Below are 42459 nucleotides of genomic sequence, written 5' to 3' on the forward strand. Positions count from 1 at the left end.
GGTCTAGACTTCTCCATCGTGTGCGGGCTGTAGCGCAGTTTGGTAGCGCACCGGCTTTGGGTGCCGGGGGTCGTGGGTTCAAATCCCGCCAGCCCGACAGGGGAGTCCCGGGCCGCCGCTCGGGCGGTGCCGTGAGGCGCGCTCGGGCGGCGGCCGGCACTCTCACATTCCCGGGCCTTCGCGGCGGCCGGTGCCGGTGCGGCTTTCCGCGGTTCCGACCTTCGGCTTGGACTTCCTCATGCCCATGGCGCCGAGGAGGCCCAGGAGGCCGAGCAGGCCCCACAGACCCGCCTTGCTGCCGCCGCCGTCCTCGTTCTGTGCCTGCACCTGCTGGACGGCCGGTTGCCTGGCCGGTTGCTCGGCGGACGCGGGTGCCGCGGGACCGAGTGCGACCAGGGCGGCCAGGCCCACCGCTCCGAGGAACTTGCGCATGCTCTTCCCCATTTCGCTGAGTAATGAGTGGCGGATCCGTCGGAGGCAGGCCGTTCCCCGAAGGGAACCCGCGTAACGTCGCATACCGGACGATCGTCTTTTGTTGACGCTTATCTGAATCGAGGCTATTTCCGGGGTGTGGTGGCGAGGGTGCCGGCGCGGACTTCGCCGAGGACGGTCGCCACGGTGCCGGCTATCTCGGGGGCCGCTTCGTGGAGGGCCTCGGCCGAGGTGTGGTGGGGCTCGGTGTCGACGCCGGCCGCCTCCAGGTGGGGGAGGACGTTGGAGAGCTGGTGTTCCAGCCAGCCCATGGGGTCGGCGGTGAGGTCGGGGTCGAAGACGCGCAGGCCGGGCTCGTTGTCGAGCATGCCCGGGTGGTGGTGCATGCGGTCCTTGCAGCCGGGGCCGCCGGCGACCGACTCCAGGAAGTCGGCCCGCCAGACGGCCTGGTCCACGATGACGGGCTGGGACGCGTTGGGGGAGCCGCGCCAGGTGGGGTCGCCGAGCAGGCGCAATTCGACGCGGACGCCGCGTTCGTGCCCTCCGCGGTTGGGGTCGGGGTCGATCAGGTAGAGGTCTTCGACCGTGATTCCGAGGGTGTGGAAACAGAACACGCGCAACATTCGACTCCCCTCATTGTCCCATTTCACACAATACGTGGAGATTTGTACTAATCAAAGGGTGGCGTGTTGCGTCGCCGCCGACCGCGCGGGCCGCGTCGGTGAGCGGGTCGCGCGCCCGGAGCTGGCCGTACCTCGGCGTGCAAGGCCGGGCGTTCTGCGCGTGCGTCCAGGTTCTAGGTGGGTCGCGTTACGGTGGCCGCGTGTACGTCTATGTGGGTCCGGCCCAATTGCTCGACGAGGTGCGTCCAGGCGCCGTCGGTGATGCCATCACGTGCCCGGCGGACGTGGAACGGATGACGCAGGACGAACCGTTCACCTACGTCGTCGATCTCGAAGGCGTGCTCCGGATCGCTCCGCGCCGCAGTGAACACGTCGCCTGTGCGGGCGGGCGGAATGTCCTGGCCGCAGGTGAGATCACTTTCGAAGGCGCGGCCGTCACCGAAGTCAGCAACCAGTCCACCGGCTATTGCCCGGACCCCGATTCCTGGCCTGCCGTAGCCGATGCGCTCGACCACGCCCGCATCCAAAGGCCGGACGGCTTCACCACCACGTTCGTCTTCCGGCACTGTCCAGAGTGCGGAGAGCTCAACGTCGTCAAGGACGAGCACTATGTGTGCGTCTTTTGTGACGTGGAGCTCAGGGGGTCTTGAAGGGGGCCGGGTCTGCGGTGCGGGCGTCGTAGTCGGCGCGGGCGGCGTCGATCTCAGGAAGATGGGATTCCGCCCAGGCGACAAGGGTGATGGCTGCCTCCATCAGCGTCGCACCCAAGGGGGTGAGGGAGTAGTCCACGCGTGGCGGCATCACCGGATACACGGTGCGGGTGACGATGCCGTCGCGCTCCAGGCCGCGCAGGGTGACGGTGAGCATCCGCTGGCTGATGCCGTCGATCTCGCGCTTGAGTTCGGTGAACCGCTTGGTGCGCTCGCCGAGCAGCGCGATCACTTGCAGGGACCACTTGTCGCCGACCCGTTCGAGGATCTCGCGCGCCCGGCAGTTTCCGGTGTGCTGCCCGGTGGTGTGCTGACCCGTGGTGTGCTGCATGGTTATCTCCAGGTGACCAAGGCAGAAAAAAGTGCCTTCTTGTGCCGGCTCCGAGGGTGTCCGCACCATGGAGACGGTTCCTGATCGGAACCGCCTTACTTCGCGTAACCCTAGGAGACACGATGACGGCCGAGCTTGTCGAGATCCCCGGATACATCGCCGGCACCTGGATCATCGACCCCCTCCACACCAACGTCGGCTTCACCATCCGGCACCTGATGGTCAGCAGGGTCCGCGGGCGCTTCGGGACGCTCGAGGGGACGGTCGTGACCGGCGACGATCCCCTCGGCTCGTCGGTGACCGCGACCATCGACCTGGCCTCGATCGACACCGGCATCGCCCAGCGCGACGAGCACGTCCGGAGCGCCGACTTCCTGGACGTCGAGAAGTACCCGACGATGACGTACCGCTCCACCGGAGTCCGTCCCGGCGGGGACGGCTTCGTCCTGGACGGCGAGCTGACGCTGCGCGGCATGACCAGGCAGGTCCCGCTCGATCTGGAGGTCGGCGGTTTCGGCCCCGACCCGTTCCGGGAGGACGACCCGTTCAAGGGCGCCCGCGCGGGCTTCACCGCGACAGGCGAGATCAGCCGGCTGGAGTTCGGCGTCGGCGACACCGCCAAGGTGCCGGGCGGCAATGGGCTCGGGCTCAGCGACAAGGTCCAGATCATCCTGGAGATCCAGGCGAGTCTGCAGACCGCGTGACGAGGGCGGAGGCGGGCCGCGCCGGGGGTGACCCCGGCGCCGTCCGCTACCGGGTCACCGGGGTTCCGTGCTGTGATCCGGTTCGAGCAGCCGCGGCAGCGCGTCCAGTGACGTGATGCGCGGAACCTCCAGCCGGTCCGGTGCGGGCTCGGTGGAGCGGTCGAGCCACACGCCGGTGAGTCCCGCGGCGGCGGCGCCCTGCGCGTCGGTGATGAGCCGGTCCCCGACGTAGGCGGCCTCGTTCGGTGGGACGCCGAGCCCGGCGCACGCCGCCCGGAAGATCCCGGCGGCGGGCTTGGCCGATCCCGTCTCGCTGGACGTCACTACGTGGCGGAGCAGATCGGCGAGGCCGAGCCGTTCGATCTTCGCGCGCTGCTGCTCCGCGTCCCCGTTCGTGATCACCCCGAGCCGCAGGCCGCGCCCCGCGAGCGCGTCCAGCACCCGCCCCACCTCGGGGAACGGACGCCACGCGGCCTGGTAGAGCGCCAGGAATCCGGCGACCCACGCGTCGGCGCGGGCCTCGTCCCAGTCGCCGAGCCCCAGTTCCCGGGCCAGGGGGACGATCCGGGCGCGGCGCTGCGCGGTGAAGCTCAGCTCGCCCGCCAGGTACCGGTCGACGGCCGCCTCGGTCAGCTCCGTCCAGCGCGGGACGAGCCACGCCGGGTCCGCGTCCGGGAACGACCGGGTGATCGCCTCGGCCGCCGCCCCCTCATGGTCGAGGAGGGTGCCGTCGAGATCGAAGAGGACGGCCGTGATCATCCGAGGAATCCGGTGATCGCGGCGGTCAGCTCCGCGGGCGCGTCCTCCTGCACCAGGTGCCCGGCGCCCTCGATCAGCCGGAGCCGCGCCGCGGGGATGAGGGCGGCGAGCTCGTGCCCCTTGGCGGCGGGGATCCAGGTGTCCGAGTCACCCCAGCAGATCAGGACGGGAAGCGTCAGCTCGCCGTACCGGCCCTGGATCTCGTCGGTGTAGCGCTGGTCCGCCTGCGCGATCTGCCTGTAGAACGCCGGCTGCCCGGCGTCTCCCAGCCACGGTCGGACCAGCGCGTCAAGGACCGCCGGATGCAGGCCCCGGTGGCTCGCGGACGACACGTACTCCCGGACGAGCGCCCCGTGCAAAGCGGGCGGGAGCTGCTCGAACACCTCCGCGTTGGCGCCGACCAGGCGGAAGAACGGCGACCCCCACGGGGCGAGCGCGACCGGGTCGACGAGTGCGAGGGAACGGTAGCGGGCGCCATGCAGGAGATGCGCCCGGAGAGCCACGGCGCCCCCGAAGTCGTGCGCCACGACGTACGGCTCGTCCAGGCCCCAGTGCGCCAGCAGTTCCTTGAAGACGCGACCCTGCGCGGCGAGCGAGACATCCTGCCCATCGCTCATCTCGGAGGTCCCGTAGCCCGGCATATCCCACACGTACACGCGGTGGGTCGTGGCCAGAGCGCGCGCGACGCCACGCCACACGTAGGACGAGAACGGTGTGCCGTGCAGAAGGACGACCGGGTTCGCGTGCTCGTCCCCGTACACGTCCCAGCGAACCTCACCGGCTTCGCTCCGGTACGTCCTGCCCAGGGCCCAATCCTGCAAGGCAACTCCTAACGCCGTCGGGTGACCGCCGCTCCGTCCGAGATGGAAACGATCATCACCGACGGTACTGGAGCCTCCGGCCGGGCCGGTACCGCGCTGGAAGGGCCCCTGACCGGTGTCCAGGGTGGTCAGGGGCCCGATGTCTCGGCTGCCGTAAGGGGATGGGGGCCCCTTCTGGCGAACGGCTCAGCCGAGACCGTTCCTGATCGCGGTGATCAGCTCACCGTTGCCGGTGTCGCCGCTGAGCTCCCAGAAGAACGCCCCCGCCAGGCCCTCGTCCTGGGCGTAGGCCATCTTCCCTCCGATGGTGGACGGCGTGTCGTAGCTCCACCACTGGCTGCCGCATTTGGCGTAGGCGGTTCCGGCGACGGTGCCGGTCGCGGGACACCGGCCCTTGAGGACCTTGTAGTCCTCGATGCCGGCCTCGTAGGTGCCGGGCGCGGCTCCGGTCGCGGTGCCGCCCGGCTCGGCCTGGGTGACGCCCGTCCAGCCTCGGCCGTAGAAGCCGATGCCGAGCAGCAGCTTGCTCGCCGGGATGCCCTTCGACTTCAGCTTGGCGATGGTCTCCGCGCTGTTGAAGCCCGCCTGCGGGATGCCGGGGTAGGACCTCAGCGGGGAGTGCGGGGCCGTCGGGCCCTGGGCCGCCCACGCGCCGAAGTAGTCGTAGGTCATGGGCATGAACCAGTCGGCGTACTGGGCGGCGCCGGCGTAGTCGGCCGCGTCCATCTTGCCGCCGGCGCTGGCGTCGGCGGTGATCGCGGCCGTCACGAGGTCGCCGGAGCCGAACCTGGTCCGCAGCGCCGACATCAGGTTCTTCAGCGCGTCCGGGCCGCTGCTGTCGCAGGTGAGCCCGCAGGCGTTCGGGTACTCCCAGTCGATGTCGATGCCGTCGAACACGTCCGCCCAGCGCGGGTCCTCGACCAGGTTGTGGCAGGACTCGGCGAACGCGGCCGGGTTCTGGGCGGCCTGGCCGAAGCCGCCGGACCACGTCCAGCCGCCGAACGACCAGATCACCTTCAGGTCGGGGTGCAGCTTCTTCAGCTTGCGGAGCTGGTTGAAGTTGCCGCGCAGCGGCTGGTCCCAGGTATCGGCGACGCCGTCGACGCTCTGGTCGGCGGTGTAGGCCTTGTCGGTGGCGGCGTAGGCGTCGCCGATGGTGCATTTGCCGCCCTGGACGTTGCCGAAGGCGTAGTTGATGTGGGTCAGCTTGCCGGCGGAGCCGCTCGTCTCGATGTTCTCGACGTGGTAGTTCCGCTGGTAGACGCCCCACTCGGCGAAGTACCCGATGACCTTCCCGCCGGCGTTCCCGGGGCCGCCTTCCCCGGTGGTGACCGAGACGGAGCCGGACGCGGGGGAGGCGTTGCCCGCGGCGTCGCGCGCCTTGACGGTGAAGGTGTAGGCGGTGCCGGCCGACAGCCCGCTGACGGTGGCGCTCGTGCCGGTGACGGAGGCGGCCTTCGTGCCGCCGTTGTAGACGTCGTATCCGGTGACGCCGACGTTGTCGGTCGCCGCGTTCCACGCCAGCGAGACGCTCGTGGACGTCTTGCCCGTGGAGCGGAGGCCGGACGGGGCGGAGGGGGCCTCGCCGTCGTCGCCGGGGCCGCCCGGACCGCCGGAGCCGTCGCAGGCCGCGCCGTTGACCGTGCAGCCGCTGAACCAGCCGGGTCCCGTCCCGTTGAACCCGAAGCTGGCGGTGGAACCGGCGGCCAGTGTCGCGTTCCAGCCGGCGTCGGTGAAGGTGTAGTGGTTGCCTGAGACGCTCTTGGTCGCGTCCCATACCGACGTCACGGTCGTCCCGGACGGGAGGTCGGCCTCGATGGTCCATCCGTTCAGGGACGTGCCCGTCCCGTTGGTGATCGTGCACGTGCCGCCGAAGCCCGTGCCCCAATCCTGGGTCTTGGTGCAGGTGGCGGTGACCGTTCCGGCCGACGACGCCGGGGGCGCCGTGAGCAGGGCGGTGGCCACCGCCAGGGTCGTCGCGCCGGCGAGCAGTATGGCCCGCCGTCCGCCCGGTGCTGACATGATTCTCCGTTCGTTCGGCCCCCGAGCAAACAGGAATCCCCGCGCAATTCTTAGGAAAGTTTCCTAAGAATTGGCCAGATGGTAACCGGGTGGAACGGTGCGTTCAAGAGGTCCGCGGCGGCCCGCGAACGCCGGAAACGGTGGTCTAAGCGGCTAGCTGCGCACGTACGGCCGGACGATCCGGAAAGAATCTTCACGGCGTCCCGAACCAGCCGGGCAGGTCCAGCCGCCACAGGTCGGCGGGCGTGACCTGGCGGAGATCGCGCTCCATCGCCCGGACGCGGTCGGCGCCCAGCCGGCGCACCCAGTCGTCCCGGATCCGGTCGAAGATCCGCGCGGAGCGGTCCAGGGAGTCCGTGCCCCGCGCCGTCAGCCGGACGATCTTGCGGCGGGCGTCGGACGGGTCGGCGGCGCGCTCGACGTAGCCGCTCCGCTCCAGCGATTCGATCATCTTGCCCGCGGCCTGCTTGGACACTCCCAGCCGCCGGCCGAGTTCCACGGCCGTGATGCCGTCCGGGCCGATCGCCTGGAACACGAAACCGTGCATCGGCCGCAGGTCGGGATGCCCCTGTTCGGCCAGTTCGGCGTGCAGCTCGTCGATGATCACCCGGAACGCGAGGAACAGCCGCAGCGGCAGCTCGAAGCCCGGTGCGTCGCCGTCACTTGACATGAAAGACAACCTCATTGACTATATGGACAACCACATTGTCCAACTTAGGGGATCGGGGCTCATGACGCTCATCCGCGACACCGAAAGCCGCCGCACCGAAACGCCCAACGGCACCATGACCACGCTCGCGACGCCCACCCAGGGCGGCACGCGGGGCATCGCCGTCTGGCGCGTCGACATGGCGCCGGGCAAGACCGGACCGCTGCACGCCTTCGACACCGAGCAGGTGTGGACGTTCCTTGACGGCACCGCCACCATCGACCTGGACGGACACAAGCTCGAACCAGGCCCCGGCGACACCGTCGTCCTGCCCGCCGACACGCCGCGCCAGATGACCTCGCCGCCCGGCACCGGGTTCACCGCCGTCGTCGCCGCCCACGCGGGCTGCCTCGCCTACGACCCCGACGCCGTCGTGGACGACACCAAATGCGACATCGCCCCGCAGGGAGACGAACGCCTCGTCCCGCCCTGGGCCCGATAGGCCGGGCCGGGGGCGTCAGGTGCCGAGGTAGGCGAGGACGGCGAGGACGCGGCGGTTGTCGTCCTCGGACTGCGGCAGCCCGAGCTTGCCGAAGATGTTGTTGGTGTGCTTGCTGACCGCCTTCTCGGTGACGAACAGCTTCCCGGCGATCGCCGCGTTCGACCTGCCCTCGGCCATCAGCGTGAGCACCTCCCGCTCGCGAGGGGTCAGCTGCTGCAGCGGCTCCTCGCGGGCGTGCCGGGTCAGCAGCTGCGACACCACGTCCGGGTCGAGGGCGGTGCCGCCGGCCGCGACCCGGCGCACCGCCTCCACGAAGACCTGGACGTCCGACACCCGGTCCTTCAGCAGGTAGCCGATCCCGCCCGTGCTGTCGGACAGCAGCTCACGCGCGTACAGCTGCTCCACGTGCTGCGACAGCACCAGCACCGGCAGCCCCGGGATCTCCCGCCTCGCCTCCAGCGCCGCCTTCAGGCCCTCGTCGGTGAACGTCGGCGGGAGCCGCACGTCCACCACCGCGACCTCCGGACGGTGCGTGGTCAGCGCCCGGAGCAGGGACGGGCCGTTGTCGACGGCCTCCACGACCTCGAACTCGAACGCGCTGAGCAGGCGGATCAGCCCGTCTCTGAGGAGGGCAAGGTCTTCGGCGATGACAACGCGCAAGGCAGCTCCATGGTCACGACGGTCGGCCCGCCGGGCGGGCTCGTCACGGCCATCGTCCCATCGAAGGCCGCGAGCCTGCGCTCGATCCCGCGCATACCGGAGCCCCGCGCGGGGTCGGCGCCGCCCGTCCCATCGTCACCGATGATCATGAGCAGCCGGTCGCCGGAGTACTCGACCTGGACCCAGGCCCGCCGCGAACCCGAGTGCTTGACCACGTTGGCGAGCATCTCCGCCACGGCGAAGTAGGCGGCGGACTCGACCGGCGCGTCCGGGCGTCCGGGCAGATCGGTCCGGACGTCCACGGGCAGCGGCAGGCTGAGCGCCAGCGCCTGCACGGCCCCGTCCAGACCGCGCTCGGCCAGCACCGGAGGATGGATGCCCCGGACCAGGTCGCGCAGCTCGGTCAGCGCCGACCCGCTGGCGGCGCGGGCCTCGGCGAGCAGCTGCTGCGCGGTCTCCGGGTCGTGCTTCATCATCTCCTCGGCGAGGCCGATGTTCATGCTGAGCGCGACCAGCCGGGCCTGCGCGCCGTCGTGCAGGTCCCGCTCGATGCGGCGCAGCTCGGCCGCGGAGGCGTCCACCGTCTCCGACCGCGTCTCGGTGAGCCGCTGGACGCGCTCGGTCAGCGCGCCCCGCGTCGGCGAGAGCAGCGACTGGCCGAACAGCGCGTGCGCCTTCAGGAGCAGCGGCCCCAGCCGGACGGACGCCGCCACCATCGCGGCCCCGAGGACGAGCGTGCCGGCGTAACCGAGTGCTCCGTAGTCCTCGATCATCCAGAACGGGCCCCAGCCGAAGGTCCAGAGCGCCGCGATCCACGGCGCGACGAGCACGCCTTCCAGCCCGTACAGCGCCGTACCGGCCGCCAGGACCCCGAGGACGAGCGCGATCGGGATGTTCAGCAGCGTCCACAGCAGGTCGCGCCACGACGCCGGGTCGGCCAGCAGCCACTTCAGCCGCCCGAACGGGCCGAGCCCGCCCGCCGGCTCCGGCCGGTACGGGATGGCGATCTTCACGCCCGACCATTCGGCGGCCCACGCCCGCTGCTGGTTGGCGACCGTGCGGATCGCCTGGAACACGACCGGCGTCAGCACGACCCCGGCGCCCAGCGGGATGAACACGATCGACAGCACCGCCAGGATGAACAACGGGAGGTGCACCGCGTACGCCAGCACGATCTGGACGACCGCACGGACGAAGCTGACGAAGACACGCCGCGCGTACTCTCCGAGCAGCTCGACAACGCGCTGGGGGCTCACCTGGTCCTCCATGGTGCTCTGTCCGATGGTGCTGTGTCCGATGGGTGCTGTGTCCGACGGTTCCGACTCCACCATTGTGGTCGGTTCCGGTCCAAGTCTCGGTGGTGCTAGATCCCCTCTCGTCCACGGCCACGGGGGAGTTAGACCTACCCTGCGTCCGTGCCACACGTGTTCGGCCGTATCGAGCGGTGACAAATCAACCCGGTGACCAGACAACTCAACCCGGTGACAAGACAACGAGGCCCGTTCCCTGGACAATGCACGCTGACATCCAGGGGAGAAAGCGAATCGAAGCTGTGACAGCGACCACCAGCCAGACGTCCACCGGCCAGGAGGGCACCCAGCCCGCGGCCCCGCCCATCACCCAGCGCATCGCCGAGGAGATCGGCGTCGGCGAGGGGCAGGTGCGGGTCGCGGTGGACCTGCTCGACGGCGGGGCGACCGTCCCGTTCATCGCCCGCTACCGCAAGGAGGCGACCGGCACCCTCGACGACGCGCAGCTCCGCGCGCTGGAGGAGCGGCTGCGCTACCTGCGCGAGCTGGACGAGCGGCGCGCCGCGATCCTGGAGTCGATCGAGTCGCAGGGCAAGCTCACCGGCGAGCTCAAGGCCCGGATCGTCGAGGCCGACTCCAAGGCGCGGCTGGAGGACATCTACCTCCCCTACAAGCCGAAGCGGCGCACCAAGGCGCAGATCGCCCGCGAGGCCGGTCTCGAACCGCTCGCCGAACTGCTGCTGGGCGACCCGTCCCACGACCCGCAGGCCGCCGCGGGCGGCTACATGGACGCGGACAAGGGCGTCGCCGACGCGGCGGCCGCGCTGGAGGGCGCGCGCGCCATCCTCGTGGAGCGTTTCGCCGAGGACGCCGACCTCATCGGCGCCCTGCGCGAACGCATGTGGAACCGGGGCCGCATGGTCTCGCGGGTCCGCGACGGCAAGCAGGAGGCGGGCGCCAAGTTCTCCGACTACTTCGACTTCGCCGAGCCGTTCGCGAAGCTGCCCTCGCACCGCGTCCTCGCGCTGTTCCGCGGCGAGAAGGAAGAGGTCCTCGATCTCGACCTGGAGCCCGAGGAGACCCCGGAGGAGCCGGGGGCGCGCAGCTCGTACGAGGCCGAGATCGCCCGCCGGTTCCAGATCACCGACCAGGGCCGCCCGGCCGACAAGTGGCTCTCGGACGCCGTCCGCTGGGCGTGGCGTACCCGCGTCCTCGTCCACCTCGGAATCGACCTGCGCACCCGGCTCCGGCAGGAGGCCGAGGACGAGGCGGTCCGGGTTTTCGCCGCGAACCTGCGCGACCTGCTGCTCGCCGCTCCCGCCGGGACCCGCTCGACGATGGGCCTGGACCCGGGCCTGCGCACCGGCGTCAAGGTCGCCGTCGTGGACGCCACCGGCAAGGCCGTCGCCACCGACACCATCTACCCGCACCTGGGGGCGGCGGGGCGTAGCCAAGGGGGTGAAACAGGGCCTCGCCGGAAGTGGGACGAGTCGATCGAGACGCTCGCCCGCCTCGCCCGCGAGCACAAGGTCGACCTCGTCTCCATCGGCAACGGCACCGCGTCCCGGGAGACCGACAAGCTCGCCGCCGACCTGATCGCCCGCCACCCCGACCTCAAGCTCACCAAGATCATGGTGTCGGAGGCCGGCGCGTCGGTGTACTCGGCGTCGGAGTACGCCGGGCGCGAACTGCCCGGCATGGACGTCTCCCTGCGCGGCGCCGTGTCGATCGCCCGCCGCCTGCAGGACCCGCTCGCCGAGCTGGTCAAGATCGACCCGAAGTCGATCGGAGTCGGCCAGTACCAGCACGACATCTCCGAAGTGAAGCTGTCCCGCTCGCTCGACGCCGTCGTCGAGGACTGCGTGAACGGTGTCGGCGTGGACGTCAACACCGCGTCCGCGCCGCTGCTGACCCGCGTGTCGGGCATCGGGGAGGGCCTCGCCGAGAACATCGTCGCCCACCGCGACGCCAACGGCCCGTTCCGGACCCGGGGCGGGCTGAAGGACGTCCCGCGGCTCGGCCCGAAGGCGTTCGAGCAGTGCGCGGGCTTCCTGCGCATCCCCGGCGGCGACGACCCGCTCGACGCCTCCAGCGTCCACCCGGAGGCGTACCCGGTCGTCCGGCGGATGCTGGACGCGGCGGGCAACGACATCAAGGGACTCATCGGCAACACCGCCGCCCTGCGGTCGCTGAAGCCCGCGGACTTCGTCGACAGCGCCTTCGGGCTGCCGACCGTCCACGACATCCTCGCCGAACTGGAGAAGCCCGGCCGTGACCCGCGCCCGGCGTTCAAGACCGCCACGTTCAAGGAGGGCGTCGACAAGCTCGCCGACCTCGAACCCGGAATGATCCTTGAGGGCGTCGTCACCAACGTCGCCGCGTTCGGCGCCTTCGTGGACGTCGGCGTCCACCAGGACGGGCTCGTCCACATCTCCGCGATGTCCGACAAGTTCGTGTCGGATCCGCGTGACGTCGCCAAGCCCGGCGACATCGTCCGCGTCAAGGTCCTGGAGGTCGACCTTCAGCGCAAGCGCATCTCGCTGACGCTCCGGCTGGACGACGAGCCGGGCGCCGACCGGCAGGGCCGCGGCCAGCAGAACCGCGACCAGCAGGGCCGCGACCAGCAGGGTGGGGGCCGGCGCGGCGAGCAGCGCGACCGCGGCGGCCGCCAGAACCGCGGCGGCCAGAGCGCACGCGGCGGCCAGAACGCACGCGGGGGCCAAGGCGGCGGCCAGGGCGGCGGTCAGGGCGGCGGCGGCCAGGGCGGCGGACGCGGCGGCCAGCGCGGAGGCGGACGAGGGGGCCAAGAAGGCGGCCAGGGCGGCGGCAAGGGAGGCGGCGCCATGGCCGACGCCCTCCGCCGCGCCGGTCTCGACGGGGGTCTCCCCGGCAAGGACCGCTGACCCGCACCCGCCGACCCCGGGAAAAACGATCCCCGGGCTTCCAGCGGAAGCCCGGGGTGTCGGCCCGTTCCCGGTCAGTCGCTGAAGCCGCGCCAGCGCCCGTCCGAGCCCGTCTCCGTGGGACTCTGCGGACGGACGGGACGGCGCGGCGGCCGAGGCGCCGGCCCCTGCCGGTTGTACGGGCCCTGGCCGAGCGGGTCGTTCGCGTACTGGGAACGCTGCGGCGGCACCTGCGGCTGCGGCATCTCGCCCGGCTGCGGCATCTCGCCTTCGCCTTGCCCGCTATGGCGGTACAGCGGCCCGCCGGGCGGCGGGCCGTCCAGCGCGGAACCGCCGAACGGGTCCCGCGCGGAGGAGACGTCCTGCCGGGAGGGATCGCCCGGCGCTTCCTGAACGGGCCTGTGCCGGGGGAACTGCAGGACCGCGATCGCGCCCAGCGTCAGGGCGCCCAGCCGCATCGCGGAGTACGCCGTGTCCTGCGGCCACGCCTCCCCGTACATGAACGTGCCCATCGCCAGCAGGTACGTCTTGGCGGTGACCGTCATCACGGTCGCCACGATCGACACCCGGCAGCGCTGGAACGCCATGACCATGATCCCGAACCCGATCGCCGCGGCGACCACCGTCAGGTACGGCCAGGGCGTCATGGCGATCCGCAGGCTGGTCGCGTCGGCGTGGTCGCTCCAGCCCTTGATCGCCAGCTCGGCGGTTCCCACCGGGAAGCCCGAGCTGAGCCCGTAGGCGATCCCGGTGATCGGGCGGGCGTGCCTGCCGTCCGGCCGGTAGTCGCCCAGGACCAGGATCAGCACCGGCACCACGACCGCCGGGGCGACCACCACCGCGATCTTCCACAGCGGCGCGTCCGCGGAGCTGATCGGCCCGTCTCCGCCGAGCGAGGCGGTCAGCAGCAGGATCGCGGCGCCGATCAGCACCAGGCTCAGCCACTCGCGCGGGGTGAGCCGCTCACCGAAGAACACCAGCGCGATCAGCAGCAGCGGGACCATGCCGGACATGAAGATCGGCACCGCGGTGGACAGCGGAAGCCTGCTGAGCGCGAGGATCTGCAGGCCGAGCCCGGTCAGCACGATCGCGAGCGCGATCAGGAAGATCCAGTTGCTCACGATCGTCCAGATCATGTGCAGGATGCGGTTGCCCCGGAGAGGGGCCATCCGGTCCGCCGCCAGCTTGAAGACGGCGAACCCGAGGTAGTAGAGACCGGTGGCACTGAAGGCCGCAGCTATCCCGTTCATCCCGGACGAGTATGGGGCTTCGGATGGCTTATGTCACTGCCTGTGCGGGAACGTTGACGCGGATTCGTCGGTCTTGTGGGCGACCGATGCGCGCAGACGGCGCCGCTACCCCATAGACTTGGCCGCGCGAAGGCGCGGAGCCGTATTCGGCGTGCCCGCGCCGCTGAGAGACTGACCGGCTGAGTGGACGACGTAGACGGACCGGGCAACGGGCCCGTAGGCGTGTGCAGGCCGATGGCTCGCAGGCTTCAAGTTCGCAGGCAGGAAGAAGTACGCGTCGAACGCCGCGGCCGAGACAGCGCCCGATCAAGGAGACCTACCCCAGTGAAGACCGATGTCGAGGAGCTGACCCCCACCCGGGTCAAGCTCACCGTCGAGGTTCCGTTCGACGAGCTCAAGCCGAACCTCGACAAGGCGTACAAGGAGATCTCGCAGCAGGTGCGGATCAAGGGCTTCCGGCCCGGCAAGGTCCCCGCCCCGCTGATCGACAAGTACGTCGGCCGGGGTGCGGTCCTGCAGGAGGCGGTCAACGACGCGCTTCCCGAGCTGTACGGCCGCGCCGTCGAGGAGTCCGAGCTCTTCGTGCTCGGGCAGCCCGAGGTCGAGGTGACCGAGCTGGAGGACGGAACCCAGTTCGCGTTCACCGCCGAGGTCGACATCCGGCCGAAGTTCGAGGTGCCGGACTACGACGGCCTCGAGGTCGTGGTGGACGACGCCGAGGTCACCGACGAGCAGGTCGGCGAGACGATCGACAACCTGCGCGAGCGGTTCGCGTCCCTCACCAACGCCGAGCGCGCCGCCGAGGAGGGCGACTTCGCCACCATCGACCTGGTAGCCAGGATCGACGGGGAGGAGATCGAGGACGCCTCCACGAGCGGCTACTCCTACGAGGTCGGCAGCGAGTCGGCCGTCGAGGGCCTGGACGAGGCGCTCATCGGCCTGGCCGCGGGCGAGGACAAGACGTTCACCGGAGCCCTGGCCGGCGGCGAGCACGCCGGTGAGCAGGCCGAGATCACCGTCACCGTGCAGAGCGTGAAGGTGAAGAACCTGCCCGACCTGGACGACGAGTTCGCCCAGCTCGCGAGCGAGTTCGACACCATCGAAGAGCTCCGCGGCGACGTCCGGTCGAGGCTCGACCGGCAGGTGCGGATGCAGCAGCTGTCCGAGGCGCGCGACAAGGCCCTTGAGGCGCTGCTGGAGAAGGTCGACATCCCGCTTCCCGACAAGGTCGTGGACGAAGAGGTCGACCGCCGCAACCAGCAGCTGGAGCAGCAGCTCCAGATGGCGGGCATGACCAAGGACGACTACCTCTCCGGCGAGGAGAAGACGGAAGAGGAGTTCGACACCGAGGTCGCCGACGCCGCCCGGCTCGCGGTCAAGGGCGGTTTCGTCCTCGACCAGCTCGCCGTCCAGGAGGAGCTGAACGTCGAGAACGAGGAGCTCAGCGAGTACGTCGTCACGCAGGCGATGCAGATGGGCGTGCAGCCGCAGCAGCTCGCCGAGTACCTCACCCAGAACAACCAGCTCCCGGCGATCGTCTCGGAGGTGCTGCGCAGCAAGGCGCTGAACCTCGTCGTCGAGCACGTGACCGTCAAGGACGAGTCGGGCAACGAGATCGACGTCGAGGCCGTCCAGCGGGAGCTGAACGGCGAGACGGGCGAGACCGTCCAGGCCGAGGACGCCGAGGACGCTGAAGGCGCCGAAGAGGTCCAGGACGACGAGGACACCGGCGAAGCCGGCGAGGCCTCCGCGAAGGCGGCTGAGGACGCCGCTGAGGAGACCCCGGCCGCCGAGGCGAAGGACGCACAGGACAAGGACTCCAAGGACTCCTGAGACGTTCTGGACGTTCCCCGACGCATCGGGCGGCGCCCCGCATTCGGACACCCGGGTGCGGGGCGTTCCTTTGTGCGGAGTGAACCGGGGTAAGGGCATCCCCGCACGCTCTCTCCGCTCTGAGCTGAGCGAAGCGAGGGCGTCCCGCGACGCGTGTGCTTTGAGTTGACCGGGGGATGGAGGGAGCGTCCTCTGCGGGGGTCGCTTTCGCGAAGATCGCCGGTAGGGCCCGGGGGGCGTCCGGCGCCGCGCGGATACGCCCCTGGCGAAAAGGCGGCCCCCCGGGCTTAAACGGGCCCGTCCGCGCGTTAATGTCCAAGCATCCGAACCGATTAAAGGACCGGAGGAACACCGGTGAGCATGCCTCCGACTTTCGACGAGTCGTCGCCGATCCAGGCGCGGGTCGCCGAGGCGCCCCTGATGCCTCTGGGCGACCAGCTGTTCCAGCGGCTGCTGCGTGAACGCATCGTCTTCCTCGGCCAGCAGGTCGACGACGATATCGCCAACCGCATCTGCGCCGAGCTCCTGCTGCTGTCGGCCGAGGACGGCCGGCGCGACATCACGCTCTACATCAACTCGCCAGGTGGCTCCGTCACCGCCGGTATGGCGATCTACGACATCATGAAGTACGTCCCGAACGACGTCGTCACGGTGGGCATGGGCCTGGCCGCGTCGATGGGCCAGTTCCTGCTGTGCGCCGGGACGACGGGCAAGCGCTACGCGCTGCCCCACGCGCGCATCATGATGCACCAGCCGTCCGGCGGCATCGGCGGCACCGCCTCCGACATCAAGATCCAGGCCGAGCAGATGCTGTACGTCAAGAAGACGCTCGCCGAGAAGATCGCCGAACACACCGGCCAGACGCTCGCGCAGATCGAGAGCGACTCCGACCGCGACCGCTGGTTCACCGCCGACGAGGCCAAGGACTACGGGCTGGTGGACCACGTGGTGCTCAGTGCCACCCAGGTGCCCTCCGAGGGCACCGTCTCCTGACGACCTGATCCTGATTCGGAGGCACACAGTGAGCGACTTCATCCGACCCGGTTTCAGCGATCTGGTCCGGCCCGGCGTCCAGACGGATGGGTCCCCGGCGCCGGCCCAGAGCCGCTACATCATTCCGTCGTTCGTCGAGCGCACCACGTACGGGGTCAAGGAGATGAACCCGTACAACAAGCTGTTCGAGGAGCGCATCATCTTCCTCGGCGTGCAGATCGACGACGCGTCGGCCAACGACGTGATGGCCCAGCTGATCACGCTGGAGTCGATCGACCCCGACCGCGACATCAGCATCTACATCAACTCGCCCGGCGGCTCGTTCACGGCCATGACGGCGATCTACGACACGATGCAGTTCGTCAAGCCCGAAATCCAGACGGTCTGCATCGGCCAGGCCGCCTCGGCCGCGGCGGTGCTGCTCGGCGCCGGTACACCGGGCAAGCGGGCCGCGCTGCCCAACTCGCGGATACTGATCCACCAGCCCGCGACCGAGGGCACCTACGGGCAGTCCAGCGACATAGAGATCCAGGCGCGCGAGATCATGCGGATCCGCGAGCTTCTGGAGACCATCCTGGCCGAGCACAGCGGCAAGAGCGTCGACGAGGTCCGCAAGGACATCGAGCGCGACAAGATCCTCACGGCGGACGAGGCGAAGGACTACGGTCTCATCGACGATGTCTTCGCCAGCAGGAAGCGCAAAGCCGAGGTAGTGTCGTCCTGAGACGACATGAGGACGAGGAGAACCCCGAGCCCGGCCGCCACACTTCCGGGCGAGGGGCTTTCCAAGCCCGTTGGAGGCGGTAACGTCGAGTCCAACGTCGAGAGCCTTCGGGACGCAACCGAGCTGCGCCGCATCCTCCAAGGCGGGCGGCCCCACGAAAAGGAGACAGTTGGGTGGCACGCATCGGCGACGGTGGTGATCTGCTGAAGTGCTCGTTCTGCGGTAAGAGCCAGAAGCAGGTCAAGAAGCTCATCGCGGGTCCGGGCGTGTACATCTGCGACGAGTGCATCGATCTCTGCAACGAGATCATCGAGGAGGAGCTCTCCGAGACCTCCGACCTCAAGTGGGACAACCTGCCCAAGCCGCGGGAGATCTACGAGTTCCTGGACTCCTACGTCATCGGGCAGGACACGGCGAAGAAGGCGCTGTCCGTCGCCGTCTACAACCACTACAAGCGGATCCAGTCGGGCGACGCCGGCAGGGACGACCCGGTCGAGATCGGCAAGTCCAACATCCTGCTGCTGGGCCCCACCGGATCGGGCAAGACGCTCCTCGCGCAGACGCTCGCGAAACTCCTCAACGTCCCGTTCGCCATCGCGGACGCCACGGCGCTGACGGAGGCCGGATACGTGGGGGAGGACGTCGAGAACATCCTCCTCAAGCTGATCCAGGCGGCCGACTACGACGTCAAGAAGGCCGAGACCGGGATCATCTACATCGACGAGGTCGACAAGGTCGCCCGCAAGAGCGAGAACCCGTCGATCACCCGCGACGTCTCGGGTGAGGGCGTCCAGCAGGCCCTGCTGAAGATCCTGGAGGGCACGACCGCGAGCGTCCCGCCGCAGGGCGGCCGCAAGCACCCGCACCAGGAGTTCATCCAGATCGACACCACGAACGTGCTGTTCATCTGCGGCGGCGCGTTCGCCGGCCTGGAGAAGATCGTCGAGTCCCGGGTCGGGAAGCAGGGCATGGGCTTCGGTGCCCAGATCCGCTCCAAGTCCGACTTCGAGGAGTCGTCGGCCGTGTTCGGCGAAGTGATGCCGGAGGACCTGCTGAAGTTCGGGCTGATCCCCGAGTTCATCGGCCGGCTCCCGGTGATCACGTCGGTGCACAACCTCGACAGGGACGCCCTGATCAACATCCTCACCGAGCCGAAGAACGCGCTGGTGCGCCAGTACCACCGCCTCTTCGAACTCGACGGCGTCGACCTGGAGTTCACCGACGACGCCCTGGAGGCGATCGCCGACCAGGCCATCCTGCGCGGCACCGGCGCCCGCGGCCTCCGCGCCATCATGGAGGAGGTCCTGCTCTCGGTGATGTACGAGGTACCGAGCCGCCAGGACGTCGCCCGCGTCGTCATCACCCGCGAGGCCGTCCTGGAACACGTCAACCCGACCCTCGTCCCCCGAGACCGCTCCAAGCGCGAACCGAGAGAGAAGTCCGCGTAGTCAGGTCCGCGCGGTCCATACGGACGCCCCCGGTTCGTGGCCGGGGGCGTGTCGTGTTCTCGGGGGCTAGCTGCGCGTGGATTCGCCCAGGCCCGCTTCGCGGGCTACGACTATGGCCTGGGCGCGGTCTGCGACGTGCAGCTTCATGAAGATGTTCGAGACGTGGTTGCGGATGGTCTTCTGGCTGAGGAACAGCGTCCCGGCGATCTCGGCGTTGCTGCGGCCCTGCGCGATGAGTTCGAGGACGTCCCGCTCCCGCTCGGTCAGTTCGGGGAACGCGGCCTGCCTCGGGTCGGGCATGTCGGTGAAGTAGGTCAGCACGCGGCGGGCGATCTCCGGCCCGTAGATGGCCTCGCCCGCGGCGACCGCCCGGACGGCGCGGGCGATCTCCTCGGCGCCCGACTCCTTCAGCAGGTAGCCGCGGGCGCCGGCGCGCATCGCGGCGAACACCGAGTCGTCGTCACGGAACATCGTCAGGACCAGGACGCCGATGCGCGGGCTGGTCCGGGTGATCGTCCGGGTGGCCTCGATGCCGTTGCCGCCGGGCATGTGCAGGTCCATCACGACGACGTCCGGCTGCAGCTCGGCCGCCAGCCTCACCGCGTCCGGGCCGTTCTCGGCCTCGCCGACGACCTCCACACCGAGCGCGTGCAGGAGCCCCTTGAGGCCCTGCCTGAACACCGGGTGGTCGTCGGTGATGAGAACACGGATGTTCTCGGTCATCTACGTCCGCCTTTTCCTGGTGAAAGGCGATGATACCCGGCGGCGGTCTCCGCGGCGGCGAGCGGCAGCCGGGCCGACACGACGGTCCCGCCGCCGCTCCGCGACGTGATCGCGCAACTGCCGCCGATCTCCGCGGCCCATTCCTTCATCGCGGCCATGCCGCGGTGCGACCCCGGCTGGGCGCCGTTGCGGGCCGCGTCGGGCAGCCCCGGCCCGGTGTCGGCCACCACGACCCGGAGGTCGTCGTCCCGGGACAGCCGGACCGTCGCGGTGCTCCCCGGCGCGTGCAGCCGGACGTTCGTCAGCGCCTCCTGGACGATCCGGTACGCCGCCACCTCCACCGCCGCGGGAAGCTCGAGATGCCCGCCGTCGAAGCGCACGGCCACCCGCTCACAGCAGCCCTCGGCGAACGACTCGATGGCCGCGACGAGCCCGAGGTCGTCCAGGGCGGGAGGGCGGAGCCCGTGCGCCAGCTCACGGATCTCCCCGACGGCCGTCGCGAGCCGGTCCCGGACGTCGGCGAGCAGCGGGTCCATCCGTTCCGGCTCGCAGGCCAGCGTGATGCGCGCCGCGTCCAGCGACATCGCGAGGCTGGCCAGGGTCGGCCCGAGCCCGTCGTGCAGGTCGTGGCGGAGCTGCCGCCGCTCCTCCTCCCGGCTGGCGAGGATCCGCTCCCGGGAGCGCTGGAGGTCGGTGGTGAGGCTGCGAAGGTGAGGGATGGTCGCGGCACGTGCCGCCACGGCCCCCGCGGTGAACGCGCCGGCCAGCACGGCGGCGCGTGCCAGTACCGCTCGCATCCCGTCCCTCTCCCTTCGCCCGCCGTCGCAGGAGTTTTCCGTCACCCTTTCCGGCGGGACGACCCGGTGTCAGGTGACCTGTGTCCCGACCCTCACGGGATACCGGGAGGTACGGCGGATCAGCTCTCGACGTCCGCGCGGATGTCTCGCATCACGCGCTGCAACCCGGAGACCTTGTACTCCGGCGGCTCGGTCCTCCCGGGCGTCTTCCCGCCGTTCGGGATCACCAGCGCGAACGTCGTCCTGGTCGCCCACCCGCAGATCGAGTTGTACGAGTAGGTGCTCCGCTGCGTCGCGGTCAGGCGCCCGCACAGCCCCATGCCGTCGCCGCCCGAGTCTTCGATCTCCCAGATCCTCGTGGTGACGCGGACGTCGTCCGTGCTGAAAGCGTTGCGCAGATGGAAGTCCATCGGCGCCCGGCTGGCGTCCGCCCGCCGCCGCGCCCGCTTGGCGCCGAGGTGGTAGAGGCGGCCGACCCGCACGGCATGCGCTGGGCAGACTGGGGTGGAGCGCGACACCTGTCTTGCCTGTGAGCAGGATCGGGCACCGGTGGACTTGAGCGGCACTTGGATCGGAGGAATTTGAGACACGGGGCGTGACGTCCTGATAGCGTCCAGTAAGCGATCTGGGACGCCGGGAACGGTGCCAGTGTGCGGGGCCCCCGTGCCACCGGAGAGATGGTTCGGGGCCTCCCCGTCGCCTCTGGCCGTGTCCCACTTGGCCAGGTCGTGCAGGGAACCGGCCTCCCGGGACCGGACCACGCACAGGATGCGTGTCGCCGTACCGGGGTCGAGTACGCCGGGAACCAGTGCGCCCAAGACCGTTTGGGGCGCGCGGCTGAGCGGACCACACCCGCTCGGTCCGTAGGAACGGTTCCAGCCACTCATGATGATGCGGCGAACGGATGGGGGCATTCCCATCCGTTGCCGAATTATCGGACGTACGGGCGGCCCGGGACGTTCTGCCTTCGCGGTCCCCGTAGAATCTGCAGCCGTGACACAGCCCAGCACTGAGCGCGGCCAGGGGGCCGCCGCGGACGTCGACCTGCCCACTCAGTACCGACCGGCGGACGTGGAGGGCCGGCTTTACGAGCGGTGGGTATCGGAGGGGCTGTTCACGCCCGACCCGGGACGAGCGCCCGACCGGCCCCCGTTCTCGGTCGTGATCCCGCCGCCGAACGTCACCGGCTCGCTGCACATGGGGCACGCGCTCGACCACTCGATCCAGGACACCCTCGTCCGGTGGCACCGGATGCGGGGCCACGAGACCCTGTGGCTGCCGGGGATGGACCACGCCGGAATCGCCACCCAGAACGTCGTGGAGCGCGAGCTGGCCAAGGAGGGCGTGTCGCGGCACGACCTCGGGCGCGAGGCGTTCATCGAGCGGGTGTGGGAGTGGAAGGCGGAGTCCGGCGGCCGGATCCTCGGCCAGATGCGCCGCCTCGGCGACAGCGTCGACTGGACGCGCGAGGCGTTCACCATGGACGCCGCACGTGCCGCATCTGTCCAGACGATCTTCAAGCGGCTGTTCGACGACGGGCTGATCTACCGGGCCGAGCGCATCATCAACTGGTGCCCCCGCTGCCTGACGGCCCTGTCCGACATCGAGGTCGAGCACGAGGACGTCGACGGTGAGCTGGTGTCGCTCCGGTACGGCTCCGGCGAGGACGAGGTCGTCGTCGCCACCACGCGGGCGGAGACGATGCTCGGCGACACCGCCGTGGCCGTCCACCCCGAGGACCCCAGGTACGCGCACCTGGTCGGCCGGGAGATCGAGCTTCCGCTGACCGGCCGCCGCATCCCGGTCGTCGCCGACGAGCACGTCGATCCCGAGTTCGGGACGGGCGCGGTGAAGGTGACCCCCGCGCACGACCCCAACGACTTCGAGATCGGCCGCCGGCACTCCCTGCCGTCCCTGACGGTGATGGACGAGCGCGGCGTCATCACCGCGTCCGGCCCGTTCGAGGGCCTCGACCGGTTCGAGGCGCGGCCGGCGGTCGTGGCGGCGCTGCGCGAGCAGGGCCGGATCGTCAAGGAGGTCCGTCCCTACGAGCACTCGGTCGGGCACTGCCAGCGCTGCGCGACGGTCGTCGAGCCGCGCGTGTCGCTGCAGTGGTTCGTGAAGGTCGAATCGCTGGCGCGGGCCGCCGGCGACGCCGTCCGCGACGGCCGCGTCACGATCCACCCGCCGGAGATGGCGGCCCGCTACTTCGAGTGGGTCGACAATATGCACGACTGGTGCATCAGCCGGCAGCTGTGGTGGGGGCACCGCATCCCCGTCTGGTACGGGCCGGACGGCGAGGTGGCCTGCCCGGCGCCGGGGGAGGAGCCGCCCGCCGGGTGGACGCAGGACCCCGACGTCCTCGACACGTGGTTCTCTTCCGCGCTGTGGCCGTTCTCGACCTTGGGCTGGCCTGACGAGACGCCCGAACTGAAGCGCTTCTATCCGACGTCCGTGCTGGTCACCGGCTACGACATCCTGTTCTTCTGGGTCGCCCGGATGATGATGTTCGGGCTGTACGCGATGGACGGCGTCCAGCCGTTCGGCACCATCGCCCTGCACGGCATGGTCCGCGACGAGTTCGGCAAGAAGATGTCCAAGTCGTTCGGGAACGTCATCGACCCGCTCGACTGGGTCGACGCGTACGGAGCCGACGCGACGCGCTTCACGCTCCTGCGCGGCGCGAACCCGGGCGGCGACGTGCCGGTGGCCGAGCAGTGGGCGCAGGGGTCGCGCAACTTCTGCAACAAGCTGTGGAACGCGACGCGGTTCGCGCTGATCAACGGCGCGCACGTCCGCGGGGAGATGCCTGCGGAGGTGTCCACCGTGGACGCCTGGGTCCTGTCGCGCCTCCAGACCGTCATCGCCGAGGTGGACGCGTACCTGGAGGGCTACGACTTCGCCAAGGCGTGCGAGGCCCTGTACCACTTCGCGTGGGACGAGGTCTGCGACTGGTACGTGGAGCTGGCCAAGGTCCAGCTGGCGGACGGGCGGGCCGAAGCCACGCGCCGCGTCCTGGGGGAGGTCCTCGACAAGCTGCTGCGGCTGCTGCACCCGGTGATCCCGTTCGTCACCGAGGAGCTGTGGACGGCTCTGTGCGCGACACCGGGCGAACCCGCCTCCGCGGGCGCGACCGTGGTCACCGCGCCGTGGCCGTCCGCCGATCCCGCCCGCACGGACCGGGAGGCCGAGGCCGTCGTCGAGTCGCTGCAGCGTCTCGTCACCGAGGTCCGCCGGTTCCGCGCCGACCAGGGCCTCAAGCCGGGCCAGAAGGTCGCCGCGGCGCTGGAGTGGGCGGGCTCGCCGCTGTCCGCGCATGAGGAGGGCGTCCGCTCGCTGCTGCGTCTCACCGAGCCGGGCGAGGGCTTCTCGGCCACCGCGTCCCTGCAGGTCGAGGGCGTCGCCGTCCGGCTCGACACCGCCGGGGCCATCGACGTCGCCGCCGAGCGCAAGCGGCTGGAGAAGGACCTGGCCGCCGCCCGCAAGGAGGTCGACCAGACCACCCGCAAGCTCGGGAACGAGGCGTTCATGGCGAAGGCGCCCGATGCCGTCGTCGCCAAGAACCGGGAGCGTCTCGCGCAGGCCGAGGCCGACATCAGCCGGCTGGAGTCGCAGCTGACCGTCCTCCCCGCGGGGTGACGGGGAGGCGGACCCGGAGAACGGTCGGCGCGTCCCGTCCGTCGCGGTTACGATCCGGGTGGCGGGCTTTGCCAGGACTTGAACCATCGGGAGTGCCATGGCCGAATCACCACCTCGGTCTGACGCGCCGGACTCCGCGTCCGGCGGTGACCTGAACGCGCCGCGGGTCGTCGAGAACGGGGACGCACCGGAGCGGGTCGCCGCCGCGCCGGCGCCCTGGGGCGGCTCGCGCCCGTGGTGGTCGGCCGAATCCGGCGACGGGACGGGCCCGCACCGGATGCCGGGCCACGGATACGGGACGGGCCCGCACGGTGTCGTCCCGGACGGCACCGGCCCCCACGGCGTGCTTCCGGGCGGCTCCGGCGCCCACCGGATCGTCCCGGGCGGGGGGTCCGGGGCGCATCCCGTGATCCGGGACGGCACCGGCCCGCTGCCGGCCGTCCCGGGCCAGGCGCCGCCGGGCCCGCCGCCTCCCGCCAGGAAGAAGCGGCTGCCCAGGTTTCTGCTGGTCGCGGGCACCACCGTGGTCGCGGCCGGTGTCCTCATGGTGGGCGTGCTGGCGTTCCGGATGGACGAAGGCGGCGCGGGCGCCAAGAAGGACGCCCGCACGACGGGTGTCCCGGCGTCCAAGAAGGTGATCGACGCAGGTCCGAACGCCGGCGGGCTGCACAAGGACCCGCTGACCCCGCCCCAGACCAGCGCGGCGTACCCGTTCGTCGCGGGTGCGGTCGAGGCGGGCGGGATCCCGGCCGCCGAGCGCGGCCAGGCCGTCTACAGCGAGGAGCCCGTCCAGCCGGTCAACGTCCTGTTCGTGGGCGGAACGGGCCCCGTAGGCGACCCCGGAGCCTTCCTGCAGAAGGCTCGGCCTTCCACGTTCATCGCCGGGCAGGACGCCGACGCCGGCCCGAAGGGCGGGAAGGCCGTCTGCGGGACGTTCGCCGTCCTCGCCGAGACCCACACGTTCTGCGCGTGGGCGACGAGGGACTCCTACGGCATCGTCGCGTCCAACCAGGCCGCGCCGGGCGCGCAGTTCGCACTGATGTCCGACGTCATGCGCCGCATCAGGAACGACGTGGAGAAGCCGAAGTGAGGAAGAGCCGCTCGGTGTCGGCGTCCACCACGCCCAGCACGAGCCCGGTGAAGTAGCCGGTTCCGAGGACGGCCACGCGGTGCCCGAGGGTGGCGAGCGACTCGGGGGTGATGGCGTCCGAATCGACGACGTCCCAGCCGGGCGGCAGCGCGTGGGTGAAGCGCAGGTGCGGCAGCGGCAGCCGGACGAACGTCACGGGGAGGCCGCCGAGTTCGCCGATGGCGCCGCCGAGGTCCTTGTGGTCGGGCAGGCAGACGACGACGTGGTCGATCGTCCCCCAGGCGCGCCGCGCCGCCGCGAGCGCCGCGGCGATTCCGGTGCGGTCGATGGCGGAGTCGACGAGCAGCCTCGTCGCCGACCCCGGCACGTAGTGCGAGGACAGCCGTCCGGGCAGGACGATCGACGACAGCACCGCTCCGAGCGACTCGTCCGGCGGCTCGGCCGCCCCCGGGAGCCGCCGGGCGGCCGCGACGCCCAGTTCGGCGCTGCCGCGTCCGAGTCCGGCGGGCAGCAGGTCCGCCGCGAGGCCGCTGCCGCCCTCCCCGATCCGCTCCACCGGCCCGAGCGCCTCGGTGACCTCGGGAGACTGCGGCGCCGACAGGACGAGGGTCTGCGGCCCGGCCACGCCGAGCTTCTCCCGCGCGATCTCCGCCGGGGTGTCACCGAGCACCCCGGCGTGCTCGCGGAAGATCGGCGTGATCGCCGCGACGGCCGGTGTGAACAGGCTGACCTCGTCCGATCGTCCGCCCATTCCCGCTTCCAGGACGATCACGTCCGCGCCGGCGCGCCGCGCGTGCAGGACGCCCGCGATCGTGAACAGCCCGGCCGGCGACAGATAGCCGTCCGCGGGCGGGGGGAGGGCACCGGCGGCCTCATCGAGGGCCGCCGCCAGCGAGGCGAGTTCCGCTTCGGAGACGGCGCGGCCGTCGAGCCTGATCCGGTCGCGGTCGGTGCGCAGGCCGGGACTCGTGACGGTGCACACGCGAAGACCGGCGGCCGCGAGGAAGGCCGAGGCGTAGGTCGCCGCCGTCCCCTTCCCCTTGGACCCGACGACGGTCAGGACCGGAGCGTCCGGCGACAGGACGTCCAGGGTGCCGGCCAGCGCACGGGCCCGCCCGATATCGCGGGTCTCGCCCGGAGTGCGCCGTTCCCACTCCCTGAAGAAGACGTCCATACCTCCAGTGTGGGGCCCGACCGGGACACGGGGCACCGACGAGTAGGCTCTGTGACCGTGAGTCAGGTATCCGAGCCGTCCGACTACCGGGACGCCGTCGCAGCGATCATGGCACGCGGAGTCGAGTGGGAGATCGACCCGACGCTCGACCGGATCCGCGATCTGGTCGACGTCCTGGGCGAGCCGCACCGCGCGTACCCGGTGATCCACATCGCCGGGACCAACGGCAAGACCAGCACCGCCCGGCTCATCGAGTCCGTGCTGCGCGAGCGCGGCCTGCGCACCGGGATGTTCACCAGCCCGGAGATGAACACGCTGCGGGAGCGGATCGCGATCGACGGGGAGCCGCTCAGCGAGGAACGCTTCACCGAGGCGTTCCAGGAGGTGCTGCCCTTCGTCCAGCTGGTCGACGGGAAGCACCCGGCGGGCCTGTCGTTCTTCGAGGTCCTGACCGCGATGGCGTTCGCGTCGTTCGCGGACGCGCCGGTCGACGTTGCCGTGGTCGAAGCCGGCATGGGCGGCGTGTGGGACGCCACGAACGTGGCGGACGGCGCCGTCGCCGTGATCACCCCGATCGGCCTGGACCACACCCGCTACCTCGGCGACACGGTGGAGGAGATCGCCGGGGAGAAGGCGGGGATCATCAAGCCGCAGTCGGTCGCGGTGCTGTCGCAGCAGCCGGTCGAGGCGGCCGAGGTGCTGCTGCGGCGCGTCGTGGAGCTCGGCGCCGCGGCGGCCCGCGAGGGCGTCGAGTACGGCGTGCTGAGCCGCGACGTCGCCGTGGGCGGCCAGCTGCTGCGCCTCCAGGGCCTGCACGGCGTCTACGACGAGATCTACCTCCCGCTGTTCGGCGAGCACCAGGCGAGCAACGCCGCGACGGCCCTCGCCGCCGTCGAGGCGTTCGCGAGCGGCGCCCCGAGCAGGGGAGAGGCGAACCTGGAGGCCGCGACCCGCATCGCGCCCGGTGAGTCCTACCTCGGCGGCGAGGAGGGCCAGCTCGACCCGGCGCTGGTGCGCAGCGGGTTCGCCAAGTCGGCCTCGCCGGGACGGCTCGAAGTCGCCCGCACCGGCCCGACCGTCCTGCTGGACTCGGCGCACAACCCGGCCGGGACGGCCGCGACCGTCGCCACGATCACCGAGTCGTTCGGCTTCACCCGGCTCGTCGGCGTCCTCGCCATCGCCGCGGACAAGGACGTGGCGGGCGTCCTCGACCAGCTCGAACCCGTCCTGGCCGAGCTGGTGGTGACCCGCAACTCCTCGCCGCGCTCGATGCCGCCGGAGGAGCTCGCCGAGCTGGCCGGGAGCATCTTCGGCCCGGAGCGGGTCCATCTGTCGGAGCGCCTGGACGACGCGATCGACCGGGCGATCGGCCTCGCCGAGGAGACCGGGGAGTACCAGGGCGCCGGCGTCCTGATCACCGGCTCGGTGGTCACCGCCGGCGACGCCAGGACGCTCCTGCGCGTGGCGGAAGGACGGTGACGGCGGGCGTGCGCACCGGGACCGCGCCGAACCCGGCACGGAGGCTGTTCGCGGCCGTGCTGGCGTGTGAGGCCATCGTGATCGCGCTCGCGATCCCGGTGGCGGTGACCGTGCTGGACGTGGACGGCGCCACCGCGGGGGCGGTGTGCGGGGGACTGGCCGTCGCCTGCGTGCTGCTCGCGGGACTGCTGCGCTTCCCGTGGTCGGTCGCGGCCGGGAGCGTCCTGCAGGTGCTGATCATCGCGACCGGGTTCATGGTGCCGGCCATGTTCTTCCTCGGTGCCGTTTTCGGGGCGCTTTGGGCGACGGCCATTTGGCTGGGACGCAAGGCGGCGGCCGCTCAGGCGCGCTAGATTCGCGGGGGATGGAGACCCTTTCATCCGCCGTTCCGGCAATTCGAATTATTCCGCTAATTCCGACATCCTTCCCTTTTGGGAAAAGTGCGTCCGGTGGATGACGACCCTGCGAAGGAGCAGGCCCTGTCCACGAACGCCCAGTCCACGGATGCCCAGTCCGCGAACACGCAGCTGACGAACGCGCAGCCCGCGGACACACAGCCGACGAACTCACGGTCCGCGAATGCGGAGCCGGTGAACGCAGGGCCCGCCGACGCGCGGTTCACCGGCGCGCGACCCCCGGACGACCTGTCCGGGAACGCGCGCGCCGCCCCGGAATCGCCCGCCGGGAATCCGGAGGCCGGGGCGCGGCGGAGGCTCGCCGCGCTCGGCGCCGTGCTCATGGTGTTCACCGCGCTGCCCGCGGCCGTCCTGGTGGTTCCCGACGCCGCCTTCAACGTCGTGCCCGCCGCGGCGAGCGCCCTCGGACTCGGCGGCGGCGAGATCGCCGTCCTGCTGCACGCCACGGGGCTCTCCCTGCCCGCGCTCGTGGTCACCGCTCCGCTCGCCGCCGTGGTCGCTCGCCGCCTCCCCGCCTGGGCGGTCCTCGTCACCGGCCTGGCGGTCCTGCTGGCCGGTCTGGTCGCGGCGGGGTTCGCCCACTCGGTGTCCGCGGTCGCGGCGGTCCGGGCGGCGCAGGGCGTGGGCGCGGGCATCGTGCTTCCCGCCTCCCTCGTCCTGGTGTGGGAGCGCGGAAGCCGCGTCCTGGCCGCGGTCTGGGCGGGTCTCCTCGCGGGCACGCTGATCCTCGCCATGCCGTTCGCGCTGAGCGCCGTCCCCATTCCCGCCGAGGGGACTGCCGCCCCGGACTGGCGTGCCGCACTCACGCCCTTCCCCTGGCCCGCCGCGGCCGCCGCCGTCGCCGCGTTCGCCTTCCCGCTCCTGCGCGGGCGCCGCCCCTGGGCGCTGCCCGCCGCCCGGCACGCCGAACGCGGCCGGCTGCTCCTCTCGTTCGTCCCGGCGGCCGGGTTCGCGTTCCTCGCCGTCGTCGCCGCCCACGACTGGTCGCCCGGCGCCCGGCTCATCGTGGCCGGGGCGGCGCTTCCCACACTGGCCGGCCTCGCCCTGGCCGGCGACCGGGACGCGGCGGCGGGCAGCCCGTTCGGCTGCTCGATCGTCATGATCGCCGTCGGCCTGCTCTGCCATCCGGTCGCCGCGCCGCTGGCCGGGCTCGCCTCCGCCGCCGCCCACGTCCGCGAGGGCGCCGGCCCGCCGCTGCTCCCGTTCGCCGTGGCCGCCGTCGCCGCGCTCGCAGGGGCGCTCGCCTCGACCCGGGCCGCGGCGCGCTCGGCCGTCCCGGCCGGATCCTGCCTGATGACCGCGGGCGTGCTGCTCGGCCTCGCCGCCGCCCCCCACGACCGCTGGACGCTCCTCCTGCCGCTCGTGCCGCTCGGCGCCGGCGCCGGGCTGGCCCTCGCCGCCTCCCTGCGCGACGCGGGCGTCGGTGCCGCGCTCTTCGGCCTGTCGCTGTGCTTCCCGGCTCTGCTGACCGGGCAGCTCCTCGTCCTGTCGCTGCAGGCGTCCTGGCTGGAACGGCTCCGGCCGGCGACCGGGCCGCAGCAGGCCGGCGCGCTGCTCGACGCCTACCAGGTGTGGCTCGTGGTCGCCGCGGTGGCGGCCGCGCTCCTCGCCTCCGCCACCGCACGCGTCCGGGCCCGGTAGGATTCGCGCGCCGCACACATCCGAATTCCCAAGGAGAACCACCCGTGTCCGAGCGCACTCTCGTCCTTGTCAAGCCCGACGGCGTCCGCCGCGGCGTCATCGGTGAGGTCATCTCCCGCATCGAGCGCAAGGGCCTGACGCTCGCCGCGATGGAACTGCGCACCCTCGCCCGGGAAACGGCGGAGTCCCACTACGAGGAGCACGCCGGCAAGCCGTTCTTCGGCGACCTGGTCGAATTCATCACCGGCGGCCCGCTCGTCGCCATGGTCGTCGAGGGCCCGCGCGCCATCGAGGCGTTCCGCTCGCTGGCCGGAGCCACCGATCCGGTGAGCGCGTCGCCCGGCACCATCCGCGGCGACTTCGCCCTGGAGATCGGTGAGAACATCGTCCACGGCTCGGACTCCACCTACTCCGCCGACCGCGAGATCAAGCTCTTCTTCCCCGAACTGGGCTGAGTTCGTCCTGGCCCGGGGGGCGACCCCTGGGCCAGCACTTCTTTTTAGCTGCCCGAGCAGGTCAGGGGTCGTTTTTTGGGCGACGCGCGGCGGCTGGGTTACTGCCCGCGGACGTGAGTGCACGTTACGATGGACGCGCCGCTATATACACGCCCGTCAAGCATGAAGGGCTCCCTTTCTTCATGGGTAACAAGTTGTCGTTCCTTGGCCGTGACATGGCGGTCGATCTTGGTACTGCCAACACCCTGGTGTACGTGCGCGGGCGTGGCATCGTCCTCAACGAACCGTCCGTGGTGGCGATCAACACCAACACCGGCAAGATCGTCGCAGTGGGCATCGAGGCGAAGCGGATGATCGGCCGCACGCCGGGGAACATCGTCGCGGTCCGCCCGCTCAAGGACGGCGTCATCGCGGACTTCGACGTCACCGAGCGGATGCTGCGCTACTTCATCCAGAAGGTCCACAAGCGCCGGCACTTCGCCAAACCGCGGATCGTGGTCGCCGTGCCGAGCGGGATCACCGGTGTGGAGCAGCGCGCGGTGAAGGAGGCCGGCTACCAGGCGGGCGCCCGCCGCGTCTACATCATCGAGGAGCCGATGGCCGCCGCGATCGGCGCCGGGCTGCCCGTCTACGAGCCGACCGGCAACATGGTCGTCGACATAGGAGGCGGCACCACCGAGGTCGCGATCATCTCCCTCGGCGGCATCGTCACCAGCCAGTCGGTCCGCGTCGGCGGCGACGAACTCGACCAGGCGGTGATCTCCTTCTCCAAGAAGGAGTACTCGCTGATGCTCGGGGAACGTACCGCCGAAGAGATCAAGATGGCGATCGGGTCGGCCTATCCCGGCGGCGAAGAGGAGCCGCACGCCGAGATCCGGGGCCGCGACCTGGTGAGCGGGTTGCCGAAGACCGTCGTGATCTCCGCCGAGGAGGTCCGGCGCGCCATCGAGGAGCCGGTCAACGCCGTGGTGGACGCGGTGAAGACGACGCTCGACAAGTGCCCGCCGGAGCTGTCCGGCGACATCATGGACCGCGGGATAGCTCTCACCGGCGGTGGCGCGTTGCTGAAGAACCTCGACGAGCGGCTGCGCGAGGAGACCGGGATGCCGATCCACCTCGTGGACAACCCGCTCGACTCGGTGGTGCTCGGCACCGGCAAGTGCGTGGAGGACTTCGAGGAGCTCCGGCAGGTACTGGTGCCGGAGCCGCGGCACTGAACACCCCCCGACGGACTAGGACCTGGCGGACTAGGAAACGGGAGGTCGGTGCGTGAAGGACACCCGGCGCACCCGCGTGGTCCTCGGCGCGCTGCTCGTCGTGGCGCTCGCGATGATCACCATTGACTACCGCGGCGGGGACGACTCCCCGCTGCGCGGCCTGCGCGGCGTCGGCGCGGCGGTGTTCGGCCCCGTGGAGCGGGCGTCGGCGTCCGTCGTGCGGCCGGTGAGCGACACCGTCGCGGCGATCGGCGACGCGCCCGGCCAGCAGCGCCGCGCCGACCGGCTCCAGCGGCAGAACCAGAAGCTGCGCGAGCAGCTGCGCGTCGCCGGCCTCGACAAGGACCGGTCCGCGCAGCTCCAGCGGCTGCTCGGCACCGCCGGGATGGGCGGCTACAAGATCCTCGCCGCTCAGGTGATCTCCGCGGGGCAGGGCTTCGAGGACACCGTCACGATCGACGTGGGCAGCGGCAGCGGCATCAGGTCCGACATGACCGTGATCAGCGCGGACGGCCTCGTCGGCCGCGTCACCCGCGTCGGGCCCGCGACGGCGACCGTGCTGCTCGCCACCGACCAGACGTCGTCGGTCGGGTCCCGCCTGGAGGCCTCCAAGGAGATCGGGATCGTCCAGGGCGGCGGGCGCCGCGGCCTCGGCGGGCGGGGCGCGACACCGCTGCGCTTCCAGCTCCTGGACGCCGCCGCGCCGATCCACGTCGGCCAGCGCATCGTCACGCTCGGATCGCAGGGCCAGCGGCCGTACGTCGCGGGCGTCCCGATCGGCGTGGTCGAGCGGATCCAGCAGGCCGGCGGCGGCCTGACCCGCACCGCCTACGTCCGGCCGTTCGTGCGTTTCACCAGCCTGGACGTCGTCGCCGTCGTGGTCGCACCGCCCAAGAAGAACCCCCGGGACTCGGTCCTGCCCCCGAAGCCGAAGCCGGCCGCCACACCGAGCGCGAGCCCCTCCGCGAGCCCGTCCGGGAGCCCGTCGCCGGACGGCGGCCGGGAGGGACGGCCGAGCGGCTCGCCGAGCCCGTCCACAGAACCGAACGCGGGGGACTGACGTGCTGAACCCACCCGAGGCGTCGCCGGCCGGCCGCACCGTGGTGACCGCGGTGGTGATCGTGGTGACGCTGATCCTGCAGGTGTCGGTCGCGAACCGGCTGCCGCTGCCCGGCGGCGTCCAGCCCGACCTGGTGCTGCTGGCCGTCGTGGCGCTGGCGCTCGTCGCGGGGTCGATGACCGGGATGGTCACCGGCTTCCTGGCCGGCCTCGCCGCCGACATCGTCCCGCCCGCCGACCACACCCTCGGCCGGTACGCGCTCGTCTACTGCCTCATCGGCTACCTGTGCGGCGTCGCGTCCGCCGAGATGGACCGGCAGTCGGCCGTGCCGTTCTTCGCCGTCGCCGCCGGTGCCCTCGCCGGGACCGTCCTGTACGCCGGGACGGGAATGATCCTCAGCGACCCGCGCGCCGAATGGGCCACCGTCTCGAGCATGGTGCCGCTGCAGGTCCTCTACACGGTCATCGCGAGCCCGTTCATCGTGTGGGCGGTGCTGCGCGTCACGCGGCGCTACGAACGCGCCGAGCGGTCGAGGGGGGACAGCCTCTCGGTGCCCGCCGCCCGCTACCGCGCGATGTCGGGCCGGGGTGGGAGCCTGTGAACCCCCGGACCCACTTCCGCCTCGTCGTCCTGTACGTGACGGTCGGCGCGCTGCTGCTCGTCCTGATCGGACGCATGTGGACGCTGCAGATCCTGGAGGGCGAGCGCTACGGGAAGATCGCCGCCGAGAACCGCATGCGCGAGATCGTCGTCCCCGCCGTCCGCGGCTCGATCCTGGACGACCGCGGCCGGCCGCTCGTCCACAACCGCAGCGCGCTCGTCGTGTCGGTGAACCGCACCACGCTGTCGCGGCAGGACGACGGCGGCGAGGCCGTCCTGAAGCGGTTGTCGAAGGTGCTCGGCACGAGCCACGAGGAGATCTCCAAGCGGATCCGGCTGTGCGGTCCCACCGTCAAGCGGCCCTGCTGGCCCGGCTCCCCGTACCAGCCGATCCCGGTGGAGAACCGCGTCGACCCCCAGAGCGCCCTGCAGATCATGGAGCGGCAGGAGGACTTCCCCGGCGTCACCGCGCAGATCCAGCCCATCCGGGACTACCCGGAGCCGGAGGGCGCGTCCGCCGTGCAGGCTCTCGGCTACCTCCAGCCGGTCACCCAGGAGGAGATGGACGAGCGCGAGGGCCTCAAGGTCACCGGTTACAGCGGCGTCGACCTGGTCGGGCGCGCCGGCCTGGAGGCGCAGTACGACAAGGCGCTGCGCGGTGAGCCCGGCTACCGCAGGGTCCTGGTCGACAGCCACGGGCGCGTCACCGGCACCGCCGACGAGCAGCCGCCCGTACCCGGCTCCCACCTGGTCACCGGCATCGACGCCGGAGTGCAGGGCGCGGTGGAGAAGGCGCTGGAGAACGCGATCAAGGGGGCGCGCAAGGGGGGCATGCCGGCCGACGCGGGCGCCGGGGTCGTCATGGACGTGAAGACCGGCCGCATGGTCGCCATGGCGAGCTACCCGACCTACGACCCGGGCGTCTGGACCGGCGGGATCACCCAGGAGAAGTACGAAGCGCTGCTCGGCAAGAAGAACGGCGAGCCGCTGATCTCCCGGGTCACCCAGGGGCAGTTCGCGCCCGCCTCGACGTTCAAGGTCTCCTCCGTCGCGGCCGCCGTGCGGGACGGGGCCGACCTGGACGGCATCTACCCCTGCCCCGGCTCCTACATGGTCGGCAGCCGCGCGTTCCAGAACTACGGGGGCCAGGGCCACGGCCCGATGACGCTGCACACGGCGCTGGTCAAGTCCTGCGACACGATCTTCTACAGGTTCGCCCACCAGTACTGGCAGCGCGACGGCGGGAGGAATCCGAAGGAGAAGCCGAGCGACCCGCTGGTGAAGGGGGCGCGCGACTTCGGGTTCGGTTCGCTCACCGGCATCGACCTCCCCAACGAGAGCTCCGGCCGGATCCCCGACCGGGAGTGGAAGAGGAAGTACTGGGAGGAGACCAGGGAGGCCACCTGCAAGGGGGCCAAGGAAGGCTATCCCGAGGTGGCCAAGACCAACCCGGCGCAGGCCTCCTACATGAGGGCGATCGCGAAGGAGAACTGCACCGAGGGCCACGTGTGGCGTGCCGGTGACGCGGCCAACATCTCGATCGGCCAGGGCGACATCGTGGTGACGCCGCTGCAGCTCGTCCGGACCTACGCGGCGATAGCCAACGGCGGCAAGCTCCTGACGCCGCGGCTCGGCGTGGCGGTGGTGCGGCCGGACGGCAGGGTCGTCCGGGAGATCGAGCCGCCGCCCGCGCAGAAGGTGCCGTTCGACCCGAAGACCCTGAAGTACATCAAGAAGGCCCTCGCCGAGGTGCCCAAGACGGGCACGGCGGGCGGGGCGTTCGGCGGCTTCGACTTCAAGCGGGTGGAGGTGGGCGGCAAGACCGGTACCGCGGAGGTCCACGGCAAGGAGGACACCTCCTGGTTCGCCTCGTTCGGCCCGGTGGACGATCCCCGCTACGCGATCGTCGTGATGGTCTCGCAGGGCGCCGAGGGCGCCAAGACGGCCGCCCCCGCCGTCCGGGAGATCTGGGAGGCGATGTACGGCACCAAGGACCGCGAGCCCATCCTCAAGGACGGCGAGCTTCCCACGGACATCCCCAAGATGCCGGGCTCGGGAACGGCGCCGTGAGCAGGGTCGGCGCCGTCGTCGACGGGTACGGCGGGCGGCGGACGTGGCAGACCCGGGTCGAAGGGCTGCGGCGGCTCGACTGGCCGCTGGTCGTGGCCGTGCTGGCGCTGTCGGTGATGGGCGCGCTGCTGGTGCGTTCGGCGACGTTCCAGATCCTGACCGAGCAGGGCAAGGATCCAGAGGGCTTCCTCAAGCGGCACATCCTGAACCTGATGATCGGCTTCGTGCTCGGCGGCGTCGTCACCCTCCTGGACTACCGGCTCCTGCGCGCTTACGTCCCCATCCTGTACGGGGTGGCCTGCGTGGGGCTGGTCGCCGTCCTGTCCCCGCTCGGCGAGACGATCAACGGGTCGCACTCGTGGATCGTTATCGGCGGCGGGTTCCAGGTGCAGCCCTCGGAGTTCGCCAAGGTCGGCCTCGTGGTGCTGCTCGCGATGATCCTGGGGGAGCCGCGCGACGGCGAGATCGGCCCCGGCGTCCGCGACGTGCTGCTCGCGCTCGTGCTGGCCGGGGTGCCCGCCGTGCTGATCATCCTGCAGCCCGACCTCGGCACCACGCTGGTGTTCGTCGCGGTGGTGGCCGGGATGCTGGCGGTCTCCGGCGTGAAGAAGCGCTGGCTCGCCGGCCTGGTCGGCGTCTCCGCGCTCGTGGTGGCCTCGGTGTGGCTCTTCGGCCTGCTGGAGGACTACCAGATCGCCCGCTTCACCGCGTTCCTCGACCCGGACGCCGACCCGCGCGGCGCCGGCTACAACGCCCGGCAGGCCCGGATCGCGGTCGGGTCGGGCGAGCTGTTCGGCAAGGGCCTGTTCCAGGGCGAGCAGACCGGCGGCCATTTCGTCCCCGAGCAGCAGACCGACTTCATCTTCACGGTGGCGGGGGAGGAACTCGGCTTCATCGGCGGCGCCGTGATCGTCCTGCTGCTCGGCGTGGTGCTGTGGCGCGGGCTGCGCATCGCCACCCAGGCCGCCGACCTGTTCGGGACGCTGGTCGCGACCGGCGTCGTGTGCTGGCTGGGATTCCAGACGTTCCAGAACGTCGGGATGTCGATCGGCATCATGCCGATCACCGGGCTGCCGCTGCCGTTCGTGTCCTACGGCGGCTCCGCCACGTTCGCGAACATGATCGCCCTCGGGCTGCTGCAGGCCGTGCACGTGCGGCGCCGCGCCTTCGACTGACCGGGCGCCTTCGACTGACCGGTAGGCTGGGGATTTCATCCCACGTCCCCTGCATTGAGGATTCCGTCATGCCGGTCGAGTCGCTCTTCCCGCGCCTGGAGCCGCTGCTCCCCGGCGTGCAGAAGCCGATTCAGTACGTTGGCGGCGAGCTGAACTCCCAGATCAAGGACTGGGACGAGGCCGAGGTCCGGTGGGCGCTGATGTACCCGGACGCCTACGAGGTGGGCCTGCCCAACCAGGGCGTCCAGATCCTCTACGAGATCCTGAACGAGCGCGACGGCGTGCTGGCGGAGCGGACCTACTCGGTCTGGGCCGACATGGAGGCCGTCATGCGCGAGCACGGCATCCCGCAGTTCACCGTGGACGCGCACCGCCCCGTCGCCGCGTTCGACGCCTTCGGCGTGTCGTTCTCCACCGAGCTCGGGTACACCAACCTGCTGACGGCCCTCGACCTCGCCGGCATCCCGCTGGACGCCGCGGACCGCACCGACGGCCATCCGATCGTCATCGCGGGCGGGCACGCCGCGTTCAACCCCGAGCCGATCGCCGAGTTCATCGACGCCGCCGTCCTCGGCGACGGCGAGGAGATCGCGCTCGGCATCACCGAGGTCATCCGCGAGTGGAAGGCCGAGGGCGAGCCCGGCGGCCGGGACGAGCTGCTGATGCGGCTCGCCGCGTCGGGAGGGGTGTACGTCCCGCGCTTCTACGACGTCACCTACCTGCCGGACGGCCGGATCCAGCGGGTCGCGCCGAACCGCCCGGGGGTCCCGTGGCGGATCGAGAAGCACACCGTCATGGACCTCGACCAGTGGCCGTACCCGAAGAAGCCGCTGGTACCGCTGGCCGAGACCGTGCACGAGCGGTTCAGCGTGGAGATCTTCCGCGGCTGCACGCGCGGCTGCCGGTTCTGCCAGGCCGGGATGATCACCCGTCCGGTGCGGGAGCGGTCGATCACCACGATCGGCGACATGGTCGAGACGGGCCTCAAGGAGTCCGGTTTCGAGGAGGTCGGGCTGCTCAGCCTGTCCAGCGCCGACCACAGCGAGATCGGCGACGTCGCCAAGGGCCTCGCCGACCGGTACGAGGGCACCAACACCTCGCTGTCGCTGCCGTCCACCCGCGTGGACGCCTTCAACATCACGCTCGCCAACGAGTTCTCCCGGGGCGGGCGGCGCTCCGGCCTGACGTTCGCCCCCGAGGGCGGTTCCGAGCGGATGCGCAAGGTGATCAACAAGATGGTCACCGAGGACGACCTGATCCGCACCGTCACCACCGCCTACGAGAACGGCTGGCGCCAGGTCAAGCTGTACTTCATGTGCGGGCTGCCCACCGAGGAGGACGAGGACGTCCTCGCGATCGCCGGCATGGCCAAGCGGGTCATCCAGGCTGGACGCGAGGCCACCGGCCGCAAGGACATCCGCTGCACGGTGTCCATCGGCGGGTTCGTGCCCAAGCCGCACACCCCGTTCCAGTGGGCCGCGCAGTGCGACCACGAGACCGTCGACCGCCGCCTGCGCGCCCTCAAGGACGCCCTGCGGGGCGACAAGGAGTACGGCCGCGCCATCGGCCTGCGCTACCACGACGGCCAGCCCTCCATCGTCGAGGGCCTGCTGTCGCGCGGCGACCGCCGCGTCGGCAAGGTCATCCGCGCGGTGTGGGAGGACGGCGGCCGCTTCGACGGCTGGAGCGAGCACTTCTCCTACGAGCGCTGGACGGCCTGCGCGGAGCGGGCACTGTCCGGCGAGCCCGTCGATCTCGCCTGGTACACCGTCCGGGAGCGCGACGAGGTCGAGGTCCTGCCGTGGGACCACCTCGACGCCGGGCTCGACCGCGAGTGGCTCTGGCAGGACTGGCAGGACGCCGTCGACGGGACCGAGGTCGAGGACTGCCGCTGGACGCCCTGCTACGACTGCGGCGTCTGCCCCACGATGGGCACCGAGATCCAGACGGGCCCCACCGGGAAGAAGCTGCTGCCGCTCTCGGTCGTCTGACCGTCCCCGCACGCCACCTGGCGGGTCGCGGCCTCCGGAGGCCCGCGCCGGGATCCGTCCGGATCCGCCCCGCCCGGGCGTGGGGATGCCCGAAATCGGCTGCGTGAACGCCCTGAGCTGCGCCGGTTCCGGCTCCTTGGGACTCCCGGGGGACAAAGGATGCCCGGCGACCCGTACTCTATAGGGAGACCTATATTTCGACTCGGCACGAGTAGGAAGGACCAGAACCCTGGCACCCATGCCGGAGGGTCCGGCGCCGGCCCCCGTGACCCAGCGCCTGCGCGTCCGCTACGCCAAGCGAGGCAGGCTGCGGTTCACGAGCCACCGCGACATTTCCCGGGCCGTGGAACGCGCCGTCAGGCGCGCCGGGATCCCTGTAGCGTTCAGCGGCGGATTCACCCCCCACCCGAAGATCTCGTACGCGGGTGCGGCGGCGACAGGGGTGGCCAGTGAGGCCGAGTACCTCGAAATCGGACTGACCGAGACCCGCGACCCTGCGCGGGTACGGGCCGATCTCGACGCGGCACTGCCTCCCGGGCTCGACATCGTCGATGTCGTCCCGGTACGGGCGGGAAGCGCCGGCGACGCGCAACCGAGACCGAGCGCGTTCGCCGATCGGCTCGAGGCGTCCGAATGGCGGATCAGGCTGGACGGCGTGTCATCGGACGATGCCGCCGCCGCCGTGGCCGCCTTCATGGGCGCCGGCGACATCGAGGTCGAGCGCCTCACCAAGAAGGGGCGGCGCCGTTTCGACGTGCGCGCTGCCGTGTCCTCCTTCGAGCTGGACCGGCGCGCCGCGCCTGCGGCGGATGCCCCTTGTGCGATACTTCGAATGGTTGTTCGGCATTCCACACCGGCCGTACGACCCGACGACATCCTCACCGGACTGCGCCAGGTCGCCGACCTCGCGCCGCCGTCACCCCCGCTGGTGACCAGGCTGGCGCAGGGGCCCCTCGACGCGGACACCGGTGGCCTCGCGGATCCTCTGGATCCCGACCGGGAGTTCGGCCTGCCGTCCGGCGACGACGCCGAGACGGCCCGCGGCCCGCAGCGGCCGCAGCCCGGGGAAACCGCGAGCGTGGATGCCGTCAGCGCCTGACCGTGAGACCGAAGCCGTGGCAGCACGGAACCGGTCCCGCAGGGTACGGCGGGCGCACCCCCGACGACTTCGTCGTCATGGCCGGACCAACGTCCGGCGGTGACGGCACCGACGACTGACGGAGAGCTCTCGTGCGGCGCACCGCATCGATCCGCCCCCTGGCGGAGCGACACGGACGCGCCCGGGAGCCTGACGGGAGATTGCCCGGATGCGTGAGAACGAAGCCGATGCGGCCACGGCCGAAGGCACCGATAACGAGCACACCGACTACGAGAACACCGGAACGGAGACCACGGAGACCGACAACGCCGACGCGGTGACGACGCGACCGCGCCGTGCCAAGCGTCCCGCGGGCCCGCCGCCCGACGCGGAGGAGACCCCCGCCGGAGAGGCCCTCCCGCCGGCCGAGAAGGCCGAGCCGCCCGCCGAGGCGGAGCCGCCGAAGAAGGCCACCCGGACCCGCACCCGCACCCGGAGCGGGAAGGCCGCCGAGACGTCCGAGCCGGTCCCGATGACCGGTGCCGAGACCTCCCCCGACACCGAGGCCGAGCCCGTGACCGCCGAAGGGGAGCAGCCCGCCGATGAGGCGCCGGCGCCCCGCACCCGGACCCGCCGGCGCGGCTCCACCGCGTCCTCTGCCGCGTCCTCCACGGCGTCCTCCGCACCGGACGTGCCCGAGGCGACGACCGTCTCCGCCGTCCCGTCGGTGCCGGAGGTCCCCTCACCCGGGACCGAGACGCCCGCCGAGCAGGTGTCCGACATCGAGCCCGCCAGCGGCGTGGGAGTCCCCGGAGTGACGTTCCAGCCGCCGATGGTGGTGTTCCAGCCGCCGCAGCCGAAGGCCGAGGGCCCCTCCCGTCCCAAGGAGGAGCCGCAGCGCGCCGCCGAGCCCGCCGACGACGACACCGGTGACGAGGAGCCGGACGAGCGGCCGTCCGACGACGACGACTCCGACGACCGCCCGTCCCGCCGTCGCCGCCGCCGTGGCGGACGAGGCCGCGGCAGGAGCGGCAGGGAAGGCGCCGAGGACGAGCCGGAGGCCGAGTCGGCCGACGCGGAGGCCGCGGAGGCCGAGGCGGACGAGCCCAAGGACGAGCAGCCCGCCAGGGGCGCCAAGAAGGACAAGGGCAAGAAGGACAAGCCCGCCGCCAAGCCCGCCGCCAAGCCCGCCGCCAAGAGTGCCGCCAAGAGTGCCGCCGCCAAGGGCAAGGAGAAGGACAAGGAGCCCAAGGCCGAGGAGGCCGAGCAGGAGGCCGACGAGGACGAGACCGACGGCGATGCCGCGTCGAGCCGTCGCCGCCGCCGCAGGCGCCGCCGGACCGGGACCGACGGCGAGAACGGGAACGGCACGGACGACCCGCCGAACACCGTCGTCCATGTCCGCTCCACGCGTGCCGCCGAGACCCGCTCCTCCGACGACGAGGTCCAGTCCGTCCGCGGCTCGACCCGGCTGGAGGCGAAGAAGCAGCGCCGCCGGGAGGGCCGCGAGCAGGGCCGCCGCCGCCCGCCGGTGATCACCGAGGCCGAGTTCCTGGCGCGCCGCGAGTCCGTCGACCGGGTCATGGTGGTCCGGCAGGAGGGCGAGCGCACCCAGATCGCCGTCCTGGAGGACGGCGTGCTCGTGGAGCACTACGTCAACCGCGCCACCCACCAGTCGTACGTGGGCAACGTCTACCTCGGCAAGGTCCAGAACGTGCTGCCGTCGATGGAGGCGGCGTTCGTCGACATTGGCAAGGGCCGCAACGCCGTGCTGTACGCGGGCGAGGTCAACTGGGACGCCTCCGGCCTGGAGGGCCAGCCGCGCCGCATCGAGTCGGCGCTGAAGTCGGGCCAGTCGGTCCTCGTCCAGGTCACCAAGGACCCCCTCGGCCACAAGGGCGCCCGCCTCACCAGCCAGGTCTCGCTGCCCGGCCGCTACCTGGTGTACGTGCCGGACGGCTCGATGACCGGCATCAGCCGCAAGCTCCCCGACAAGGAGCGCAGCCGCCTCAAGTCGATCCTGAAGAAGGTCATGCCGCAGAGCGCGGGCGTGATCGTGCGGACGGCGGCGGAGGGCGCCACCGAGGAAGAGCTGTCGCGGGACGTGTCGCGCCTTGCGGCCCAGTGGGAGAACATCCAGAAGAAGGTGAAGACGGCGTCCGCGCCCTCCCTGCTCTACGGTGAGCCCGACCTGACGATCCGCGTCGTCCGCGACATCTTCAACGAGGACTTCACCAAGCTCGTCGTGGCCGGCGCCGACGCCTGGGACACGATCTCCGAGTACGTCGAGTACGTCGCGCCGCATCTCGCGGACCGGGTCGAGCGCTGGAACGGCGACCAGGACGCCCTGTCGGCGTACCGCATCGACGAGCAGATCGCCAAGGCGCTGGACCGCAAGGTGTGGCTGCCGTCCGGCGGCTCGCTGGTGATCGACCGCACCGAGGCGATGACGGTCATCGACGTCAACACCGGCAAGTTCACCGGGCAGGGCGGCAACCTGGAGGAGACCGTCACCCGCAACAACCTGGAGTCGGCCGAGGAGATCGTCCGCCAGCTCCGGCTCCGCGACATCGGCGGCATCATCGTGATCGACTTCATCGACATGGTGCTGGAGAGCAACCGGGACCTGGTGCTGCGCCGCCTGGTGGAGTGCCTGTCGCGGGACCGTACCAAGCACCAGGTCGCCGAGGTCACCTCGCTGGGCCTGGTGCAGATGACCCGCAAGCGCGTCGGCCAGGGACTGCTGGAGGCGTTCTCTGAGACCTGCGAGTCCTGCAACGGCCGCGGCATCCACGTCCACCTGTCCCCGGTCGAGCCGAAGGCGGACAAGGCGGTGGGCAAGGAGAGCGGCCGCCGCCGCAAGCGCAAGGGCGAGGTCGAGAAGGTCGTCGAGGAGAAGATGGCCCGTCACGAGATCGCACCGCCCGAGCCCGCCGCGGCGGAGCCCGCGCCCGCGCCGGAGCCGGAGCCGGAGCCCGAACTGGAGCCCGCGCCCGTCGTGGAGCCCAAGCCGGAGCCGGTGCGCTCCCGTACGCGCAGGTCAGGCCCGGCCAAGCGTCCCGCGGGCCCCCCGCCCGAGATCGACGCGGACGAGTCCCCGGCACAGGCCGCGGTCGAGGCCGCCGACGCCGCCGCGGAGGTCGCGGACACACCTCCGGGCGTCCTGGAGTCCCTGGACTCCACCGAGCCCGTCTCCGCCGCCGCGAACGGCGCCGCCCCGGCCACCCCCGACCTCAACGG

The 42459-nt window shown here is 71.3% G+C and carries 36 protein-coding genes and 1 tRNA gene; 23 read left to right on the forward strand and 14 right to left on the reverse strand.

Annotation, left to right across the window (positions count from 1 at the left end; translation table 11 throughout):
- Positions 1-23 precede the first annotated feature (23 nt).
- A tRNA-Pro gene (locus E1285_RS15965) sits at positions 24-97 on the forward strand.
- A 65-nt stretch (positions 98-162) separates the two neighbouring features.
- Here E1285_RS15965 and E1285_RS15970 read toward each other — a convergent pair.
- Together E1285_RS15970 and E1285_RS15975 are read right to left on the reverse strand one after the other, a co-directional pair.
- Positions 163-432 carry a WGxxGxxG family protein gene (locus E1285_RS15970; protein ID WP_132152721.1) on the reverse strand — a complete coding sequence of 90 codons (270 nt, stop codon included), beginning with the start codon at positions 430-432 and terminating at the stop codon, positions 163-165.
- Between the two features lie 125 nt (positions 433-557).
- Positions 558-1055, reverse strand: coding sequence for a hypothetical protein (locus E1285_RS15975; protein WP_132152723.1), 498 nt, complete (start codon positions 1053-1055; stop codon positions 558-560).
- 200 nt (positions 1056-1255) lie between these two features.
- Here E1285_RS15975 and E1285_RS15980 point away from each other — a divergent pair, with 200 nt between their 5' ends.
- Positions 1256-1705 carry a hypothetical protein gene (locus E1285_RS15980; protein WP_132152725.1) on the forward strand — a complete coding sequence of 150 codons (450 nt, stop codon included), beginning with the start codon at positions 1256-1258 and terminating at the stop codon, positions 1703-1705.
- On the opposite strand, the gene E1285_RS15985 is transcribed toward E1285_RS15980, so the two are convergent.
- A complete protein-coding gene (locus E1285_RS15985) occupies positions 1692-2096 on the reverse strand; it encodes a helix-turn-helix domain-containing protein (RefSeq protein WP_132152727.1) in 405 nt (134 codons plus the stop codon). The genes E1285_RS15980 and E1285_RS15985 overlap by 14 nt on opposite strands.
- Positions 2097-2218: 122 nt before the next feature.
- Between E1285_RS15985 and E1285_RS15990 the strand changes: the two genes are divergently transcribed.
- Complete coding sequence (locus tag E1285_RS15990; RefSeq protein WP_132152729.1) at positions 2219-2800, forward strand: YceI family protein; 582 nt, start codon at positions 2219-2221, stop codon at positions 2798-2800.
- Positions 2801-2854: 54 nt separating this feature from the next.
- On the opposite strand, the gene E1285_RS15995 is transcribed toward E1285_RS15990, so the two are convergent.
- The 4 genes from E1285_RS15995 to E1285_RS16010 form a co-directional block, all read right to left on the reverse strand.
- The gene (locus E1285_RS15995) at positions 2855-3559 is read right to left on the reverse strand and encodes an HAD family hydrolase (RefSeq protein ID WP_132152731.1); all 705 of its coding nucleotides are present in this window, start codon (positions 3557-3559) and stop codon (positions 2855-2857) included.
- A complete protein-coding gene (locus tag E1285_RS16000) occupies positions 3556-4380 on the reverse strand; it encodes an alpha/beta fold hydrolase (protein ID WP_132152733.1) in 825 nt (274 codons plus the stop codon). Before E1285_RS16000 ends, E1285_RS15995 begins: the two co-directional genes overlap by 4 nt.
- 186 nt (positions 4381-4566) lie before the next feature.
- Positions 4567-6402: a glycoside hydrolase family 18 chitinase gene (locus E1285_RS16005; protein ID WP_132152735.1), complete on the reverse strand. Its 1836-nt coding sequence runs from the start codon at positions 6400-6402 to the stop codon at positions 4567-4569.
- 193 nt (positions 6403-6595) lie between these two features.
- Positions 6596-7072 (reverse strand): MarR family winged helix-turn-helix transcriptional regulator, encoded by a 477-nt coding sequence (locus E1285_RS16010; protein ID WP_132152737.1) that lies wholly within the window; start codon positions 7070-7072, stop codon positions 6596-6598.
- Between the two features lie 61 nt (positions 7073-7133).
- Between E1285_RS16010 and E1285_RS16015 the strand changes: the two genes are divergently transcribed.
- Positions 7134-7553 carry a cupin domain-containing protein gene (locus E1285_RS16015; RefSeq protein WP_132152739.1) on the forward strand — a complete coding sequence of 140 codons (420 nt, stop codon included), beginning with the start codon at positions 7134-7136 and terminating at the stop codon, positions 7551-7553.
- Positions 7554-7568: 15 nt separating this feature from the next.
- On the opposite strand, the gene E1285_RS16020 is transcribed toward E1285_RS16015, so the two are convergent.
- Positions 7569-8213, reverse strand: a complete 645-nt coding sequence (locus E1285_RS16020) for a response regulator transcription factor (RefSeq protein ID WP_132152741.1) — start codon at positions 8211-8213, stop codon at positions 7569-7571.
- Positions 8165-9469, reverse strand: coding sequence for a sensor histidine kinase (locus tag E1285_RS16025; protein ID WP_243722808.1), 1305 nt, complete (start codon positions 9467-9469; stop codon positions 8165-8167). The genes E1285_RS16020 and E1285_RS16025 overlap by 49 nt, the downstream gene beginning before the upstream one ends.
- Positions 9470-9765: 296 nt before the next feature.
- Between E1285_RS16025 and E1285_RS16030 the strand changes: the two genes are divergently transcribed.
- Complete coding sequence (locus E1285_RS16030) at positions 9766-12366, forward strand: Tex family protein (protein ID WP_279510068.1); 2601 nt, start codon at positions 9766-9768, stop codon at positions 12364-12366.
- A 74-nt stretch (positions 12367-12440) separates the two neighbouring features.
- Here the strand turns inward: E1285_RS16030 and E1285_RS16035 are convergent, their stop codons facing one another.
- The gene (locus E1285_RS16035) at positions 12441-13616 is read right to left on the reverse strand and encodes a hypothetical protein (protein WP_132152747.1); all 1176 of its coding nucleotides are present in this window, start codon (positions 13614-13616) and stop codon (positions 12441-12443) included.
- Between the two features lie 324 nt (positions 13617-13940).
- Here E1285_RS16035 and tig point away from each other — a divergent pair, with 324 nt between their 5' ends.
- The 4 genes from tig to clpX all read left to right on the forward strand — a co-directional run bounded on the left by tig (position 13941) and on the right by clpX (position 18614).
- A complete protein-coding gene (gene tig / locus E1285_RS16040; protein ID WP_132152749.1) occupies positions 13941-15449 on the forward strand; it encodes a trigger factor in 1509 nt (502 codons plus the stop codon).
- 360 nt (positions 15450-15809) lie between these two features.
- Positions 15810-16442: an ATP-dependent Clp protease proteolytic subunit gene (locus tag E1285_RS16045; RefSeq protein WP_132152786.1), complete on the forward strand. Its 633-nt coding sequence runs from the start codon at positions 15810-15812 to the stop codon at positions 16440-16442.
- A 61-nt stretch (positions 16443-16503) separates the two neighbouring features.
- A complete protein-coding gene (locus E1285_RS16050; RefSeq protein WP_132152788.1) occupies positions 16504-17166 on the forward strand; it encodes an ATP-dependent Clp protease proteolytic subunit in 663 nt (220 codons plus the stop codon).
- A gap of 173 nt (positions 17167-17339) precedes the next feature.
- Positions 17340-18614 carry an ATP-dependent Clp protease ATP-binding subunit ClpX gene (gene clpX / locus E1285_RS16055; protein WP_132152751.1) on the forward strand — a complete coding sequence of 425 codons (1275 nt, stop codon included), beginning with the start codon at positions 17340-17342 and terminating at the stop codon, positions 18612-18614.
- A 66-nt stretch (positions 18615-18680) separates the two neighbouring features.
- Here the strand turns inward: clpX and E1285_RS16060 are convergent, their stop codons facing one another.
- The 3 genes from E1285_RS16060 to E1285_RS16070 all read right to left on the reverse strand — a co-directional run bounded on the left by E1285_RS16060 (position 18681) and on the right by E1285_RS16070 (position 20616).
- On the reverse strand, positions 18681-19337 hold the full coding sequence (locus tag E1285_RS16060) for a response regulator transcription factor (protein ID WP_132152753.1): 657 nt from the start codon (positions 19335-19337) through the stop codon (positions 18681-18683).
- Positions 19334-20134, reverse strand: coding sequence for a sensor histidine kinase (locus tag E1285_RS16065; protein ID WP_132152755.1), 801 nt, complete (start codon positions 20132-20134; stop codon positions 19334-19336). Before E1285_RS16065 ends, E1285_RS16060 begins: the two co-directional genes overlap by 4 nt.
- A 119-nt stretch (positions 20135-20253) precedes the next feature.
- Positions 20254-20616 carry a hypothetical protein gene (locus E1285_RS16070; RefSeq protein WP_132152757.1) on the reverse strand — a complete coding sequence of 121 codons (363 nt, stop codon included), beginning with the start codon at positions 20614-20616 and terminating at the stop codon, positions 20254-20256.
- A gap of 511 nt (positions 20617-21127) precedes the next feature.
- Here E1285_RS16070 and E1285_RS16075 point away from each other — a divergent pair.
- Complete coding sequence (locus E1285_RS16075; protein WP_243722809.1) at positions 21128-23773, forward strand: valine--tRNA ligase; 2646 nt, start codon at positions 21128-21130, stop codon at positions 23771-23773.
- A gap of 97 nt (positions 23774-23870) precedes the next feature.
- Positions 23871-24863 (forward strand): hypothetical protein, encoded by a 993-nt coding sequence (locus tag E1285_RS16080; RefSeq protein ID WP_132152762.1) that lies wholly within the window; start codon positions 23871-23873, stop codon positions 24861-24863.
- Here the strand turns inward: E1285_RS16080 and E1285_RS16085 are convergent.
- Complete coding sequence (locus E1285_RS16085; RefSeq protein ID WP_132152764.1) at positions 24835-26037, reverse strand: hypothetical protein; 1203 nt, start codon at positions 26035-26037, stop codon at positions 24835-24837. The genes E1285_RS16080 and E1285_RS16085 overlap by 29 nt on opposite strands.
- A gap of 108 nt (positions 26038-26145) precedes the next feature.
- Here E1285_RS16085 and E1285_RS16090 point away from each other — a divergent pair, with 108 nt between their 5' ends.
- The 12 genes from E1285_RS16090 to E1285_RS16145 all read left to right on the forward strand — a co-directional run.
- Entirely contained in the window at positions 26146-27516 is a 1371-nt protein-coding gene (locus E1285_RS16090; RefSeq protein ID WP_132152790.1) for a folylpolyglutamate synthase/dihydrofolate synthase family protein, read from the forward strand.
- The gene (locus E1285_RS16095) at positions 27513-27869 is read left to right on the forward strand and encodes a DUF4233 domain-containing protein (RefSeq protein WP_243722810.1); all 357 of its coding nucleotides are present in this window, start codon (positions 27513-27515) and stop codon (positions 27867-27869) included. Before E1285_RS16090 ends, E1285_RS16095 begins: the two co-directional genes overlap by 4 nt.
- Before the next feature lie 96 nt (positions 27870-27965).
- A complete protein-coding gene (locus E1285_RS16100; protein WP_132152766.1) occupies positions 27966-29573 on the forward strand; it encodes a hypothetical protein in 1608 nt (535 codons plus the stop codon).
- Positions 29574-29617: 44 nt separating this feature from the next.
- On the forward strand, positions 29618-30028 hold the full coding sequence (ndk, locus tag E1285_RS16105; protein WP_132152768.1) for a nucleoside-diphosphate kinase: 411 nt from the start codon (positions 29618-29620) through the stop codon (positions 30026-30028).
- Positions 30029-30222: 194 nt separating this feature from the next.
- The gene (locus E1285_RS16110) at positions 30223-31245 is read left to right on the forward strand and encodes a rod shape-determining protein (RefSeq protein ID WP_347814081.1); all 1023 of its coding nucleotides are present in this window, start codon (positions 30223-30225) and stop codon (positions 31243-31245) included.
- 52 nt (positions 31246-31297) lie between these two features.
- Positions 31298-32305, forward strand: coding sequence for a rod shape-determining protein MreC (mreC, locus tag E1285_RS16115; protein WP_132152772.1), 1008 nt, complete (start codon positions 31298-31300; stop codon positions 32303-32305).
- 1 nt (position 32306) lies between these two features.
- Positions 32307-32906: a rod shape-determining protein MreD gene (gene mreD / locus E1285_RS16120; RefSeq protein ID WP_132152774.1), complete on the forward strand. Its 600-nt coding sequence runs from the start codon at positions 32307-32309 to the stop codon at positions 32904-32906.
- A complete protein-coding gene (mrdA, locus tag E1285_RS16125; protein WP_132152776.1) occupies positions 32903-34975 on the forward strand; it encodes a penicillin-binding protein 2 in 2073 nt (690 codons plus the stop codon). The genes mreD and mrdA overlap by 4 nt, the downstream gene beginning before the upstream one ends.
- Positions 34972-36150 carry a rod shape-determining protein RodA gene (rodA, locus tag E1285_RS16130; RefSeq protein ID WP_132152778.1) on the forward strand — a complete coding sequence of 393 codons (1179 nt, stop codon included), beginning with the start codon at positions 34972-34974 and terminating at the stop codon, positions 36148-36150. The genes mrdA and rodA overlap by 4 nt, the downstream gene beginning before the upstream one ends.
- 68 nt (positions 36151-36218) lie before the next feature.
- Positions 36219-38141 carry a TIGR03960 family B12-binding radical SAM protein gene (locus tag E1285_RS16135; protein ID WP_132152780.1) on the forward strand — a complete coding sequence of 641 codons (1923 nt, stop codon included), beginning with the start codon at positions 36219-36221 and terminating at the stop codon, positions 38139-38141.
- Between the two features lie 238 nt (positions 38142-38379).
- Positions 38380-39240, forward strand: a complete 861-nt coding sequence (locus tag E1285_RS16140) for a TIGR03936 family radical SAM-associated protein (RefSeq protein WP_132152782.1) — start codon at positions 38380-38382, stop codon at positions 39238-39240.
- Between the two features lie 208 nt (positions 39241-39448).
- A partial coding sequence (locus tag E1285_RS16145; RefSeq protein ID WP_132152784.1) for an Rne/Rng family ribonuclease occupies positions 39449-42459 on the forward strand: 3011 nt, incomplete at its 3' end.

The sequence above is a fragment of the Actinomadura sp. 7K507 genome, from assembly GCF_004348425.1.
GTDB lineage: Bacteria > Actinomycetota > Actinomycetes > Streptosporangiales > Streptosporangiaceae > Spirillospora.

Excerpts from the sequence above, each read along its gene's own strand:
- E1285_RS15970 (WP_132152721.1), bottom strand. The coding sequence starts at position 432 with ATGCGCAAGTTCCTCGGAGCGGTGGGCCTGGCCGCCCTGGTCGCACTC.
- E1285_RS15975 (WP_132152723.1), bottom strand. The coding sequence starts at position 1,055 with ATGTTGCGCGTGTTCTGTTTCCACACCCTCGGAATCACGGTCGAAGAC.
- E1285_RS15985 (WP_132152727.1), bottom strand. The coding sequence starts at position 2,096 with ATGCAGCACACCACGGGTCAGCACACCACCGGGCAGCACACCGGAAAC.
- E1285_RS15990 (WP_132152729.1), top strand. The coding sequence starts at position 2,219 with ATGACGGCCGAGCTTGTCGAGATCCCCGGATACATCGCCGGCACCTGG.
- E1285_RS15995 (WP_132152731.1), bottom strand. The coding sequence starts at position 3,559 with ATGATCACGGCCGTCCTCTTCGATCTCGACGGCACCCTCCTCGACCAT.
- E1285_RS16005 (WP_132152735.1), bottom strand. The coding sequence starts at position 6,402 with ATGTCAGCACCGGGCGGACGGCGGGCCATACTGCTCGCCGGCGCGACG.
- E1285_RS16010 (WP_132152737.1), bottom strand. The coding sequence starts at position 7,072 with ATGTCAAGTGACGGCGACGCACCGGGCTTCGAGCTGCCGCTGCGGCTG.
- E1285_RS16015 (WP_132152739.1), top strand. The coding sequence starts at position 7,134 with ATGACGCTCATCCGCGACACCGAAAGCCGCCGCACCGAAACGCCCAAC.
- E1285_RS16035 (WP_132152747.1), bottom strand. The coding sequence starts at position 13,616 with ATGAACGGGATAGCTGCGGCCTTCAGTGCCACCGGTCTCTACTACCTC.
- E1285_RS16045 (WP_132152786.1), top strand. The coding sequence starts at position 15,810 with ATGCCTCCGACTTTCGACGAGTCGTCGCCGATCCAGGCGCGGGTCGCC.
- E1285_RS16060 (WP_132152753.1), bottom strand. The coding sequence starts at position 19,337 with ATGACCGAGAACATCCGTGTTCTCATCACCGACGACCACCCGGTGTTC.
- E1285_RS16065 (WP_132152755.1), bottom strand. The coding sequence starts at position 20,134 with ATGCGAGCGGTACTGGCACGCGCCGCCGTGCTGGCCGGCGCGTTCACC.
- E1285_RS16080 (WP_132152762.1), top strand. The coding sequence starts at position 23,871 with ATGGCCGAATCACCACCTCGGTCTGACGCGCCGGACTCCGCGTCCGGC.
- E1285_RS16085 (WP_132152764.1), bottom strand. The coding sequence starts at position 26,037 with ATGGACGTCTTCTTCAGGGAGTGGGAACGGCGCACTCCGGGCGAGACC.
- E1285_RS16090 (WP_132152790.1), top strand. The coding sequence starts at position 26,146 with ATGGCACGCGGAGTCGAGTGGGAGATCGACCCGACGCTCGACCGGATC.
- E1285_RS16135 (WP_132152780.1), top strand. The coding sequence starts at position 36,219 with ATGCCGGTCGAGTCGCTCTTCCCGCGCCTGGAGCCGCTGCTCCCCGGC.
- E1285_RS16140 (WP_132152782.1), top strand. The coding sequence starts at position 38,380 with ATGCCGGAGGGTCCGGCGCCGGCCCCCGTGACCCAGCGCCTGCGCGTC.